The 54514-nt window shown below is 48.2% G+C and carries 53 protein-coding genes, 1 tRNA gene, 1 pseudogene and 1 riboswitch; of the genes and pseudogenes, 36 read left to right on the top strand and 19 right to left on the bottom strand.

The genetic code is table 11. The features are described 5' to 3' along the window. Both ACTHSX_RS02245 and ACTHSX_RS02240 read left to right on the top strand, forming a co-directional pair. Nucleotides 1–102: pseudogene (locus ACTHSX_RS02245) on the top strand (IS5/IS1182 family transposase); the annotation flags it as partial. Between the two features lie 104 nt (nt 103–206). Beyond that, the gene (locus ACTHSX_RS02240) at nt 207–626 is read left to right on the top strand and encodes a type IV pilin protein (RefSeq protein WP_440376429.1); all 420 of its coding nucleotides are present in this window, start codon (nt 207–209) and stop codon (nt 624–626) included. A gap of 69 nt (nt 627–695) precedes the next feature. Here the strand turns inward: ACTHSX_RS02240 and ACTHSX_RS02235 are convergent, their stop codons facing one another. The 6 genes from ACTHSX_RS02235 to metK all read right to left on the bottom strand — a co-directional run bounded on the left by ACTHSX_RS02235 (nt 696) and on the right by metK (nt 6597). Then, nucleotides 696–1520 (bottom strand): undecaprenyl-diphosphate phosphatase, encoded by an 825-nt coding sequence (locus ACTHSX_RS02235; protein WP_070713410.1) that lies wholly within the window; start codon nt 1518–1520, stop codon nt 696–698. A 44-nt stretch (nt 1521–1564) separates the two neighbouring features. Continuing rightward, on the bottom strand, nt 1565–2206 hold the full coding sequence (locus ACTHSX_RS02230) for a thiol:disulfide interchange protein DsbA/DsbL (RefSeq protein WP_440376430.1): 642 nt from the start codon (nt 2204–2206) through the stop codon (nt 1565–1567). Between the two features lie 11 nt (nt 2207–2217). Then, on the bottom strand, nt 2218–3333 hold the full coding sequence (locus ACTHSX_RS02225; RefSeq protein WP_440376431.1) for an SPOR domain-containing protein: 1116 nt from the start codon (nt 3331–3333) through the stop codon (nt 2218–2220). Nucleotides 3334–3487: 154 nt separating this feature from the next. Continuing rightward, nucleotides 3488–4984: a YifB family Mg chelatase-like AAA ATPase gene (locus ACTHSX_RS02220; protein ID WP_440376432.1), complete on the bottom strand. Its 1497-nt coding sequence runs from the start codon at nt 4982–4984 to the stop codon at nt 3488–3490. A gap of 13 nt (nt 4985–4997) precedes the next feature. Beyond that, nucleotides 4998–5318: an accessory factor UbiK family protein gene (locus ACTHSX_RS02215; protein WP_308187433.1), complete on the bottom strand. Its 321-nt coding sequence runs from the start codon at nt 5316–5318 to the stop codon at nt 4998–5000. A gap of 109 nt (nt 5319–5427) precedes the next feature. After that, nucleotides 5428–6597, bottom strand: a complete 1170-nt coding sequence (gene metK / locus ACTHSX_RS02210; RefSeq protein WP_440376433.1) for a methionine adenosyltransferase — start codon at nt 6595–6597, stop codon at nt 5428–5430. A 173-nt stretch (nt 6598–6770) separates the two neighbouring features. Continuing rightward, nucleotides 6771–6881: riboswitch (SAM-I-IV-variant riboswitch) on the bottom strand. A gap of 108 nt (nt 6882–6989) precedes the next feature. On the opposite strand from metK, the gene ACTHSX_RS02205 reads away from it, so the two are divergent. From ACTHSX_RS02205 to ACTHSX_RS02195, 3 genes are all read left to right on the top strand, one after another. Beyond that, complete coding sequence (locus ACTHSX_RS02205; protein ID WP_440376434.1) at nt 6990–7865, top strand: lysophospholipid acyltransferase family protein; 876 nt, start codon at nt 6990–6992, stop codon at nt 7863–7865. A gap of 278 nt (nt 7866–8143) precedes the next feature. Beyond that, complete coding sequence (recC, locus tag ACTHSX_RS02200; RefSeq protein ID WP_440376435.1) at nt 8144–11443, top strand: exodeoxyribonuclease V subunit gamma; 3300 nt, start codon at nt 8144–8146, stop codon at nt 11441–11443. Nucleotides 11444–11446: 3 nt separating this feature from the next. Next, entirely contained in the window at nt 11447–11953 is a 507-nt protein-coding gene (locus tag ACTHSX_RS02195) for a thioredoxin family protein (RefSeq protein ID WP_440376436.1), read from the top strand. A 115-nt stretch (nt 11954–12068) separates the two neighbouring features. Here the strand turns inward: ACTHSX_RS02195 and lapB are convergent, their stop codons facing one another. Next, complete coding sequence (gene lapB / locus ACTHSX_RS02190) at nt 12069–13238, bottom strand: lipopolysaccharide assembly protein LapB (RefSeq protein ID WP_440376437.1); 1170 nt, start codon at nt 13236–13238, stop codon at nt 12069–12071. A 25-nt stretch (nt 13239–13263) separates the two neighbouring features. Then, on the bottom strand, nt 13264–13587 hold the full coding sequence (locus ACTHSX_RS02185; RefSeq protein WP_440376438.1) for a LapA family protein: 324 nt from the start codon (nt 13585–13587) through the stop codon (nt 13264–13266). Nucleotides 13588–13806: 219 nt separating this feature from the next. On the opposite strand from ACTHSX_RS02185, the gene ilvE reads away from it, so the two are divergent. Then, nucleotides 13807–14805 carry a branched-chain-amino-acid transaminase gene (gene ilvE, locus ACTHSX_RS02180; protein WP_440376439.1) on the top strand — a complete coding sequence of 333 codons (999 nt, stop codon included), beginning with the start codon at nt 13807–13809 and terminating at the stop codon, nt 14803–14805. Between the two features lie 1091 nt (nt 14806–15896). After that, nucleotides 15897–18137 carry a right-handed parallel beta-helix repeat-containing protein gene (locus ACTHSX_RS02175; RefSeq protein ID WP_440376681.1) on the top strand — a complete coding sequence of 747 codons (2241 nt, stop codon included), beginning with the start codon at nt 15897–15899 and terminating at the stop codon, nt 18135–18137. 92 nt (nt 18138–18229) lie between these two features. Here the strand turns inward: ACTHSX_RS02175 and metE are convergent, their stop codons facing one another. From metE to iscX, 3 genes are all read right to left on the bottom strand, one after another. Next, nucleotides 18230–20506: a 5-methyltetrahydropteroyltriglutamate--homocysteine S-methyltransferase gene (metE, locus tag ACTHSX_RS02170; RefSeq protein ID WP_440376440.1), complete on the bottom strand. Its 2277-nt coding sequence runs from the start codon at nt 20504–20506 to the stop codon at nt 18230–18232. Between the two features lie 89 nt (nt 20507–20595). Beyond that, nucleotides 20596–21477 (bottom strand): methylenetetrahydrofolate reductase, encoded by an 882-nt coding sequence (gene metF, locus ACTHSX_RS02165; RefSeq protein ID WP_049330686.1) that lies wholly within the window; start codon nt 21475–21477, stop codon nt 20596–20598. A 170-nt stretch (nt 21478–21647) separates the two neighbouring features. Continuing rightward, the gene (iscX, locus tag ACTHSX_RS02160; RefSeq protein ID WP_039861945.1) at nt 21648–21845 is read right to left on the bottom strand and encodes a Fe-S cluster assembly protein IscX; all 198 of its coding nucleotides are present in this window, start codon (nt 21843–21845) and stop codon (nt 21648–21650) included. 311 nt (nt 21846–22156) lie between these two features. On the opposite strand from iscX, the gene ACTHSX_RS02155 reads away from it, so the two are divergent. Then, the gene (locus tag ACTHSX_RS02155) at nt 22157–22777 is read left to right on the top strand and encodes a hypothetical protein (RefSeq protein ID WP_440376441.1); all 621 of its coding nucleotides are present in this window, start codon (nt 22157–22159) and stop codon (nt 22775–22777) included. A gap of 75 nt (nt 22778–22852) precedes the next feature. Here ACTHSX_RS02155 and fdx read toward each other — a convergent pair whose 3' ends face one another. The 4 genes from fdx to hscA form a co-directional block, all read right to left on the bottom strand. Further along, a complete protein-coding gene (gene fdx, locus ACTHSX_RS02150; protein WP_003686005.1) occupies nt 22853–23194 on the bottom strand; it encodes an ISC system 2Fe-2S type ferredoxin in 342 nt (113 codons plus the stop codon). A gap of 92 nt (nt 23195–23286) precedes the next feature. Beyond that, complete coding sequence (locus ACTHSX_RS02145) at nt 23287–23649, bottom strand: TIGR02328 family protein (protein ID WP_440376442.1); 363 nt, start codon at nt 23647–23649, stop codon at nt 23287–23289. Further along, a complete protein-coding gene (locus ACTHSX_RS02140; protein WP_440376443.1) occupies nt 23646–24275 on the bottom strand; it encodes a GIY-YIG nuclease family protein in 630 nt (209 codons plus the stop codon). The genes ACTHSX_RS02145 and ACTHSX_RS02140 overlap by 4 nt, the downstream gene beginning before the upstream one ends. Before the next feature lie 76 nt (nt 24276–24351). Next, entirely contained in the window at nt 24352–26211 is a 1860-nt protein-coding gene (gene hscA / locus ACTHSX_RS02135; RefSeq protein ID WP_440376444.1) for a Fe-S protein assembly chaperone HscA, read from the bottom strand. A gap of 244 nt (nt 26212–26455) precedes the next feature. On the opposite strand from hscA, the gene rpsF reads away from it, so the two are divergent. The 5 genes from rpsF to mltB all read left to right on the top strand — a co-directional run bounded on the left by rpsF (nt 26456) and on the right by mltB (nt 29121). After that, nucleotides 26456–26827: a 30S ribosomal protein S6 gene (gene rpsF / locus ACTHSX_RS02130; protein ID WP_003686150.1), complete on the top strand. Its 372-nt coding sequence runs from the start codon at nt 26456–26458 to the stop codon at nt 26825–26827. Continuing rightward, complete coding sequence (priB, locus tag ACTHSX_RS02125) at nt 26824–27126, top strand: primosomal replication protein N (protein WP_191620669.1); 303 nt, start codon at nt 26824–26826, stop codon at nt 27124–27126. The genes rpsF and priB overlap by 4 nt, the downstream gene beginning before the upstream one ends. 6 nt (nt 27127–27132) lie before the next feature. Beyond that, the gene (gene rpsR, locus ACTHSX_RS02120; protein WP_003678863.1) at nt 27133–27363 is read left to right on the top strand and encodes a 30S ribosomal protein S18; all 231 of its coding nucleotides are present in this window, start codon (nt 27133–27135) and stop codon (nt 27361–27363) included. Between the two features lie 16 nt (nt 27364–27379). Then, nucleotides 27380–27832, top strand: a complete 453-nt coding sequence (gene rplI, locus ACTHSX_RS02115; protein WP_003678862.1) for a 50S ribosomal protein L9 — start codon at nt 27380–27382, stop codon at nt 27830–27832. Nucleotides 27833–28041: 209 nt separating this feature from the next. Next, nucleotides 28042–29121, top strand: coding sequence for a lytic murein transglycosylase B (gene mltB / locus ACTHSX_RS02110; protein WP_250579108.1), 1080 nt, complete (start codon nt 28042–28044; stop codon nt 29119–29121). Between the two features lie 60 nt (nt 29122–29181). Here the strand turns inward: mltB and ACTHSX_RS02105 are convergent, their stop codons facing one another. Further along, entirely contained in the window at nt 29182–29895 is a 714-nt protein-coding gene (locus tag ACTHSX_RS02105; RefSeq protein WP_440376445.1) for an aldose epimerase family protein, read from the bottom strand. A 198-nt stretch (nt 29896–30093) separates the two neighbouring features. On the opposite strand from ACTHSX_RS02105, the gene dnaX reads away from it, so the two are divergent. From dnaX to ACTHSX_RS02090, 3 genes are all read left to right on the top strand, one after another. Further along, complete coding sequence (gene dnaX / locus ACTHSX_RS02100) at nt 30094–32094, top strand: DNA polymerase III subunit gamma/tau (protein ID WP_440376446.1); 2001 nt, start codon at nt 30094–30096, stop codon at nt 32092–32094. A gap of 90 nt (nt 32095–32184) precedes the next feature. Further along, complete coding sequence (locus ACTHSX_RS02095; protein ID WP_003678854.1) at nt 32185–32520, top strand: YbaB/EbfC family nucleoid-associated protein; 336 nt, start codon at nt 32185–32187, stop codon at nt 32518–32520. Nucleotides 32521–32709: 189 nt separating this feature from the next. Beyond that, nucleotides 32710–33276 carry a hypothetical protein gene (locus ACTHSX_RS02090; RefSeq protein WP_440376447.1) on the top strand — a complete coding sequence of 189 codons (567 nt, stop codon included), beginning with the start codon at nt 32710–32712 and terminating at the stop codon, nt 33274–33276. Between the two features lie 259 nt (nt 33277–33535). Here ACTHSX_RS02090 and ACTHSX_RS02085 read toward each other — a convergent pair. Next, a tRNA-Asn gene (locus ACTHSX_RS02085) sits at nt 33536–33611 on the bottom strand. A 139-nt stretch (nt 33612–33750) separates the two neighbouring features. After that, a complete protein-coding gene (locus ACTHSX_RS02080) occupies nt 33751–34242 on the bottom strand; it encodes a NemA protein (protein ID WP_440376448.1) in 492 nt (163 codons plus the stop codon). Between the two features lie 180 nt (nt 34243–34422). On the opposite strand from ACTHSX_RS02080, the gene dapF reads away from it, so the two are divergent. The 4 genes from dapF to ACTHSX_RS02060 all read left to right on the top strand — a co-directional run bounded on the left by dapF (nt 34423) and on the right by ACTHSX_RS02060 (nt 37566). Then, the gene (gene dapF / locus ACTHSX_RS02075) at nt 34423–35274 is read left to right on the top strand and encodes a diaminopimelate epimerase (RefSeq protein ID WP_440376449.1); all 852 of its coding nucleotides are present in this window, start codon (nt 34423–34425) and stop codon (nt 35272–35274) included. Then, nucleotides 35271–35873 (top strand): hypothetical protein, encoded by a 603-nt coding sequence (locus ACTHSX_RS02070; RefSeq protein ID WP_204788228.1) that lies wholly within the window; start codon nt 35271–35273, stop codon nt 35871–35873. Before dapF ends, ACTHSX_RS02070 begins: the two co-directional genes overlap by 4 nt. A gap of 105 nt (nt 35874–35978) precedes the next feature. Beyond that, on the top strand, nt 35979–36911 hold the full coding sequence (cysK, locus tag ACTHSX_RS02065; protein ID WP_283121182.1) for a cysteine synthase A: 933 nt from the start codon (nt 35979–35981) through the stop codon (nt 36909–36911). Nucleotides 36912–37065: 154 nt separating this feature from the next. Further along, nucleotides 37066–37566, top strand: coding sequence for a membrane lipoprotein lipid attachment site-containing protein (locus ACTHSX_RS02060; RefSeq protein WP_371444493.1), 501 nt, complete (start codon nt 37066–37068; stop codon nt 37564–37566). Nucleotides 37567–37650: 84 nt separating this feature from the next. Here ACTHSX_RS02060 and ACTHSX_RS02055 read toward each other — a convergent pair whose 3' ends face one another. Further along, nucleotides 37651–38034 carry a YkvA family protein gene (locus ACTHSX_RS02055; protein ID WP_063075928.1) on the bottom strand — a complete coding sequence of 128 codons (384 nt, stop codon included), beginning with the start codon at nt 38032–38034 and terminating at the stop codon, nt 37651–37653. A gap of 463 nt (nt 38035–38497) precedes the next feature. Here ACTHSX_RS02055 and sdhC point away from each other — a divergent pair, with 463 nt between their 5' ends. From sdhC to ACTHSX_RS01975, 16 genes are all read left to right on the top strand, one after another. Continuing rightward, nucleotides 38498–38875 carry a succinate dehydrogenase, cytochrome b556 subunit gene (gene sdhC, locus ACTHSX_RS02050; protein ID WP_440376450.1) on the top strand — a complete coding sequence of 126 codons (378 nt, stop codon included), beginning with the start codon at nt 38498–38500 and terminating at the stop codon, nt 38873–38875. Continuing rightward, nucleotides 38869–39210, top strand: a complete 342-nt coding sequence (sdhD, locus tag ACTHSX_RS02045) for a succinate dehydrogenase, hydrophobic membrane anchor protein (protein WP_070591356.1) — start codon at nt 38869–38871, stop codon at nt 39208–39210. Before sdhC ends, sdhD begins: the two co-directional genes overlap by 7 nt. Nucleotides 39211–39212: 2 nt before the next feature. Further along, the gene (sdhA, locus tag ACTHSX_RS02040) at nt 39213–40976 is read left to right on the top strand and encodes a succinate dehydrogenase flavoprotein subunit (protein ID WP_003686011.1); all 1764 of its coding nucleotides are present in this window, start codon (nt 39213–39215) and stop codon (nt 40974–40976) included. A gap of 119 nt (nt 40977–41095) precedes the next feature. After that, complete coding sequence (locus ACTHSX_RS02035; protein ID WP_003678833.1) at nt 41096–41803, top strand: succinate dehydrogenase iron-sulfur subunit; 708 nt, start codon at nt 41096–41098, stop codon at nt 41801–41803. Between the two features lie 3 nt (nt 41804–41806). Continuing rightward, on the top strand, nt 41807–42055 hold the full coding sequence (locus ACTHSX_RS02030; protein WP_003678830.1) for an FAD assembly factor SdhE: 249 nt from the start codon (nt 41807–41809) through the stop codon (nt 42053–42055). A gap of 124 nt (nt 42056–42179) precedes the next feature. Continuing rightward, complete coding sequence (gene gltA, locus ACTHSX_RS02025; RefSeq protein ID WP_070591354.1) at nt 42180–43463, top strand: citrate synthase; 1284 nt, start codon at nt 42180–42182, stop codon at nt 43461–43463. A gap of 209 nt (nt 43464–43672) precedes the next feature. Beyond that, nucleotides 43673–46501 carry a 2-oxoglutarate dehydrogenase E1 component gene (locus ACTHSX_RS02020; protein ID WP_063075930.1) on the top strand — a complete coding sequence of 943 codons (2829 nt, stop codon included), beginning with the start codon at nt 43673–43675 and terminating at the stop codon, nt 46499–46501. A gap of 99 nt (nt 46502–46600) precedes the next feature. Then, nucleotides 46601–47782, top strand: a complete 1182-nt coding sequence (odhB, locus tag ACTHSX_RS02015; protein ID WP_002235707.1) for a 2-oxoglutarate dehydrogenase complex dihydrolipoyllysine-residue succinyltransferase — start codon at nt 46601–46603, stop codon at nt 47780–47782. Between the two features lie 259 nt (nt 47783–48041). Beyond that, entirely contained in the window at nt 48042–49475 is a 1434-nt protein-coding gene (lpdA, locus tag ACTHSX_RS02010) for a dihydrolipoyl dehydrogenase (protein WP_440376451.1), read from the top strand. Between the two features lie 124 nt (nt 49476–49599). Continuing rightward, nucleotides 49600–49887: a hypothetical protein gene (locus ACTHSX_RS02005; protein ID WP_002213751.1), complete on the top strand. Its 288-nt coding sequence runs from the start codon at nt 49600–49602 to the stop codon at nt 49885–49887. A 71-nt stretch (nt 49888–49958) separates the two neighbouring features. Further along, a complete protein-coding gene (gene sucC, locus ACTHSX_RS02000; protein ID WP_440376452.1) occupies nt 49959–51125 on the top strand; it encodes an ADP-forming succinate--CoA ligase subunit beta in 1167 nt (388 codons plus the stop codon). 10 nt (nt 51126–51135) lie between these two features. Next, entirely contained in the window at nt 51136–52026 is an 891-nt protein-coding gene (gene sucD / locus ACTHSX_RS01995) for a succinate--CoA ligase subunit alpha (RefSeq protein WP_002221113.1), read from the top strand. 192 nt (nt 52027–52218) lie between these two features. Next, complete coding sequence (locus ACTHSX_RS01990; protein WP_440376453.1) at nt 52219–52653, top strand: DUF883 family protein; 435 nt, start codon at nt 52219–52221, stop codon at nt 52651–52653. 110 nt (nt 52654–52763) lie between these two features. Continuing rightward, entirely contained in the window at nt 52764–53171 is a 408-nt protein-coding gene (locus ACTHSX_RS01985) for a phage holin family protein (RefSeq protein WP_070632098.1), read from the top strand. Continuing rightward, complete coding sequence (locus tag ACTHSX_RS01980; protein ID WP_440376454.1) at nt 53149–53418, top strand: hypothetical protein; 270 nt, start codon at nt 53149–53151, stop codon at nt 53416–53418. The genes ACTHSX_RS01985 and ACTHSX_RS01980 overlap by 23 nt, the downstream gene beginning before the upstream one ends. A gap of 224 nt (nt 53419–53642) precedes the next feature. Next, the gene (locus ACTHSX_RS01975) at nt 53643–54455 is read left to right on the top strand and encodes a phosphatidylserine decarboxylase (protein WP_440376455.1); all 813 of its coding nucleotides are present in this window, start codon (nt 53643–53645) and stop codon (nt 54453–54455) included. The last annotated feature ends 59 nt before the right edge of the window (nt 54456–54514 follow it).

Genomic DNA, 54514 nt, shown 5'->3' with positions numbered 1-54514 from the left:
TATTTCGGACTGAGCAAAGTGAGTGCACAAAGCCATCTAAAGGCGATGTGTTTGAACCTTTTGAAAGCCGCCAACAGACTAAGTGCGCCTGTTGCCGCCTAAAAGGCGGCCAGGATGCCTGATTAATCAGGTATCCAAGGGGGATTAAGGGAGTATTTGAATAGAATTATTGGATATTTGAAACAAAAACAGCCGAAAACCTGTGTTTGGATTTCGGCTGTTGGAGGAAAGGCTTTTTTGCAAAGGTCTCGGCCTATCGGGAATCGGTCCGCTCGGCCAACCTGCGTGCGGCGCATGCCGCCCTGCTGGAAAATGCGCGCTTTATGGAGCAGTTCTATACGAAAAAGGGCAGCTTTAAGCTGACGTCGACGAAGTGGCCGGAGTTGCCGGTCAAGGAGGCAGGCGGTTTCTGTATCAGGATGAGCGGCCAGGCTAAGGGGATCTTGGAGGGGAAGTTTACTTTGAAGGCGGTGGCGCTGGACAGGGAGGCGGAACCGAGGGTATTGCGCTTGAATGAGTCGCTGACGGCGGTGGTGTGCGGGAAGATGAAGGGGAAGGGAAGCTGTACGGACGGTGAGGAGATATTTAGGGGTAATGATGCGGAGTGTCGGCCTTTTATGGGGTAGAAATCTGATCTAAAGGGAGGATGCGGATAAAGAAAAAGGACGTGAGACACGTCCTTAGAGGGAGAGGGGTTATTCGCTCCAACTGACCCAGCCCAGCATCCAAGTAAGGAGAATCAGACCACCAAATACAATACGGTAGTAGGCAAAAGGCACATAGTTTTTACTGGAGACAAATTTCAGTAAAGCTTTTACTGCCAATAAACCGGCGATAAATGCTGCGATAAAGCCGATGGCAATTTGTCCGACATCTTGCAAGGTAAAGAGTTTGTAGTTTTTTAAGATGTCGTAACCTGTTGCCGCAATCATCATCGGTACAGCAAGGAAGAATGAGAATTCAGTAGCTGTTTTACGTTCCAGCCCCCACAACATACCGCCCATGATCGTACTGCCTGAACGTGATGTACCAGGTATAAGAGCACAAATTTGGGCACATCCTACAACAAATGCGTCGATTGGGCGCATATCATCTACATGATTGACTTTGGGTTTGGCTGTTGCTTGGCGTTTTTCAACCCATAAAATGAAGAAACCACCCAGTACCAGCATGGTAGCAACGGTAATTGGGTTGAAAAGGTGTAATTTGATTTGTTTGCTGAACAATAGCCCCACAACCGCAGCCGGTATGAAGGCAATAAATAAATTCAGTACAAAGCGATTGGCTGTTCGTTCTTTACCCAATCCTTTTATGATATGGGTAAATCGTTGGCGGTATTCAAATACGACGGCTAATACGGCACCGAGTTGAATAGCAATTTCAAATACTTTTCCGTTGCTTTGAAAGTTCATTAAGTCGCCGAATACAATCAAATGACCGGTACTGGAAATAGGGAGAAACTCGGTTAAACCTTCGATGATACCGAGAATAAGTGCTTTAAATAAAATCAGAATGTCCATAAGTTTTCAGACGGCCTTGAGGCCGTCTTTCTTTTGTTGAATAGTTAAAGTGGTTCTGAGGATTGTTCGCGGCGGACTTTGACGATGAGCTCGTCTATGGTTTTCATACCGGCTTTCCAGTCGGTACTGTTGAAATTGACTTTGTATTTACCACCGACGATGACAGTTGGTGTGTTTTCAATTCGATAAGTTTCCGTCAATTGCTGCATTTTTGCAGCAGCCGATGCGGCAGCAGGACTATTGTAGGCTTGAAGCAGTTTTTTACTGTCAAAACCTGTCTGTTTATCCACCCATGATCGGAATACATTGGTATCGGCCAGGTTGATTTTTTGTTCGTAAACTGCTTTGAAGATGACTGGATTGGCTTGATATTTTAAACCTGAAAGATTGACGGCTGCGGCAACTTTGGCCAAACCCAACATTTCAGGCATCCAAACGACGTGCTCTGTCCGTAAGGAAACATCTTTAGCGAAGGTTTTGCTGTGTTGCAACAAAACTGGATCGAGATGGTAACAATGAACGCAGAAGTAGCCGAAAAACTCAAGTACTTCAATTTTGCCGGCTTGTTGCTGCGGAATAGGACGACTAAGAACAGTATAGTCCACGCCCTCGGTAGCAGCTTGCGCACTCAGTCCGAACAGGCTCAGGCTGAGTGCGGCAATGGTTTGTTTTATACGCTGCTTCATCAGTGATTCCATTATTTGGTAGAACGAATCAAGCTGTTGATATTATGGCCTTGCAGGTTTTTTTGCAGTTTTACAGCAGCTTCCTGCGGCATGGTGTTACTTTGAACTCGATAAATGGTTTTGTCGCCGTTTTGAGATTCAACCACTTTGGAAGAAACACCTAAAATAGCTAGTTTTGCACGTTGTGAGTCTGCGCTGGAGCGGTCTGCATATGAACCAAGTTGCAGGAATACTTTTTTACCGCTGTTGGCAGCTGCTTCGGCTTTTTCCGCTGACTGTTTACTTGCAGTGTTGCTGCTTTCTTTTGTTGCAGAGGCATTTGCTGCTTTACGTGCTTTTTCGATGCTGCCGCTGTTGAGGATTTGCTCAGGTGTCGGCTTGTTTTGTTTCTTGGCTTCGGCCGCTTTTTTCTCGGCCAGTTTGCGCTCGGCACGCTCTTTTTGTTTGGCAGTCAGCTGGTCGGCTGCTTTTTTATCTTTGGCAGCTTTATCGGCAGTTTCTTTTTCCGCTTTGGCTTTTTCTGCGCGTTTTTTCTCTAACTCGGCTTTTTTCTCGGCCAGTTTTTTCTTAGTAGCTTCTTTTTCTGCTTCAGCTTTTGCAGCTTTTTCTTTGGCTTCGCGTTCGGCTTTGTCGGCAGCAGTTTTGTCTGCTCTTTCTTTGGCTTCACGTTCGGCTTTATCGATGGCGGCGTTATCAGCTTTTTCTTTAGCTTCGCGTTCGGCCTTATCGGCAGCGACTTTCTCTGCTTTTTCTTTGGCTTCACGTTCTGCTTGTTCAGCTTTCTCCTGAGCTTCTTTTTCCGCTTGAGCTTTTTCTTCAGCTTCTTTGGTAGCTTTTTCAGCCTCTTCTTTAGCTTTGGCTTCTTTCTCGGCCGCTTCTTTTTCTGCTTTAGCTTTTTCTTCATCTGCTTGGGTAGATGAATTGTCGGTAGCTGGGCGTTTCTCTGCTTTGTCCTGAGGTTTCAGGATTTCAGGTTCTTCGCTTTGTTTAGGCTGAGTCAGCTCTTTGAAAACGTTTTGGTTGCCTTGGTTCAAAAAGAACAAAATACCGGCAATAATACCTGTTGCCAGTATTAGGCCGAAAAAGAAACCGGCCAAGCCTTTACCATATTGTGTAGATTTTTTCATGACTTACCTTGTAATAATGTGTTCAGACGGCCTGAAAGGAGACTGTCTGAGTTTGGATTCGATATTTTATCAATAACCGTTATAGACGGCAAAATCCTGATGCTTTGTTTACTCTAGTTTTACTTAAACATAAAGATTCAGGCCGTCTGAAAAGTTAAAGAGCGCGACGGAAGCCGATGGCTTTCATCACATGGGTTTTGCTGACTTCTTCGTCCCCTGCCAAATCGGCCAACGTACGGGCAACGCGCATGATACGGTGGAAACTTCGTGCGGAAAGGGACAGTTTTTCAAGCATGGTTCCCAAGGCTTCTTGCGCTTCTTTTTGGATGCGGGCTTTGCCATCGAGCTCGCCGACACTCAGTTCTGCATTGACTTTGCCTTGTCTGTTGTATTGGATTTTACGTGCGGCGGTAACGCGTTTCAATACGGTGGCACTGGATTCGCCTGCTTCTTGTTGCATCAACTCGGCAGCGGAAAGGCTGGGTACTTCGATGGTTAAATCAATACGGTCGAGTAATGGCCCTGAAATTTTGTTGCGGTAGCGGGCAACGCTTTCAGGCGTACAGCGGCAAGGTTTGGACGGATGACCGAGATAGCCGCAAGGGCAGGGGTTCATGGCGGCAACAAGTTGGAATTTGGCCGGATAAACTGCTTGGCGTGCGGCGCGGGAAATATGGATTTCTCCGTTTTCCAAAGGTTCGCGCAATACTTCTAATACTTTACGGTCAAACTCGGGCAATTCGTCTAAAAACAACACACCGTGGTGTGCCAATGAAATTTCACCCGGACGTGGATCTGAACCGCCACCGACCATGGCAGCAGAGCTGGCGCTGTGATGAGGGCTGCGGAAAGGACGGTTGCTGTCGAGTTGTTGCTGGTGGTTGGGTAGGAGCGAACGCAAAGCCCATACTTCGACCAATTCGTCTTCAGTCAAAGGCGGAAGGATGCCGGGTAAACGTTGCGAAAGCATGGATTTGCCCGTACCCGGAGGACCCATCATCAGCAGGCTGTGTCCGCCTGCAGCTGCGATTTCCAAGGCAAGGCGAGCGGTATGCTGGCCTTTAACATCGGCTAAATCAGGAATTTTACTTTGTTCAGACGGCCTTTGCGTCAGCTTGCATTCGGTTTGTGTCAACGGTTCGATACCGTTTAAATGCGCGGCCACTTCGCCTAAAGAACGTGCACCATAAACCGCGATACCGCGCATAACGGCAGCCTGTTCGGCATTTTCTTGTGGCAAAACGAACGAACGGCCGGCCTGCATTCCCTGCCATGCCATGGCCAGCGCGCCACGTACGGGACGCAGCAGGCCGGACAGTGCCAATTCGCCGGCAAACTCATATTGGGTGAGCTTTTCAGGGTTAATTTGTCCTGAAGCGGCAAGAATGCCCAAGGCAATCGGCAAATCGAAACGGCCGGATTCTTTTGGGAGGTCGGCCGGTGCGAGGTTGACGGTAATTTTCTTGGCGGGAAAGTCGAAGCCGCTTTGAATAATGGCGGCACGCACACGGTCGCGGCTTTCTTTGACTTCAGTATCGGGCAAGCCGACGATATTGAAATGTGGCAAGCCGTTGGCAAGGTGGGCTTCCACTTCGACCAACGGCGCATTCATGCCGCTTAAGGCGCGGCTGTAAACCAAAGCAAGCGACATGTTTCAGACGGCCTTATTCGACAGCTTCGGTTTGTTGTTTGATTTCGGCAACAGCTTCTTCCGCAGCGGCTTCGGCAGCTTTCAAAGCAGCTTCTTCAGGCTCTTGAGCGGCTTCGAGTTTGGCCAAACGGGCTTCCAATTCGGCCAGTTTGGTACGGGTTTTAATCAAAACCTGTTGTTGGATATCGAATTCTTCGCGGGTCACCAAATCCATGCGGTTGAACGCGCTGCCGAGCATGGCTTTAACGTTTTTCTCCATGTCTTTGGCAGGGCTGTTGGCGATGGTTTCGCTGATTTTGGAGCTGACTTCTTCAAAAAGTTGTTTGCCGAACATAATCCGTATCCTTTATTCAGAATGTATATAGAAATTCAAGTGGCTATTGTATAAGGAAAAAGGCCGTCTGAAAACGTTTTGCTTTTCAGACGGCCTAAAATGCGGAAGTTTACACGCCTGCGGCTGCTTTTAATGCGGCTGCTTTGTCGGTGCGCTCCCAAGTAAATTCAGGCTCCTCGCGGCCGAAGTGGCCGTAGGCGGCGGATTTGCTGTAAATCGGGCGCAACAGGTCGAGCATTTGGACGATGCCTTTAGGGCGCAGGTCGAAATGTTCGCGAACCAGGGCAATCAGTTTTTCTTCGCTGATTTTGCCGGTGCCGAAAGTATCGATGGAAATCGAAGTCGGTTCGGCAACGCCGATGGCGTAGGAAACTTGGATTTGACATTGGGTTGCCAAGCCTGCGGCAACGATATTTTTCGCAACATAGCGGCAGGCGTAAGCGGCGGAACGATCCACTTTGGACGGGTCTTTGCCGGAGAATGCGCCGCCGCCGTGCGGAGCTGCGCCGCCGTAGGTATCGACGATGATTTTACGGCCGGTCAAACCGCAGTCGCCTTGCGGGCCACCGATAACGAAGCGGCCGGTCGGGTTGATCAGGTATTTGGTTTCGTCGGTCAGCAGTTCAGACGGCAGAACCGGTTTGATGATGTGTTCGATCACGGCGTTTTTCAGCTCGTCGTAACCGATAGACGGGTCGTGCTGGGTGGACAGGACGACGGTGTCGATGCGTTTTACTTTGCCGGTTTCGCTGTCGTAAACCACGGTCAGTTGCGCTTTAGCATCAGGACGCAGCCAAGGCAGGCGGCCGTCTTTGCGCAATTCGCTTTGGCGCTGCATCAGGCGGTGGCTGTAATAGATGGCAAACGGCATCAGGGTAGGGGTTTCGTCGCAGGCATAGCCGAACATCAAACCTTGGTCGCCCGCGCCTTGGTTCAAGTCGATGCCTTCGCCTTCGTTCACGCCTTGGGCGATGTCCGGAGATTGTTGGTCGTAGTACACGCCGACTGCGCAGCCGTTGGCATCAAAGCCCAGCTCGGAGGAGTTGTAGCCGATGCGTTTGATGGTTTCGCGTGCGACTTTGATGTAGTCCACTTGGGCGGTGGTGGTGATTTCGCCTGCCAATACGCACAAGCCTGTGTTGACCAAGGTTTCTGCGGCGACACGCGCTTTTGGGTCTTGCGCCAAGATGGCATCCAAAATCGCATCGGATACTTGGTCGGCAACTTTATCCGGATGGCCTTCGGATACCGATTCGGAAGTAAACAGATATTCGCTCATTGCTATTCTTTCATTAAAAACAGGCTGCTGTGTTTTCAGACGGCCTTTTATTTCGGACAGCGGAAATCATAACAAAAACTCCGCTTTTTCTCTATACAAGTGAGAAACATTCGCACTTGCCTGCTGTTTCGGAATCCTGTTGCGCGTTTCTTACAGGCAAAAAAATTCCCGCATTAAGCGGGTTTGGATTGCTCTGGCGAGCCACATCGGTTTTTCAACCGTCCACCTTACCTTTCCGTTTGAAAAGCAGGTTGGCATGGAATTCCCAACTCTTAATGCAGCGCGGATAGTAGCAGAAAAGCAGGTGTGCCGCAATATATTTGCCCGAAGTCTGTTTTGTTCAGACGGCCTGTTTCGTTTACAATCTGTCCACTTCATTTTGGTAAAACCTTATGCAAACGCTTGTTACCTTTATTTTTAAATTTCTGGCCGCACTGCCTTTGGCTTGGTTGCACAAATTAGGCAATCTGCTGGGCAGTTTGGGTTTCCGCTTGCTGTCGAAAGATCGCCGGCGAGTTTTTGAAAACATGAAACTTGCCGGATTGAACCCGACGGACGAGGCGGTGAAAAAAGTTTTCCGTGAAACGGCAAAAGGCGGCTTGGAATTGCCGGTGGCGTTTTTCAGACAGCCTGAGGAAATTGAAAACCTGTTTGTCAGCGTTAACGGTTGGGAACATGTTCAGACGGCCTTGAGCGCGGGCGAAGGTTTGCTGTTTATCACGCCGCACATCGGCAGCTATGATTTGGCCGGCCGCTACATCAGCCAGCAACTGCCGTTTCCGCTGACGGCGATGTACAAGCCGCCGAAAATCAAGGCATTTGATGCGGTGATGCAGGCAGGGCGCGTGCGCGGCAAAGGTAAGACTGCGCCGACCAGTATTCAGGGCGTCAAACAAATCATTAAGGCACTGCGCGGCGGCGAAGCGACCATTGTGTTGCCGGACCATGTACCATCTCCCGAAGAAGGGGGCGACGGTGTGTGGGTGGACTTTTTCGGCAAACCTGCCTACACCATGACGTTGGCGGGCAAGCTGGCGCAAGTCAAAGGCGTGAAGGCTTTGTTTTTCTGCAGCGAGCGTTTGCCCGACGGTAAAGGCTTTGTCTTGCACATTGAGCCTTTGCGCGGCGAATTGAACGGCGATAAGGAGAACGACGCGCGCGTGATCAATGAAAATACCGAGTATTGGATACGCCGTTTCCCGGAACAATATTTGTTTATGTACAATCGCTACAAGCATCCCGAAGGCGCGCCGTTGCCGCCTGCTTGAGTGGGATAGATTAAAAACCTGCTTTGAGGGAAGCAGGTTTTTATTTTGGTTGGGAACTCAGAAGATTTTCTTTCGGCTTAAACAAAGCCGAGGTTCAAAAAGAAATACATTAAAGCCTAGCGTTTGCACTGTCCACGATATTTAAACGGCAAAGGCCGTCTGAAAAGCGGTTTCAGACGACCTTTGCCATAATCTTTTGCCTTTTATTTTTATACGCTGCTGAACCGTTTGCCCTGATGGCATTATAATGCGCGTAATTGTTTTTTCGATGGCATGTCATGTTTTATCTCTTTCAATCCGACCGTTTGGAATCGCTTGCCGAAATGTGCGCGCGTATTCATCAGGCTTCGCCCTTGGACTCTGTATTGGCGCAGGAAGAAGTGGTGGTGCAGAGCCAGGGGATGCGGCGTTATCTGAATGTGTTTTTCGCGCGCGAACTCGGCGTGGCGGCGAATTTGAAGTTCAGCCTGCCTGCCGGTTTGGCTTGGCAGCTGATGCGCAAATTGGTTCCCGATGTGCCGCCGCTCAGTCCGTTTTCGCCTGAAGTCATGCGTTGGCGCTTGCTGGATTTGTTCCGCAGCGAAATGTTTCAGACGGCCCCGGAATACGAAAATGTGCGCTTGAAGCTGGAAAGTTATTTGCACAGCTCGGCATCGGCGGATTATCAGCTTGCCGGACAGATGGCGGATATTTTCGACCAATATTTGGTGTACCGGCCGGATTGGATTGATGCGTGGCAGGCTGGGAAACTACTGGGTTTGGGCGATGATGAGGATTGGCAGGCGCGGCTGTGGCGTTATTTGGACGATGGCAGCCAATCTGCGCCGCACCGCGTGGCCTTGTGGGAAAAGCTGTTGGCGCAGTTGGATAAATCGGTCTTGCCGCAAAGGTTGTTCGTATTCGGCATTTCGACAATGGCGCCGATGTATCTGCAACTCTTGCACCAAATTTCCAAGCATTGCGATGTGTTTGTGTTTGCGCTCAACCCGAGCAGCCAATATTGGGGAGAGGTCATCGATGAGGTGCAGATTTTGAAAAGGGGCGATGAGGCGGATTTGTCGCAGGCAGGACATCCGCTGTTGGCTTCTTTGGGCAAGCAGGGACGTGATTTCTTTGATTTTCTGTCGGAAGTGGAAACCGAGCAGGATATTCAGGTTTATGAAAAGGGAAAAGACGATACTTTGTTGCATTGCCTGCAAAACGATATCCAAAACTTAATCATGCCGTCTGAACGCTTATATCAACAGGAAGAAAGCGAAGCAGGTGGGCAACAGGCTTTGGTTCAGGTCCACGGTGCGGACGGCAATCCAGTGTGTGTCGAGCCGGATAAGCTGCTGAATGACGGCTCCGTCAAAATCGTCGCAGCACACAGCCCTTTACGCGAATTGCAGATTTTGAAAGAAGAGTTGTCGCTGGTGTTGCAAAAAAATCCCGACTGGCAGCCGCACGATATTGCCGTTTTGACGCCAAACATCGAGCCGTACAGCCCGTTTATCGAAGCCGTTTTTGGGCAGGAGCATGCAGGCAGCCAGGCTTTGCCGTATTCGATTTCGGATGTGAAACTCAGCCGCCGCCAGCCGTTGCTGTATGCTTTGGCGCAAGCTTTGGACTTGCTGGAGAGCCGGTTTGAAGTGGACAAGGTTTTGCCTTTGCTGGAAAGCCGGTTGGTGTTGCAACGCTTCGGTTTGAGCGAGGAAGATGTGCCGCTGCTGCATGAGACTGTTGCCGGATTGAATGTGCATTGGGGTTTGGACCAAACCATGCGCGAGGGCAAAGACAACCTCTTTACTTGGCAGCAGGCGGTAGAGCGTTTGGCCTTGGGCTGGATGCTGCCCGAAGGCGGCAACGGCATGTGGCAGGGCGTGAGCGCGTGGCATAGCAACGTCAACCAGTTGGACGTGTTCAGCGGTTTTGCCGAATTTATCCGTACTTTGGCCGATATGGCGGCGCAATGGCAAGAGCCTGCCGATGTGGAAGGCTGGGTGCAGCGTTGCCGCGATTTGCTGGAGAAACTGTTTGCTCCGGATACGGACGACCAATACGCCAAGCAACAGTTTGAGCAGTCTTTGGCGAAATGGCAGGAAGAAGCGCAGTTGGCCGAATTTGACGGATTGTTGCCGTGTAAAACCGTTATCCGCCATATCCGCCGCTTTTTGGACAGCGAAAGCCAAGCCGGATTTTTGAGCGGCGGCATTACTTTTTGCAGTATGGTGCCGATGCGCAGCCTGCCGTTTAAAATGGTTTGCCTGTTGGGTTTGAATGACGGCGATTTTCCGCGCAATACCAAAGCGGCGGTGTTCGATTTGATTGCCAAACATCCGAAAAAAGGCGACCGCGCCCGCCGCGACGACGACCGTTATCTCTTCCTCGAAGCCTTAATCAGTGCGCGCGAAATGCTGTATTTGTCTTATATTGGCCGCGATATACGCAATGATGCCGAGTTTGCGCCGTCTTCGTTAATCAGCGAGCTGCTGGATACCATTGCCGCCATGACAGGGAAAAGCGGGCGCGAGTTGTCGGAGAAATGGGTGAAACATCATCCTTTGCAGGCGTTCTCACGCCGTTATTTCCAAAAGGACGCGCTTTCAGACGGCCTCTTCAGTACGCGCCAAGATTATGCCGATGCGTTGAGCCAGCCGCAAGCGGAAGCGCAGCCGTTTTTCCTTGAGGCTTTAAGTCAGGAAGAGCCGGGCAAAACCATTCAGCAGGGCGAGCTCATCAGTTTTTGGCGCAACCCTGTCAAAGTTTGGCTGAAGAGAAATTTAAGCTGGGATCAGCCGTATCTGGACGGCGCATGGGAATCTGCCGAACCGTTTGAGCCGCAACATGAAGGCCGGATTGCCGATGCCTATTTGGATGCGCGGCGCAAAGGGGAAGATTTTGAAGATACGGCCATTCGGCTGAATGCAGAAAGCCTGATGCCGGTAGGCGAGTTGGGCGGCTTGTGGCAGAAGCAGTATCAGATATCTGCGAAAAACGTAGATGCCGAGCTGATACGCAGTAACAAAAGGCCGTCTGAACCTTATGAAGAATCCTTTGACGACTTGGTTTTACAAGGCACCGTCAGCAATCTTTACGAATGCGGCCGTATTGTGTTCCTAAATCAAAAAGACAATGCACCCAACCGCATTGCCCGTTTATTGGAGCATTTGATTTTTTGCGCCGTCGCCCCTAAATCCGTTGAAAATCGACAAACCTATATTGTCAGCTTGGGGCAGGCCGAAACCTATGCTGCCATCGAGCAACAAACAGCAAAAGAACTTTTGAAAGAATGGTTGGTATATTTCCGAATCGGACAAAATACCCCCTTGCCGTTTTTCGCTAAAACCAGTCTTGCCGCTGCGGAGGAGTACAACAAGAAAGAGGATTGGGATGCTGCCTTGAGAAAAGCCCATGAGGTTTTTAACGGCAATAAAATGAGCAAAGGGCAGAAAGAATATACCGAAGTGAAGCTGGTGTTCGGTCATTCGGACGAGTCGCCTCTTGATGAGCCGCTATTTGAAAACCTCGTCGTCAATCTGCTTGCGCCACTTTTGACCGGCGTGGCAGGGAAAATCGATACAACAGAACAGGAGTAAAGCATGGCTACTTATGCAGAATATTTGGATTTTGATACCGAAGAAGACAAATTGAAACAGCAGCAACTCTATCAGGCGACCGAGCTGTCGGCGCAAACGGTAGCGGCGATTGAAAAGATCAGCCGTCCACAAAACTGGCTGCTTGCCGCTGCGCCATATTGCCCAGATTGCCGCGTGTTTGTACCGTTTATTCAAAAAATAGCGGAGTTGAACCCCAATATCCGCGTCAACTATATTGCCCGCAACGATTTTGACGACAGCAGCCGTTTTAATAATCCGCGCCAACAGGAAATTGTCCGCGCCAATCAAAAAATTCCTGCGCTGTTTTTGATGGGTCATGAAGAGGCCGGGCCTGTGTTTAACGAGTTTCCACAAGTGGTGTTAAACCAAATTGCGGCAGATGAAACCCGTCGCGCAGAATTGCGCGATGCGTACCGTACCGGCGAATTTAATGCCGATATTGAGGCGCAGATTGTAGCGGCGTTGGCATGGGCAGAGCAGCGTTGTTGAGCAAATATTGCTGGTGTGTAAGGCTGTGTTTTGAACCGCTTTGATATTTTGCTTCGTAATAAAAAGGCCGTCTGAAAAGATTTCAGACGGCCTTTTTTTAATGCTTAACGCTTTATCAAATCTCGATTTTATTCGGCGTAAAGGTTTGCCATTTATTGCAGGCTGGGCAGTGCCAGAAGAAGACTTGGGATTTGAAGTGGCAGTTGCGGCAGCGGTACATAACGCTTTTTTGCAGCTGGCGGCCGATAATGGAACGAATCATATCGGTATCGGCTTTCCACTCCGGATTCATACTGCTGAGTTTCAAGCCAAGCAGGCGGTACACGCCATTGAGGTCGGGTTTTTGGCGGACGAGTTCGACAGCGATTTGCGCCGCTTCGGTTTCGCCTTTGAGCAGCAGAGCCTTTTCGTAGATGACGTTGATCAGGTCAAGATCGGGAAAGGTTTGCATATAGCCGATGAGGCGATTGAGGCCTTCTTCCTGTTTGCCTTGCGCGGCATAGGCTTCATAGAGTTTCTCGCCGACCATGCTCAAATAGGCGTGGTTTTGCTGCTCGATGGCGGAATACGCTTCTACTGCGGCAGGGAAATTGCCCTGACGGTATTCGATATCGCCAAGGATGATGTTGGCGCGCGTACATTTTTTGTTGGCTTCGAGTGCTTTGCCGATATTGTAGCGGGCGGCGTCGAAGTTGGATTTGAACAGCGCGGCTTGGGCGATTTCGCAATAGAACTGGGCGATTTCAAACTGGTAGGTCTGTTCGTCATGGCTCAAGAGCTGCGCCATTTCGATGGCTTTTTCCCAGTCGCGGTCTTGCTGGTAGATGCTCAAAAGGTGTTGGCGGGCTTCGCGTGCCATATCGCCTTCCTGCAAACCGAGGAAGATTTGTTCGGCACGGTCCACCAAGCCTGCGCTTTGGTAGTTTTGCGCCAATTCAAAAAGCACGCGCGCGCGTTTTTCGTTGACGGTGTCGGGCGAATCGAGCAGGGCGCGGTGCATATTGATGGCTTTGTCGTTTTCGCCGCGTTGGCGGTAGAGCTTGCCTAAGGTCAGGTTCAAATCGTATGACTGCGGCTGCTGGTCGATGACTTCCGCCAATTCGCGCGCGGCGCGGCCGCTGTTGCGGTCAACGAGGGCGTCAAGGCTTTTGTAAAAGCCGGCCGGTATGCTTTTGGCCTGTTTCAGGACGGTCTTCATATCGATGCGCGCGGCAAACCAGCCCATAGCGAAGAAAACGGGGAGGAGGACGATGGGCAGTAAGATGACCCACAATTCGTTGTCCATGGTATTCCTTTATTGATTGGTGGCGTTACGCTTTGGGAGTGGCTTCGGAAGTCGTTGCCGGTGTTTCGGTTTTGACTGGGGTCAGGTCTTTTTCGGAAAGGTGGGCGTATTTTTTCACTTCGGCACGCAGGCGGTTGTTTTCGCTGCGCAGGGTCAGCAGACGGCCGAAGAGGGCAAACATACCGAACACGATACCGATAATAAATGCACCGAAAAGCACGACAATCAGCGGCAGATTGACGTTTTGGCCGGGCAGGTAGAAGAAGGATACGGTGTGGGTATTGGTGATGGCCAGCAGGAGGAAAACAAGAAGAATCAGGATTTTGATGATGGTATAGATGAGTTTCATGGGTTACTCCGGGTTGGCTGCGGTTGGGGCAGGCCGTCTGAAAAATGGTATCAGTTTAAACGATTTGCCGGATTTCGGATAGGACGGCATGTTTCAGACGGCATGGAAAGGGTATCTTTAATGCTGACGGGTACTTGTCAAACCCATATTGAAAGGCGTATTGTTCAGTCTCTAATTAATTAATTTATTTTGCACATCAGAATAAGAAAGGCAATCATCATGAGCAGACCAGTCCCAGCCGTATTCGGCAGCGTTTTCCACGCTGAAATGCCCGTTATCGCTTATCGTGAAGGTAAATGGCAACCGGTAGAATGGCAATCTTCCAAAGACCTGACACTCGCCCCCGGCGCACATGCTTTGCATTACGGCAGCGAATGTTTTGAGGGTTTGAAGGCATTCCGTCAGGCAAACGGCAAAATCGTGATGTTCCGCCCGACCGCCAATATCGCGCGCATGCAGCAAAGTGCGGATATTCTACATCTGCCGCGCCCTGAGACTGAGGCTTATTTGGATGCTTTGATTGAATTGGTCAAACGCTCTGCCGAGGAAATCCCTGATGCGCCTGCCGCTTTGTACCTGCGTCCGACTTTGATCGGTACCGACCCTGTGATCGGCAAAGCTGGTTCTCCTTCCGAAACAGCCTTGCTGTACATTCTGGCTTCTCCTGTCGGCGACTATTTCAAAGCCGGTTCGCCTGTTAAAATCTTAGTTGAAACCGAACATATCCGCTGCGCCCCCCATATGGGTCGTGTGAAATGCGGCGGCAACTACGCTTCCGCCATGCCTTGGGTGTTGAAAGCCAAAGCCGAATATGGTGCAAACCAAGTGCTGTTCTGTCCGAATGGCGACGTTCAGGAAACCGGCGCGTCTAACTTTATCCTGATTAACGGCGATGAAATCATTACCAAACCGTTGACCGACGAATTCTTGCACGGCGTTACCCGCGATTCTGTATTGACTGTTGCCAAAGATTTGGGCTACACCGTTACCGAGCGCAACTTTACTGTCGATGAGCTGAAAACTGCGATTGAGAATGGTGCGGAAGCGATTCTGACCGGTACGGCTGCGGTTATTTCTCCGGTAACTTCTTTCGTGATTGACGGCAAAGAAATCGAAGTGAAGAGCCAAGAGCGCGGTTATGCAATCCGTAAGGCAATTACGGACATTCAATACGGTTTGACAGAAGACAAACACGGCTGGTTGGTCGAAGTTTGTTAAGTAGAACGCAGTGAATATAAAAGGCCGTCTGAAATATTTTTTCAGACGGCCTTTTTTTATTGGATTTTAGATGGGGGAAACAATAATAAAATACTAAATTTTGCAAATAAGCGGTAGTATTTTAAGATAATCGGTATATAATGCGCAATTATGTTGTAAAAATTCACATTGAAAATATCGAATTTTATTGATTTTTCAATGAAGTTAAAAACATTTATAGATATTTATTTTGTATATTTTGTAAATTTATTTAAATGGGGAATGCTAAAAACATATTGTGTTAGAATTCCCCTCCTTTTTGGCTTCGCGGGATTAACTCTGTCACGCCAAAAAGGAAAACAATACAAGATAAAACCATTTTTATTTTGCTATAAAAATCAAAAATAACTTAACTTTGGATGAACTAATCAATTAAAAAGGGACTCTGATACATTTCCGTCAAAAATAACCGGATACATGGTACGCGGACAGATTGCCTATAAAAGTCATCCAAGGGTTCTGTCCATACACCATTACCGTTTCCAATCAGAAAATCGGCAGAAGGGGAAACGCTGCCGAGTTTCTCAAAGTGGCCGGCTTCAGTTTGGCCTTTATACAGGCAATTGCTGTTACGACAGAATCCGTCTTACCTCTTTATTCAATCGAACTTTTTTGTTGCACGCTTGTGCGGTGGGAAAGGACGATATTTGATACAAGGAAATACGCTGATTATGTCACATAAACTTGCTCCTCTTGGCCGTACCCATATTCTTCACGGCTCCTCAACTCCTGAAACCACTTCCGAATCATCTTCTCCGCTAAAAGAATGGATACACACTCAAAATTGGGGGGATAGTCCGTCGGTTTTTCCAGAACCCAAGCAATTAAGCGGTAAAAACACTGTAACGAGAGAGACAGTTCATGTAGCTGAGGCAGTAAGATTGGGCGGCACTTCATCATCTTCAGACGGCCTTGTGACAAAAATGCATGTCGCACGGGCCAGCGTTGCTTCTGCAAGCAGCGTTTCCAGTAAAAACACCATTGCGCCTAAAGCAACAAATAAACCTGCCGCTACCGATCAAGCAACGGCAGCCAAACCAGTCAATAAATCGATGGAAAAAGTCCTGGCTGAAAGGCAAAGAATTTACGAAGAGGCTAAAGCAAAAAAAATAGCCGAAGTCGCTGCAGCCAAAGCGCAGGCGGTTGAACGCGCAAAAGAAGCGCATAAAGCAGCAGTCGAAAAAGCGATTGCAGAGCGTAAAGCCAAACAAGAAGCTGCCCGCAAAGAGAAAGAGGCGGAAGACAGAATTGCTGAAGGAAAAGAAACAGTCGAAATTACCCATAAAAAGAATTTGAACGATTCAGACGGCCATAACAAAATCACGAGTGTTTCTTCCGGCAAAAAAACAGCCATGAGTCACGATAGCCACCTCAGCTCAGGCAAAGAAAACAAAATTAACGATCATGCCGAAAGTAGGGCCGGTGTATCTGGAAAATACCGCGTGTATCAATCTAAAGATTACGGTAATTATGTTCGTGTGAATGATTTTGGTGCCGATGCGCAGGGTAAAAAAGACAGCCTTCAGGCATTTAAAGCGGCTTTAGAAGCGGCTCATAAAGAAAAAGCCATGGTCTTCTTGGATGGTACCTACTATATTTCCAACCAGATTGTGATGGATAAAACCGTTTCCGGCGCGCGCGGTTTTTTTGGCTCGGGGATGGGCAAAACCAAAATAACGTTTGATAAGGCGCAGACGGGCGTATTCAATCCGGACACCAACCATGACGATATCCGCGAATTTGCCGGTATTTTGGTTGATGGACAAAACAATAAAACCATTGCCGACTTGTCGGTTCAATATACCAACCCTGATTTTTACCGCAAAGGCTTAAGCTATTTTGGCAAGGTAAACGGCATTTTGGTGAACGATGCGGACAATACTTTAATCAGCAAAGTAGAGGTTTCCGGTGCTAATCGTGCTGGTGTGATGTTTACGTCGACCGCTTCTTTGGAAACGGAAAACGGTCAAAAGCTGACCTTTAAAGCGCGCGTACAAAGCGGCGAAATTGATGAAAAATATGAAGCGCTGCCTTTGGGTGAAAACAACCGTATTGTTGATTCATATCTGCACCACAACCGCGTTGCCGGTGCGCTGATCGGTTTCCAACAAAACTTTATCGGCGAGGGCAACCGTTTGGATTGGAATGGCCACGAAGCGGACGGCGGTACCGGCTACGGTATGGCTGTGGCTGCGGGTAGCTACAATTACGGCATCACATACCGTAAAAACACAACCGACCACAACTACCGCAAAGGCTTGGATGTGCATGATGGTACAGGCATTGTCATTGAAGACAATGTGTTAACGGGTGACCGGCTGTATGGCATCGTTGCCTACAACCGCCAGTTTTCTATGGATAAAGTCAAAATTACCGGCAATACCATTATCCAAGACCCGAGCTTCCGTTTGAATGTTGATGATGACTTAGGCAAGTACTACCACATGTATTCAGGGATTCAGGTGCAAACCAATACCCAATACAAAGATTTGCACTCGGCTGATAAAGGTTATTTCGATATTAGCGATAATGTCATTAAAAATCTGACGGTTTATCAAAACAATATTCAGACCTACGCGATTGAGTTCCGTAACCATGAAAGCAAAATGGATTACACGCTCAATATGGCAAACAACAAGATCAGCGGTGAATCCACCAAATATCTGATTGCCGTCATCAACGATACCTACGACCGCGTTTTATCTAAAAACGGCATTGGCAGCGGTACCATTACCATCAGCGGCAACGATGCCGATATTGGCAAGATTATGAAAGGCGCGGTACCGGTTTATGTGGAAGAACACCATGGCAATGTCGCGATGCATGGTGCGGTGACGATTCACGACAACAAAATTTCCGTACGTGAAAAATCGGACGGCTATGTCGAATTTGCTTATTTGAAAAGCAATGCCAAAGAGTACAACATCACCAATAACACATTGAAACTTGGTGGTACCCTGAATGATGCTTTGGTAGACGTACACAGCACCAACCCTAAGGGCAAGGCATCTTTAAATGTAGCCAACAATAAAATCATGACGGACATCAAAGGCGAACTGTATGGTTCATGGCTGCGCTTTGAAAACGACATCAAAACGTATTCAGAAGGCAATAGCCATAACGGCGAAGCACTGAAAAAGGTGAATACGACCGGCAGTAAAGTTGCATTGAGCGATATTTTGTCAGAAGCCAACCATATTGTTGAAACGACTAAAGAGACTGTATATCACCATACTAAAAATGTGTATACATCAGGAGTGGAAGAACATCATACAACGACAGGGATTTTGTAAGCTGTTGAAGCCTTAATCTTTATGGTTTAAATATCGATAAATAAAAAAAGGCCGTCTGAAAATTTTCAGACGGCCTTTTCATCTAACTCACATTATTTAGCCAGTTCGGCACGCAGTTTGTGGGTTACGTTCATCATCACTTGGAGTTGTTCCAGAGTTTCTTTCCAGCCGCGTGTTTTCAGGCCGCAGTCTGGGTTAACCCACAGGCGTTCAACCGGTACAACCTCGATGGCTTTGCGCAACAGGTGCTCAACTTCAGCTTCAGTCGGTACGCGTGGGCTGTGGATGTCGTAAACACCTGGGCCGATGTCGTTCGGATATTTGAACTCGCCGAACGCAGTCAAGAGCTCCATGTCGGAACGTGAAGTTTCGATGGTGATGACGTCAGCATCCATAGCGGCGATGGCTGGCAGGATGTCGTTGAACTCGGAGTAGCACATATGAGTGTGGATTTGGGTGCTGTCTTCGCAACCGGTAGAGGACAGGCGGAAAGATTCGCCGGCCCAGTTCAGGTAGGCATCCCAATCGGCACGTTTCAAAGGCAGACCTTCGCGGATGGCAGGTTCGTCAATTTGGATGACTTTGATGCCGGCTTTTTCCAGATCCAATACTTCATCGTTCAGAGCCAGTGCGATTTGTTTGCACACGGTAGAGCGAGGAATATCGTTGCGGACGAAAGACCATTGCAGAATGGTTACAGGGCCGGTCAACATACCTTTCATCGGGCGTTTGGTCAGGCTTTGTGCGTAAGTAGACCAAGCAACAGTCATGGCTTCAGGACGGCTTACGTCACCGAAGATGATAGGTGGTTTAACGCAGCGTGAGCCGTAGCTTTGTACCCAGCCGTATTGGGTGAATGCAAAACCGCTCAACAGTTCGCCGAAGTATTCAACCATGTCGTTACGCTCGGCTTCGCCGTGTACCAGTACGTCCAAGTCCAGTTTTTCTTGCTCTTCAACCACCAAGGCGATTTCTTTTTTCATCGCGGCTTCGTAATCGGCGGCAGACAGTTCGCCTTTTTTGAAGGCTGCACGTGCTTGGCGGATTTCGGTAGTTTGTGGGAAAGAACCGATGTTGGTAGTCGGCAGCAGAGGCAGGTTCAACCATGCTTGTTGCGCTTTGATACGGTCGGCAAATGGAGATTTGCGTTGGTCTGCGTTGGCAGGCAAATCGGCCAAGCGTTTGGCAACGTCTGCACGGTGGATTTCGCTGCTGTTGGCACGGGAGTCGGCAGCAGCTTGGCTGGCGGCCAGTTCTTCGGCAACAGAATCACGACCTTCGTTCAATGCGGCTTTTAGAACGCGCAATTCTTGGGTTTTTTGCAGGGTGAATGCCAACCAAGAGTACAGGTCAGGTTTGTTGGCTTTCAGTTTTTCTTCAACTGACAAGTCAAATGGAGTGTGCAGCAGAGAGCAAGAGCTGGAGATCCACAAACGGTCGCCCAGTTTGGCTTGCAGAGGCTCGACAGTTTCCAAAACTTTGTTCAGGTTGGCACGCCAAATATTGCGACCGTCGATAACGCCGGCAGACAGAACTTTGTCGTAGTCGGCAAATGCGTCCAGTTGCTCAGGCGCGCGTACCAAGTCGATGTGCAGGCCGTCAACAGGCAGTGCTTTCAACAACGCGGCGTGTTCGGCAACAGAACCGAAGTAAGTGCTCAGCAGGATTTTGGCGTTTACTTTGCTCAAAGTAGCGTAAACGTCTTTGTATGCTTCTACCCATTCTTTAGGCAGGTCAACAGTCAAAGCAGGCTCGTCGATTTGAATCCACTCGGCACCTGCTTCAACCAAAGCAGTCAGGATTTCAACGTAAACAGGCAACAGTTTAGGCAACAGGCTCAGACGGTCGAATTCAACAGTGCCTTTTTCTTTACCAACCCACAGGAAAGTCAACGGACCAACAACGGTCGGTTTGGCTTTCAGACCCAAAGCTTGGGCTTCTTTCAGTTGTTGAACGTAGTGTTTGGCGTTGGCTTTGAATTCGGTATCGGCGTGGAATTCAGGCACCAAGTAGTGGTAGTTGGTGTCGAACCATTTGGTCATTTCGATAGCGAATTGGTCTTTGTTACCACGGGCCAGTTGGAAGAATTGTTCCAAAGACAGGTTTTGGCTGTCGAAGCCGAAACGGGCAGGGATGGCACCGGTAGCAACTTGCAGGTCGAGGATGTGGTCGTAGAAAGTGAAATCGCCTACGGCAACGTAATCAGCGTTGGCCGCAGCTTGGTGTTTCCAGTTTTTCTCGCGCAAGTCTTTAGCAACAGCCAGCAATTCTTGCTCGCTGATTTCTTTGCGCCAGTATTTTTCTTGTGCGAATTTCAATTCGCGGAAGGCACCGACGCGTGGGAAGCCTGAAAAATGCAATGTTGTCATGTTAACTCTCCTAGTTGGAATTTTTAATCAGGCCGGTATGGCCTGAATGTTCGATATTGTAAATCAGAATGGGGAGGCCGTCTGTTTTATTAACGGGGGCGCACACCCAAAATATGGCAGATGGCGTAAGTCAGTTCGCTGCGGTTGAGGGTGTAGAAGTGGAAGTCTTTGACACCTTCGCGCGAGAGGACTTTGACCATGTCGATGGCGATGCTGGCGGCAACAAGGTTGCGCGTGCCTTGGTCGTTATCCAAACCTTCGTACATTTTAGACAGCCAGCTTGGGATTTTGACGTTGGTCACTTGGGCCATTTTGGTCAATTGTTTGAAATTGGTTACAGGCAGGATGCCGGGAACGATTTCAACATCGATGCCCATCATCACGCAACGGTCGCGGAAGCGCAGATAGCTTTCCACGTCAAAGAAGAATTGGGTGATAACGTGGTTTGCACCCGCATCGATTTTGCGTTTCAGATTGATCAAGTCGGCTTGTGCGGATTTGGCTTCCGGGTGCACCTCTGGATAGGCCGCTACGGAAATGTCAAAGTCGGCAACGGAGCGCAACAGTTTGACCAAATCTTCGGCATAGAAAGGTTTTTTCTCGTAGCCGGGCGGCTCGTCGCCACGCAGGGCGACAATGCGGCGGATACCGCTGTCCCAATAATCTTTGGCGATTTGGCGCAACTCGTCAGGGCTGGCGTCGATACCGGTCAGGTGGGGGGCGGCGTCAAGGCCGGTTTCTTGTTTGATGCGTTTAACGATGCTGTGAGTGCGGTCGCGTTCGCCGGAGTTTGCACCGTAGGTTACGGAAACGAATTTCGGATGCAAAGTTTGCAGGCGATGGATGGAATCCCACAGCATGGTTTCCATTTGTTCGTTTTTAGGAGGGAAAAATTCGAACGAAACATTGATGTCGCCTTTCAAATCAGAAAGGCTGTTGTTTAAAGCGGCGATTTCTCGAGCGTGATTCATGGTTATGCACCTTCTGCATATCTTTTATTTGTTGTCAGGTTGCATAATAAATTTGAGGTTAACATGAGTCAATTTCGAAATTTTCCGAAATTGTATGAATAGATTTAATAAAGACCTCAGGCCGTCTGAAAAAACAGCCTGAGGTCTTGTTTGATGTAATGGAAGAAAGCTTATTCTGCTTCGTCTATCCATGCTTGTTGCACGGCTTCGAGAATGCGCTCGCCGCAACGCGTCGGGTCATCGTCAAATTCAGGTAAAGCCATAATCAGATCACGCAGTTGGGTAAAGCGTACGGTTTTCGGATCGATGCTGTCGCCGTGTAAGTCGTAGAGTTCTTCAGCGATGCGTTGGGTATCTGTCCATTTCATGATGTGTTCCTTTATTGGGTTTGGGCTATTAGTAATTATTTTAATCAAGAAGAAGTCGGACTGCCAGATTGTTTTACGGAAGATTGGCAGATAAATGATGGCGCTATTTTTTAACAAAATAGCATAGTTGCGTTAAAATACAGCAAGACACTTAAAATTCACGGCATATTCTCTTTGAATCTACCGTTTTATACTTTCTATTCCGTTTTGAATGATTTGGTTTTCATGCAAAATTTACACTTTGTTATGCAACCAAATTTTTTGGAATGGCTCTTAAGACAATCCATCGCTTAAAAATAAAAGGAAAAAAGATGAATAACGCACTCAACGCCAAGCTGTCCAAACTGATTTACGCGCTTGCTTCCGATGATCTGGAGTATCTGTCTAAAGCAGGCGCATTTGACCGTTTGCTGTTGTTGGTTCGCGAATTTTATCGGATGCTGGACGAAACAGAAGGTTTGAAGCAGCTGGTGTTCCGTCTGTATTACGGCAAGCATTATGGTTTGATTAAACTGGATGCCGCTTCACCCAATGACGATGCAGGCGCGTTGAGGTTGAAACGTTGGATGGTTTATTCGCGTATCGCAGAGCGTATCGAAAATTGCGGCAAGCATTTGTCGGTCGTGCTTGAAGATGCAGTGTTGGAAAATGGCGCGGACAAATCTCATTATATAGATGAAGCCAATGCCATTATCGAGCGTTTCGGTTTGGTAAGAGATGAGGCTGCACTTTCGGCCATTGAGGCGGAGGAAGCGTTGAAGGCAGAGGCTGAGCTGCCGACCGTAAACAAATCTCAGAATGCTGCTCCCCGTTATAACGGCAATGTGCATCAAATCAGAATGCAAGAAAAAATTGAAAATTACTCCGCTACGCAGAAAGTGGCCTCCATGCAGATTTCGCGTATGCGTTTTATTTTCCCTCATATCAAATAATTTGCTGCATAACCAAAAGGCCGTCTGAAAACCATGAATTTATGGTTTCAGACGGCCTTTTCATTAAACCTTGTTTTAATGGTCTTCACGCGCGTGGTTGATCGTATATTTAGGAATTTCTACGACCAAATCTTCATCGGCAACGACTGCCTGACAGCTCAAGCGTGAATCGGCTTCCAAGCCCCATGCTTGGTCGAGCAGGTCTTCTTCCAATTCGGTTGGTTCTTCCAAGCTGTCAAAACCTTTGCGGATAATCACGTGGCAGGTTGTGCAGGCACAGGATTTTTCACAGGCGTGATCGACTTCGATGTCGTGGTCGAGCAGTACGTCAAGGACGGTTTGGCCTTCCGGTGCATCTTCGATAACCGCGCCTTCAGGGCATAATGTCGCGTGTGGGAGTACGGTAATTTTTGGCATTTTTATTGTCTCGGTTGTTTAAGAGTGGTTGTGGTTAAAGTGGTTTCAGACGGCCTTGGATATTCAATATTCAGGCCGTCTGAAAAATGGGTTTATAACATGATGCCTTTACTTTTTAAATTTTCCAGGCATTCGTCTAAGTAGGCATCATCGTGTTCGACATAAATCGGCGAAGTAGCTGTTTCAGCAGCGTGTGCGTGGTATGGGGCAACGGCTTTACCGCGATACAACGGGTCTTTCCATAAAACGTCAGGCTTGTAGCCGCGCTTTTCCATCTCTTCCATAATCAGTGCGTGATACAGATAGAGCTTGTAAGGCGAATGGGTGAAGACATAATTCACCGTCGCATGCGGCCTGCCCCAACCCGCTCCGCGAAGCGCGGCGCATTCGCGATGCTGCCCTAAAAGTTGGGCGCGGGGGAGTAGCGGGATAAGGGTTTGATGCCAGAGTCTCATTGTGATTCAAATAAATTTGAATATTCTGCGTAAGCTTTCTCTAAATTTTCTTTTGAATAGGTAGTATAAATATGAAGACCTTCTTCAATTTCAGTGGTTAGCTTTGATCCACTTGTCCCAAAGTATTCGTCTTTATATAAACGGACTTTGGAATTTTTGGGTTTATATGCATTTTCTGAAGAGATGAGATTTCTTAATATGGAAGGATTTTGTTGGTGCTTTTCCTTAATAAAGGAGATAAATGCACTTCTGTTTACTTCAAAGATTTTTTCTTGATGATGTTCTTTGACAGTTTTTTCAAAACCTAACTCTGCTATTTCATTTTTAGGAAATACAATTTCGCCTCTTAATGAGAGAAAAAGCCTTTTCACAAGATTTTCATCAATTGCAAAAAGCTCAGTTTCTCCTATTTGGCTTTTGCCGAAAATTTCATGAAGTAAGGTTTCTTTTTCTTTATAGTTGTCGGTTTTAATGGCTAGAATGCGCTCTAATCCAGCAACGTTTGCGTAGCCGTTGTTTTCCAAATGGCGCATTCTAATTTCAAAATTATTTTCGTCAGTAATACCAATTTTATATACACCTTTGATGACGGTTTTCATCAGGTAGACAATGCCTGCTTTTTCCATTGTTGTCCTTTATTTTTGTAAGAGGATATCTTTTCAGACGACCTTTTTATCAAAGGTCGTCTGAAACCATCCACCATCAAATATTATCAACGCTTTGCCCTGTCAGTGCGCGTTGGATATTGCGGTTCATGCGTTTGGCGGCGAAGTTGTCGGTACTATGGCTGAGTTTGGCAACGGCGGCACGGATGTCTTCGGCTTTGCCGTCTTTCAGACGGCCTTGCAAGTCGGCAATGTCTTGTTGAATCTGTTGCAATTCTTCGGCTTCCAATAAATCGCTATCCAATTCAAGAGCAGCGTTGACGGCGTCGGTCAGGCTTTCGGCTTCGACTACGGCTTCGGCGCGTGCGCGTGCGGCCATGTCTTCTGCGGCGTTGCTCATGCTGTCTTTGAGCATTTGGGTGATGGTGCTGTCGTCCAAACCGTAGGAAGGTTTGACTTCGATTTGCGCCTGTACGCCGGTGCTTTGTTCTTGTGCAGAAACGGACAGCAAACCGTCGGCGTCCACTTGGAAGGTCACGCGGATACGCGCAGCGCCTGCTGCCATCGGCGGAATGCCGCGCAGGGTAAATTTGGCAAGGCTGCGGCAGTCGGAAACGAGTTCGCGCTCGCCTTGTACGACGTGTATCGTCATGGCGGTTTGACCGTCTTTGAAAGTGGTGAAGTCCTGCGCGCGTGCGGTAGGAATGGTGGAGTTGCGCGGGATGATTTTCTCGGCAAGACCACCGTAGGTTTCCAGGCCGAGTGATAAAGGCGTAACGTCCAGCAACAGCCATTCGCCGTCGGTTTTGTTGCCGGCAAGGACGTTTGCCTGTATGGCGGCACCGAGTGCAACCACTTCGTCGGGGTTGAGGTTGTTCAGCGGGGTTTGTCCGAAGAAGGTGGCGACCGCTTGTTGAACGTGCAGCATACGGGTTGAGCCGCCGACCATAATCACGCCTTGGATGTCGGCTTTCGTCACGCCTGCGTCTTTCAGGGCTTGTTTGACCGGCTCTATGGTTTTTTGCACCAGATTTTGCGTCAGGTGGTGAAACTCTTGGCGGGTAATGACGGTATGAACTTTATGGCCGTCTGAAAGTGTGGTTTCGATGACGGCTTCGGTTTGAGTGGTCAGTTTTTCTTTGGCGCTACGGACAAGGGAAAGCAGAAGCTGGCTGTCTTGTTCGTTGAGTTTGGAAAGGTCGTTTTGTTCGAGCAGGTAGCAGAATAAACGATGGTCGAAATCGTCGCCACCCAATGCGCTGTTGCCGCCGGTGGCTTTAACTTCAAACAGGCCTTTGGTCAGTTGCAATACGGATACGTCGAATGTGCCGCCGCCCAAGTCATAAACGACAAACGTGCCTTCTGAGGCGTTGTCCAGTCCGTAGGCGATTGCGGCGGCAGTTGGTTCGTTGAGGAGGCGCAATACATTCAAGCCTGCCAAGCGCGCGGCATCTTTGGTGGCTTGACGTTGGGCATCGTCAAAATAAGCAGGTACGGTAATGACGGCGCCGACCAAATCTCCGCCTAATGTTTCTTCGGCACGCGATTTGAGGGCTTTGAGGATTTCTGCCGATACTTCGATAGGTGTTTTCGCACCTTGACGGGTGTTTAACTCGACCACGCGCTCATTGGGTGTAAATCGATAGGGCAGGTATTGCGCCTCTTGTGTGAGGTCGGTAAGGGTGCGGCCGATCAGGCGTTTGGCGGAGCTGATTGTATTTAGCGGATCGGTTTTTTGGGCAGAAAGGGCGTTTTTGCCGACTTCAACTTCGCCATCTAAATAACGGACAACCGAAGGCAGGGTGGCGCGGCCGTCTGAATCGGGCAGGCAGACTGCGCTGCCGCTGCGGACGGTGGCAACCAAGCTGTTGGTTGTACCTAAATCAATGCCTACGGCGAGGCGGTGTTGATGGGGGGCGGCGGACATGCCGGGTTCTGAAATCTGCAAAAGAGCCATGATTGTGTGCCTTCTGATGCTGTATTTATTAGGATGGGCAGATTTTAGCAGATTTTTGGCAGATAGTTGAGTGGTTTGCTAGGAAATAACCATAAGGCCGAATGTTGTTTTTTGATTGAAAAGAAAGTAGATTTTGAATTCAGACTTGTATTTTTTAAGAAATGCGGATAAAATTCAGCCTCTTTGCCTTGCCTTTTACTTCGCATGGTGAAAGGCTGTTTTTAATCATCCATAAGGAGATAACATGCGTCATTACGAGATCGTGTTTATCGTTCATCCTGATCAAAGCGAGCAAGTGCCTGCTATGGTTGAACGTTACAAAACCATGATTACTGAAGCCAGCGGTAAAATCCACCGTTTGGAAGACTGGGGCCGTCGTCAATTGGCTTACCCAATCAATAAAATCCACAAAGCACACTATGTTTTGATGAATATCGAAACTACTCCTGAAGTGGTTGAAGAGTTGGAAACTGCTTTCCGCTTCAATGATGCCGTACTGCGTCACCTGACCATCAAAACAAAACACGCTGTAACTGAAGCTTCCCCAATGCTGGGCGGCGAAAAAGCAAAAAACTTGCTGAACGGTGCAGCTGAAGAAGTTGCAGCAGCCGAATAAGATTGAACAATCTGATTAAGCTTACCGCCCGTATCTTGCAGGTTCAGCCTTTGAGATATACGCCGGCAGGAATTCCTGTTTTAGATGTTGTGTTGCAGCATGAGTCTTGGCAGGAAGAAAACGGACAGAAATGTCTGGTTAAATTTGAAATCCCCGCACGGATTTTAGGTAAGCAGGCTGAAGAATGGCAGTATCGGCAAGATGCTATCATCGAGTCGGAAGGTTTTTTGGCGCAACGCAGCCAACGCTTCCCCAAGCCGGTACTACGCATACAGAACATTAAAGAATATAAAGGTTAAACGACAATGGCTCGTCAATCATTCAAACGTAGAAAATTCTGCCGCTTTACGGCTGAAAAAATCCAAGAAGTTGATTACAAACAAGTTGATTTGTTGAAAGACTTCATCTCTGAAAACGGCAAAATCATCCCTGCCCGCATTACTGGTACTAAAGCACACTACCAACGTCAGTTGGCTACTGCTGTGAAACGTGCCCGTTTCCTGGCTCTGTTGCCTTACACCGATCAACACAAATAATTTTGGAGTTTAAATCATGCAAATTATTCTGTTAGAAAAAATCGGCGGTCTGGGTAACTTGGGTGACATCGTTACCGTTAAAAACGGTTACGCACGCAACTTCCTGATCCCTGCCGGTAAAGCAAAACGTGCAACCGAAGCCAACATGAAAGAATTCGAAGCACGCCGCGCTGAATTGGAAGCCAAACAAGCTGAAATCTTGGCTGATGCTAAAGCACGTCAAGAAAAACTGGAAGGCCAAACCATTACTGTTGCTCAAAAAGCCGGTGTTGATGGTCGTCTGTTCGGTTCTGTTACCAATGCTGACATCGCTGAAGCGATTGTTGCTGCCGGTATCCAAGCTGCTAAAGCAAACGTACGTCTGCCTAACGGTCCTTTGAAAGCTGTTGGTGAATACGAAGTTGAAGTGGCTCTGCACACTGACGCTGTTGCTAAAATTACCGTTGCTGTTGTTGCAGCCGCTGAGTAATTGATTCATTCAAGGCCGTCTGAAAATCAAGGGTTTCCTTGGATTTCAGACGGCCTTGTTTATGTGCTTGAGCCGAAGCAAATCAGTGCCGAGTTGTTTATATTTTTGGCTGATTAAAAAGTATGGCGGTTGGCATAGAGAGATAATGTGTTGGACGAATATTCTTTCGTATTCGGATTTATCATAGTATTTTAATAAAGAGATTATTTATGAATAAAATCAAAATCTTTGGGATGGGTCTGGCTGCTTTGGCTCTGGCTTCATGTAGTACCCCGCAAAAGCCTGCGGTTGATACGGCAAAACCGGTTGAACCTGTTTCCTCTGCAAAACGCCCTGTATTTGATGCTGCGGCTGAATCTGTTGCCAGCAGCGGTTTCAATGAGAACGTCAACGTTCAGCAGTTTATCCAATATGAAGTGAAAAACCGCCGTTTCAGTGCGGAAGAATTGCGCAATTTCTTTAATGGCGTGGTGTATAAAGGCAACATTATTACCATTATGTACCGCCCAAGCACTTCGCGTCCTTGGTATGAATTCCGCACGGGTAACTCTGGTGCGGCCAAATTTAATGGCGGTAGACAATTCTATGAGGCAAACCGTGCCGTAATCGATGATGTGGCACGCAAATACGGCGTACCTGCCGAATTGATTGTGGCAATTCTCGGTATCGAAACCAATTACGGCAAAAATACGGGCAGCTTCCGTGTTGCCGATGCCTTGAGTACATTGGCCTTTGATTATCCTCGCCGTGCCGAGTTTTTCCAAAACGAGTTGAGCGAACTTCTGCAGATGGCAAAAGAAGAAAAAGAAAATGTCTTTGACTTCAAAGGCAGCTATGCCGGTGCAATGGGTATGCCGCAATTTATGCCTTCAAGCTACCGTAAATGGGCGGTAGACTATGATGGGGATGGTCATCGCGATATTTGGAATAATGTCGGCGATGTGGCGGCTTCTGTCGCCAATTATATGAAGCAGCATGGCTGGCAGACAGGCGGTAAGATGGTTGTGCCGGTAAGTCTGACGATTACTCCGCACTTGCAGGCGATTATCGATGAGAAGACTGCCTTGACGCGCACTGTCGCAGATTTCAAAGCTTTGGGTGTGGTGCCTCAAGCTGCTGTTGCGGATAATGAAAAGGCTGTGTTGTATGCTTTGGAAACGAGTCCAGGCGTATTTGAATACTATTTGGGCCTGAATAACTTCTACACTGTATGGCAATACAATCACAGCCGTATGTATGTAACAGCGGTACGCGATATTGCGAATGCAATCAATAACAATGGCCTGTGAGGCATAAGAAAACCACCCTTTGGGGTGGTTTTTAAGTATTTGGTTTTTTTACAGAACATTTTAAGCTGTCAGTCTGATTTTCATGGCGTAACGTTTTTTGCTGTGCCCTGAAACAAACTGTCCGCCTCGTGCAGGGGATAAAAACGCATTGCCTTCTGCGGTTGGCTCTGCACAAGTATATTGGCCGTTTCGATCGCTCCAGAGGGCATACACAGGCAGATTGTGGGTGCGGATATCCAGTTTCAAGCCGTCAAATGCAACGTGTGCATCCTGGTCGGAGGAAACAAATTTGGTATGGGAGATATAGTCGGCATCGTATGGGGCGCCGTTGAAATCAAATTGTGTACCGACGGCGGTAAAGTAGGGGTGGAATCCCGGGGATGTGCGGACGGGCGATTCGCCGTAATTGCAGACGGTTAGGATGGCGATGGCTTCATTTTCGTTAGGCAGGCTGTAATCAAGCAACCATTCGACGTGTTCATAGCCTTTTTCTGTGCTGATTAATTTCAAGCCGATATCCGATTCATTTTGATGGCGGATTTTCCAGTCTGAAGTTCTGCCGAAACCATGTTGGGCCAGATGATTTTTACTGTCCGGTCCGAATTGGGGTAAGCAGACGTGCATGCCGCCGCGTAATTTTGTGTCATCGCCCACGTGGACGCTGGTTTTCGGAAATAAGACTTCCCGTCCTTTTAGAATCAGGGAGTCAATATATCCGCCCATTGTATTGACTTGCATAGTGGCTGATTGGTTGCGTAGTATGATTTCAGGCATAATGATTTGAGCTTCAAATTGTTTATCATTTGTGTAGCATTCTAACATTGCGATGACATGCTGTCGCTGTAGGCTCGATAGAAAATCCTTAATAAAAATCAAAAAAATGCTAGAATATATGCCATTTTCTGAGGCCGTCTGAAGAGCGGATAATTCTTTTCAGACGGCCTTCCGATTTATTTCCCGTAGAGAAACAACATGGCTTATCAAGTTCTTGCACGAAAATGGCGTCCGAAAACCTTTGCCGATTTGGTCGGTCAGGAACACGTCGTCAAAGCCCTGCGCAACGCGCTGGACGAAGGCCGTCTGCACCATGCCTATCTGCTGACAGGGACGCGCGGTGTGGGTAAGACCACGATTGCCAGGATTTTGGCCAAGAGTTTGAACTGCGAAAATGCCGTGCATGGCGAGCCATGCGGTCAGTGTGAAAGCTGTACGCAAATCGACAGCGGCCGTTATGTGGATTTATTGGAAATCGACGCGGCATCGAATACAGGTATCGACAATATCCGCGAAGTGTTGGAAAACGCCCAATATGCGCCGACTGCGGGTAAATACAAAGTCTATATCATCGACGAAGTGCATATGCTTTCCAAAAGCGCGTTCAATGCCATGCTGAAGACTTTGGAAGAGCCGCCTGAACACGTTAAATTCATTTTGGCGACCACCGATCCGCACAAAGTTCCCATTACCGTATTGAGCCGCTGTTTGCAGTTTGTGTTGCGCAACATGACAACCCAACAGGTTGCCGAGCATTTGGCACATGTCCTGGATCGTGAAAATGTACCTTATCAGCCGCAGGCTTTGCAGCTTTTAGGACGTGCCGCCGCCGGCTCGATGCGCGATGCGTTGAGTCTTTTGGATCAGGCGATTGCCATGGGTTCGGGTAAAGTGGCCGAACAAGATGTCCGCCAAATGATCGGAGCGGTCGATAAACAATACTTGTTTGAGTTGCTTGAAGGAATCATCAATCAAAACGGTGAGGCTTTGCTGGAAAAAGCTCAGGAAATGTCTGCCAGAGCGATTGGTTTTGACAGCGCATTGGCAGAATTGGCCATGCTGTTGCAACGTTTGGCTTTGATTCAAACCATTCCTTCCGCCTTAGCGAATGATGACCCTGAACGTGAAACTTTGCTGCGATTAAGTCAGGCTTTGAGTGGCGAGCAGATTCAGCTTTATTATCAATGTGCTATTCATGGAAAACAGGATTTGCCGCTGGCTCCGGACGAGTATGCCGGTTTTGTCATGACACTTTTGCGCATGCTTGCATTTGCGCCATTAGCCGCTTCGGGTTGCGATACGCAAAGTCAAATTGAACACACGGATTTGCATTCCGATCATCAGAAAGCTGAGGCCGAAAAAAAGCCTTTTCAGCTGCCGAAATCTGAGCCGATAGCAGCACCGGCGGTTGAGAAAGAAGCTGTTCCGAGCAAACAGGATACCCTTGAAAGGCCGTCTGAAGAAACTATTCAGTCTGCTCAACAACAGGCGGATGTACCGCCTTGGGAGGAAATGCCGAGCCAAGTATCGGCTGAGCCGCCTCAAACTCAAACGGCGCAAATGCAAGAAACTGCGGAGCCATTGCCTGTTGCAAAAGTTCAGACGGCCCCTGAGCCGGAAGAATATCCGCACATAGATGAGGAAATTCCACCTCCGTATTTTGATGAAGCATATACATATGAAGATTCACACCGTGCTGATGTGATGGAAGTACCGCAGCCGGTTGCGTCTGCTGAGCCTGAAGAAGAGGAGGGAGATGAAGAAGAGCTTCAGTTTGCTCCTTTGCCTGAGTTTAAAACAGAGAATTGGCACAGCATCATCGAACGCTTCGCCCGTAAGTTAGGCGCGGCGCAGATGTTGGCGCAAAATGCGGCATGGACGAGTTATGCTGCGGAAGCAGGATTAATCATGCTGTCGTTGACGGATGAGGCCAAAGCCACTGCCAATAAAGAGCGACTGGATAAAATCTGCCAGACGTTGAGCGAGGCCTACCATCTTGGCAATTTAAGGCTGCAAACCGAGCCTTGGCAGGATGATAAAGGCTGGGAAACGCCGGTTATGCGTCGCAAACGTATTCAAGAAGAAGGGCGGCAGCAGGCACAAGATTTGCTGGAAGCAGATACAACGGCGCAGAAAATCTTACAAACCTTTGAAGCACAATGGCTGCCGGATTCTTTAGAATTGGCAGGGCATTCTTAAAATACCGATATACAAGGCCGTCTGAAAGGCAAGAGCGTTTTTCAGACGGCATGACTGAAACCCATTTATTCAAACCCATAGGAGTAAAACATGTTCGGAAAAGCCGGATTAGGCGGCCTGATGAAACAGGCGCAACAAATGCAGGAAAACATGAAAAAAGCACAAGCCAAGCTGGCTGAAACTGAAGTTGAAGGCGAAGCAGGCAATGGTTTGGTAAAAGTGGTGATGACGTGTTCACACGTTGTCCGCAAACTTGAAATCAGCCCTGATTTGATTCAAGAAGCCGCTGACGACAAAGAAATGCTGGAAGATTTGGTATTGGCCGCCATCAATGCCGCTTCTGAAAAAGCCGAAGAAACGACCAATAAAACCATGGGTGCGTTTACCCAAGGCCTACCTGCCGGTATGGGCGACTTCTTCCGCTAAACCCGCGCTGCAAAGCAAACAAAGGTCGTCTGAAACGCTGAAAAAGCAGTTTTCAGACGGCCTTTGGATTATCTGTTCTGCAGATTGAAATCAACATATTGGCAGTTATTCTGCCGCAGGCATATTGAGTGTTTATTGCATTCAAATCCGCTCAATCAATATTAAAAACCAACCGATACACCAAACAAAATGAAACCGTCTCTTCCTATCCGCTCACTTCTTTTAAGCTGTATTTTCGCCGCAGCAAGCGCAAACAGCTTTGCCGCCGAAACCGTCATTATTTCTCCGGATAAACAGTTCAGCGTTAAAAAAGTCTGCAACCACAAAACCAAAGAATGCTCTTTCTTTGCAGGCAAAAAAGCCATCGAGAAAAATCTTCCCGAAGACAGGACTAGCCATGAGTGGCTTGGCAATACCTTCGTATTAAGGACTAGCTTAGGATCGTATGATTCCTACACCACCTTCGCCGACCGTACCCACAAGCCCCATACGCTTTCCTCAGTCATCGCCACCGACAGCAAAACGCAATGCGCCGTGACCGCAGATAATAAAGGCGTGTCGTTCTACTCGCTATTTCGCGACAAACCCGTCAAATTCATTGCTGCAAATGACAAAAAATTCAGTTTTCCCCAAGATGTTGTCTCGTTGGAATCCGTCATCGAAGCAGAATTCAAAGGCAAGAAAGTCCACATGACGTATATGAACAAAGCCGAACGCCATGTCTCGGTCGTTTTAGACAATCCGTGTGTGAAATGATGTGCCAAGTTTGATGGACAAGGCCGTCTGAAAAGATGCCGTTTATTCCAAAACGAAACAGCCCGAAACCTGACTGAAAAAGGTTTCGGGTTGTTTGCACCTGTTCGCCAGACGAAGTGAGTAGGGCGCAAGGCGTGCCAGTTTGGTGGATAGAGACCTTGGCAAAGGTCTTATGAGGATTCAGGGCTTTCTTTGGGAAAGAACAATCGTTCCTGATTGATGTAAAAAAGCCTGAACAGAAGTTCAGGCTTTTAAAATTTGGCTCCCCGACCTGGGCTCGAACCAGGGACCTGCGGATTAACAGTCCGTCGCTCTACCGACTGAGCTATCGGGGAATGGGGCGTATTATAATGGCTGGAAAAAATGTGTCAATCAATATTTTTAAGAAAATGGTGCAAAATATTTCAAATGTTTGAATGTTAAAAATATTTTGTAATCAAGTTTCACATGCTTTCCAGCCGTTTCAGACGGCCTTTAGTATTTGGCGTTAACCAATTTGCCGTTTTGGAACACTTGCTGCTGCATCACGGTGCCGTTGTAGGCGTAAGTGGTTAACGAGCCGTTGCTTGGCGTGGCGCGGAACTGCATCAGCTGGTTGCGGCTGAGGACGTAGGGGTCCGTGCGTTTTTGGTTGTTGTCGCTGTAAAAGTCTTGGACGACATATTCGTTGTTGCGTTTGCTGATCAATTGGCGATGGAAGCCGCCTTTGACTGCGCTGTTGCTGGGTGTACCGTGCGCATCAAAATAGGTCACGATTTGTTCTTCTGAGATACGGATGCCGTCTGAATCTGTGTCTTTGGTGGTTTTGGTTTTGTCCAAGCCGACAGGGATGTTGATGGATGTACCCAAGCCAACATGGCGGCCGATGCTGGTGCCGACGCCCAAGCCGACGGAAACGCCGGGTGTGCCGACTGTACATGCGCTGAGTGAAGCGGCCAAAAGGGCAGGTAAGAGAACTTTTTTCATAATGTGTATCCTTGTAATAAGAAATGTTTGTAATGTTGGAAGTATAGTATTTTTGTAGGGTGGCTGGTGTTAGTATTGGTAAAAGGGCTCAATGCCGTCTGAAAAACAAGATAGGAACGAATATATCATTCTGGTGTAGAATGTGCCGAAATAATGATTTAATAAGAATGTGAATGAATAATGAAAACTTTGAAATTTACGAAGATGCACGGTTTGGGCAATGATTTTATGGTGGTCAATGCCATCAATCAGGACTTTGATCCGTTGGCTGCACCGCTTGCCCAATGGGCAGACCGCTATCGCGGCGTGGGTTTTGATCAGTTTTTGGTAGTGGAGAAGCCTTCTTCTGATGCGGTCGATTTTCGGTACCGCATTTTCAATGCCGATGGCCGGGAAGTAGAGCAGTGCGGCAATGGTGCGCGTTGTTTTGCGCGTTTTGTCACGGATAAGGGTTTGACGGATAAAACGGAAATCTTGGTCGAAACGGCCAAAGGGATTATTGTACCGAAGCTGTTGGATAACGGTTTGGTTACCGTCAATATGGGTAAACCGCGTTTCATGCCGTCTGAAATTCCGTTTGTGCCTGCACATGGTGAAAATAAAGATGCGCTGACACATATTGTCTTGGTCGGTTTGGAATCTGTACCGGTAAGCTGCGTGAATATGGGTAATCCGCATGCGGTGATTTTGGTTGATGATGTTGAGACTGCGCCGGTGGAGTATTGGGGCAGCGCTATTGAATCGCACGAGCAGTTCCCTGAACGGGTCAATGTCGGTTTTTTACAGGTTGAAGATGAATTGTCAGTCCGCCTGCGCGTGTTTGAACGCGGGGTGGGGGAAACTCAGGCTTGCGGCACTGGAGCGTGTGCGGCCGTGGTGGCCGGCGTGCGCAATGGCTTGCTGAAAGCGGGTGCGCCTGTGCGTGTTACTCTGCCTGGCGGCGAATTGTTTATCAGTTGGGAAGAAGGTGGCGATGTGCAAATGACCGGCCCTGCTGAAACCGTTTTTGAAGGCGAGTTGCAGTATTCATGATGGTTTCTTTGGATTTTTGGTTTGCCATCGCGTATGCTGCGGTATCGTTGGCATTTATTTTTCGCGCGCAGCGGTTTCAATGGCTTTGGGCTGCGGTGTTGTTGTGGCTGGGGATTTCGGCACTGGGCGCGCGCTTGCTACCCGGAATGTGGGGCTTTACGCATACAGGCCCTTTGTTCATCCCTCATTTTTATCTGACAATCGCCAGTATTTTCTTCTTTATCGATGACTGCAGTAAAACGGAAGACAAAAAGTTTTGGTCGGCAGGTGAATATGCCGGTTTAACCTTATTTGCCGTTTCCAATGTTGTCATGACTTTGGCTTTTGTTTTCTTGGCAGGCGTGGTTTATTTCATCTTGCCATTGGCAGGCGCGGTTTTCGCATGGGCGGCCTTGCTGAAAATTTATGCCTTGAAACCGATTTATTGGTTTGTTTTGCAGGGAGTGTTGATGCTGGTGTTTTATCTGCACCGCGTGGTCGTGTGCAGGCAGTCGGCGGCTTTGTTTAGTGCCACTCAGCTGCAAATGGGTTGGTTGGTTGCGGTTGTCATGCAGGCTGTGGTTGCCATGGCTTTGATTTTTGAACGGGGCGGATATTAATTTATCCAAACTAAAAGTTATAATGAAAGAAATATTCGATATTGGTTTTTCAGACGGCCTGAGTTTAATATGCAGGCTATATCACATCTAAATCTGGAGCAGGAAATGAAAATTGCAAATAATATTACCGAGCTGATCGGCAACACCCCTTTGGTGAAATTGAATCGTTTGACCGAGGGTTTGAAAGCGCAAATCGCCGTTAAACTTGAATTTTTCAATCCGGGCAGCAGCGTGAAAGACCGTATTGCCGAAGCCATGATTGAAGCGGCGGAGCAGGCCGGTAAAATCAATAAAGATACCGTTATCGTTGAGGCGACCAGCGGCAATACCGGTATCGGTTTGGCAATGGTGTGTGCGGCCCGCGGTTATAAATTGGCGATTACTATGCCTGAAAGCATGAGTAAAGAACGTAAAATGCTGCTGCGTGCATTCGGTGCAGAGCTGATTTTGACACCGGCTGCCGAAGGTATGGCAGGCGCTATCGCTAAAGCCCAGTCTTTGGTTGACGAACATCCAGATACTTACTTTATGCCGCGCCAATTTGATAACGAGGCTAATCCTGAAGTTCACCGCAAAACTACTGCCGAAGAAATTTGGCGTGATACAGACGGCCAAGTTGATATTTTCGTGGCCGGCGTGGGTACAGGTGGTACGATTACCGGCGTGGGCGAAGTATTGAAAAAACACAAACCCGAAGTTCAAATCGTGGCCGTCGAGCCTGAAGCTTCTCCAGTATTGAGTGGTGGTGAAAAAGGCCCGCATCCGATTCAAGGTTTGGGCGCAGGCTTTATCCCCAGTGTTTTGAATACGGCTATTTACGACAGCATTGTCAAAGTACCTAACGAAGCAGCATTTGAAACTGCGCGCGCTATGGCTGAAAAAGAAGGCATTTTGGTAGGTATTTCTTCCGGTGCTGCGGTATGGAGCGCATTGCAACTGGCTAAAAAACCTGAAAACGAAGGCAAGCTGATTGTTGTCTTGTTGCCATCGTATGGCGAACGCTATCTTTCTACGCCTCTGTTTGCAGATTTGGCATAATATAGGATTGTTGTTAAAAGGCCGTTTTCAGACGGCCTTTTTTGCGTATGAGCTTGAGATATCGTATGAAATCTGTTGTAATTCAGTTAATGAGCTTTGAATACCGTTATTCAAAAGCTGGTTTCTTCAACGAATCATGCTTATAATGCGCATTATGAAAAAATACATTCTTCCTATCCTTGCTGTGGCGGCACTTGCCGGTTGTGAATCGATTTATGTTCCAACATTGAAAGAAGTGCCAGTTCGACCAACCAACGTCAAGAAACCTAAGGCTGATTCACAAGTTTCAGCTACCGGTTATCATTTGGCTCCTTCGCATTGGGCAGATGTTTCCAAGATTCATGATGAAGCACGTCGCTTGAGTACCCAAGTGAGCCAAGGTAGTCTGACCAAAGTCCAGGCTGCCCAATATTTGAACCGCTTCCGTATCCAACAAGTAGGACGCAACTCCGTCGATGACAGTATGTACGAAGTTTATCTGCGTTCTGCCGTTGACAGTCAACGTGGTGAAATTACTACCGAGCAATCCAAACAGTACATCCAAGGTGCTTTGCGCGGTTGGCAGCAACGTTGGAAAAACATGGATACCAAGCCAAGCAATCCTGCGTTTACCAACTTCCTGATGGAAGTTATGGGTATGCAACCTTTGAAATAAAAAAGTCATAAACCGAGAAGGCCGTCTGAATATTCAGACGGCCTTCTTCTTATATTTATATATGTGTAGTCGAACTTTATCCAATTAAGAACCAAACAGCTTGTCAGCCGCTTGACGGGCTTTCTCTTGAATATCTTCGGTCAGATAGTTTTTCATTTGAGAATAAACCAACGCAATGACGGCAATGTCATCGCTGAAGCCAAATGGAATCAGAAGGTCGGGAATGCTGTCGATAGGGCTGAGGAAATAAACCAGTGCGCCGACAATAATCATTTTGGCCCGTTTGGGCGTGTGTTCGGATTCCCAAAGGTAATAAAGTGCATAAAGTTGACGGACGACAGGTTTGCCCAGACGGCCCGCAAAGCGTCCGAGTTTTTTCATAAAACCGGATGTGTCCAAGTTTCGGCGACGGAAGGAGGGGATGTAGTCTTCCGGATTGGGTGTGTTTTGATGAGGGGAGTGTGTCATGATACAGCCTCCTTATAAGGTATGGAAACATTATTGGTATTGCACTGTATTTTAGTCCATCTAGGAATGAATGAAATGTCTTTGAATGTATAACTATGTAAGAGTAGTGGTGATAATGCAATGGTAATAAGTTAAGAATGGTTTATGACTTTGTAAAGATTAGGTATCAAGAGTGAGAATTTATCTCATAATAGATACAATTCTCAAATCATAATGATGTTATCGTAAGTGCTTTGATGGGGGAGATGGCTTAATTGCAGGAAAGTAACAAAAAAGGCGAATCACACAAAAAAAAATCTAAGAATGATTATTTGATTTTATTGGCCTTTTGGTAAAAATCATTAGAGCATTCATAAATTGCACTGTTCAAAATGAGATAAAACAGGTAAATTATGGTTTATGTAGCTTATTGTAGTGCTGAGCTATAGGTTTTGAGCTGATAATAAATCTAGAGGAACTGACCATGTCCGCCAAATCACGCCCGGTATTTTTGGAAATTCCGAATATCCGATTGCCCATACCGGGGATTGTATCTATTCTTCACCGTATCAGCGGCGTCGGCTTATTTGTGATGCTGCCTGTTCTCTTGTATTTCTTCTCCGGAACGCTGGATCGCGAAGCGTCGTTTGAAGCATATCGTTCTGCTATCTCCAATCCGTTTGTGAAGCTGATTCTTATCGGTCTGTTGTGGGCATATATGCACCACTTTTTGGCCGGTATCCGCTTTCTGTTTTTGGATGTGCATAAAGGCTTGGAATTAAATACTGCCCGTGCTACTGCTAAAGTTGTATTTGCTTCCGCTTTGATTCTGACCGTCGTTTTGGGAGCTTTGTTATGGTAGAGCGTAAATTGACAGGTGCGCATTACGGTTTGCGCGATTGGGCAATGCAACGTGCAACTGCGGTCATCATGCTGGTGTATACCGTGGTTCTTTTGGTTGTTTTGTTTACGTTGCCTAAAGAATATTCGGCATGGCAGGCATTTTTTGATCAGACCTGGGTGAAAATATTTACCCAAGTGAGCTTCTTGGCTGTATTCCTGCATGCATGGGTAGGTATCCGCGATTTGTGGATGGACTACATTAAGCCTTTCGGCGTACGTTTGTTTTTACAAGTTGCCACCATCGTCTGGTTAGTAGGCTGCTTGGTGTATTCAGTTAAAGTAATTTGGGGGTAAATATGGGTTTTCCTGTTCGCAAGTTTGATGCCGTGATTGTTGGCGGTGGTGGTGCAGGTTTACGTGCAGCCCTCCAATTGTCTAAATCCGGTCTGAATTGTGCTGTTTTGTCTAAAGTGTTCCCAACCCGTTCTCATACTGTAGCGGCTCAAGGCGGTATTTCTGCTTCATTGGGTAATGTGCAGGAAGACCGTTGGGATTGGCACATGTACGATACTGTGAAAGGTTCCGACTGGTTGGGCGACCAAGATGCGATTGAGTTTATGTGTCGCGCAGCGCCTGAAGCCGTAATTGAGTTGGAACACATGGGTATGCCTTTCGACCGTGTGGAAAGTGGCAAAATCTACCAACGTCCTTTCGGCGGCCATACTGCCGAACACGGTAAACGCGCAGTAGAACGTGCATGTGCGGTTGCCGACCGTACCGGTCATGCGATGTTGCATACTTTGTACCAACAAAACGTCCGTGCCAATACACAATTCTTTGTAGAATGGACGGCGCAAGATTTGATTCGTGATGAAAACGGCGACGTAGTCGGTGTAACTGCCATGGAAATGGAAACCGGCGAAGTTTATATTTTCCACGCTAAAGCTGTGATGTTTGCTACCGGTGGCGGCGGTCGTATTTATGCTTCTTCTACCAATGCTTATATGAATACTGGTGACGGTTTGGGTATTTGTGCCCGTGCAGGTATTCCGTTGGAAGACATGGAGTTCTGGCAATTCCACCCGACCGGTGTGGCCGGTGCAGGTGTATTGATTACCGAGGGTGTGCGCGGTGAGGGCGGTATTCTGCTGAATGCCGATGGCGAACGCTTTATGGAACGTTACGCTCCAACCGTAAAAGACTTGGCTTCCCGTGACGTGGTTTCCCGTGCGATGGCGATGGAAATCTACGAAGGTCGCGGTTGCGGTAAAAACAAAGACCACGTATTGCTGAAAATCGACCATATCGGTGCAGAAAAAATTATGGAAAAACTGCCGGGTATTCGCGAGATTTCCATTCAGTTTGCCGGTATCGACCCGATTAAAGACCCGATTCCTGTTGTGCCGACTACCCACTACATGATGGGCGGTATTCCGACCAACTATCATGGCGAAGTTGTTGTTCCGCAAGGTGAAGATTACGAAGTACCTGTAAAAGGTCTGTATGCGGCAGGTGAGTGCGCTTGTGCTTCTGTACACGGTGCGAACCGCTTGGGTACTAACTCCCTGTTGGACTTGGTGGTATTTGGTAAAGCTGCCGGCGACAGCATGATTAAATTCATCAAAGAGCAAAGCGACTGGAAACCTCTGCCTGCTAATGCCGGTGAATTGACCCGCCAACGTATCGAGCGTTTGGACAACCAAACCGATGGTGAAAACGTTGATGCATTGCGTCGCGAACTGCAACGCTCCGTACAACTGCACGCTGGTGTGTTCCGTACCGATGAGATTCTGAGCAAAGGCGTTCGAGAAATCATGGCGATTGCCGAGCGCGTGAAACGTACTGAAATCAAAGACAAGAGCAAAGTGTGGAATACCGCGCGTATCGAAGCTTTGGAATTGGATAATCTGATTGAAGTAGCGAAAGCGACTTTGGTGTCCGCCGAAGCGCGTAAAGAATCACGCGGCGCGCACGCGTCAGACGACCATCCTGAGCGCGATGACGAAAACTGGATGAAACATACCCTGTATCATTCAGATACTAATACTTTGTCTTACAAACCGGTACATACCAAGCCTTTGAGCGTGGAATACATCAAACCGGCTAAACGCGTTTATTGATGAGTTTTCAGACGGCCTTTATCTTAAAGGCCGTCTGAAACCTAACCATACCCACATTGAACTGCTTGAATTCATAATACAAAATCATTGGGCAGTTTATGAGAAAAGGAACACTTCTCATGGAAAAAATGAGTTTTGAAATTTACCGTTACAACCCGGACGTTGATGCCAAGCCTTATATGCAACGTTACGAGTTGGAGTTGGAACCAACCGACGTTAAACTTTTGGACGCTTTGGTGCGCCTGAAAGCACAAGACGATACATTGTCTTTCCGCCGTTCTTGCCGCGAAGGTATTTGCGGTTCCGACGGTATGAACATCAACGGTAAAAACGGCTTGGCATGTCTGACCGATCTGCGCAGCCTGAAACAGCCGGTTAAAATCCGTCCTCTGCCAGGCCTACCTGTTATCCGTGACCTGATTGTGGATATGACCCAATTTTTCAAACAATATCACTCCATCAAACCTTACGTTGTCAACGATAACCCTATCGATGCGGACAAAGAGCGTCTGCAAACTCAGGAAGAGCGTAAAGAGTTGGACGGTTTGTACGAATGTATTTTGTGCGCCTGCTGTTCGACTGCCTGCCCGTCATTCTGGTGGAACCCTGATAAATTCGTTGGCCCGTCCGGTTTGCTGAATGCTTACCGTTTCATTGCAGATAGCCGTGATACCATCACTAACGAGCGTTTGGATAATCTGAACGACCCATACCGTTTGTTCCGTTGCCACACCATTATGAACTGCGTAGACGTATGTCCTAAACACTTGAATCCGACCCGAGCCATCGGTAAGATTAAAGAGATTATGTTGAAACGAGCCGTTTAAGAAATGATGGTTTTTGACGATATTGCCAAACGGAAAATCCGTTTTCAAACCCGCCGAGGATTGTTGGAATTAGACTTAATCTTCGGCAGGTTTATGGAAAAAGAATTCGAGCACCTGAGTGATCAGGAGTTGTCCGAATTTTCCGAAATCCTCGAATTTCAAGACCAAGAGTTGCTTGCCTTGATTAACGGACATTCGGCGACGGACAAGAAACACCTGATTCCCATGCTTGAAAAAATCAGACAGGCATGACGTATTATAGAGCTTGTTTGCGATGCCAATCCGAACAAGCTCTTTCCATACTGAGGCCGTCTGAAAAAAAGGACCGTGCCGCTTGGGCGGCAACGAAAGCCCCAACTTACAAAGGAGTTTAAGAATGTCTAAATCAGTCAAGCTCACCACCCCAAATCAAGAGACCTTGGAACTGCCAGTATTGGAAGCAAGTATCGGCCATGATGTGGTTGATATCCGTGCGTTGACAAAAAATACAGGTCTGTTTTCCTTCGACCCCGGGTTTGTGTCAACTGCAAGTTGCGAATCCAAAATCACTTATATTGATGGCGATGAAGGTCTGTTGTATTACCGTGGTTATCCTATTGAGCAGCTGGCCGAAAAATCCGATTACTTGGAAGTTTGCTATCTGTTGATTTATGGCGAACTGCCAACCCCTGAACAGAAAAAAGAATTTGATGCCACAGTCAGCCGCCATACTATGCTGCATGAGCAGTTGACTTGGTTCTTCCGCGGTTTCCGTCGCGATGCGCACCCGATGGCGATGATGGTTGGCGTGGTTGGCGCTTTGTCTGCTTTCTACCAAGACAGCTTGGATATTGCCAATCCGGAACACCGCAAAATTGCGATTTACCGCTTAATCTCCAAAATCCCGACAATTGCGGCAATGTGTTACCGTTATTCCAACGGTCTGCCGTTCAATTATCCAAAAAATAACCTTTCCTATGCTGAAAACTTCTTACACATGATGTTTGCGACACCATGTGAGGAATACAAACCTAATCCAGTATTGGCTCGCGCGCTCGACCGCATCTTTATTTTGCATGCCGACCACGAGCAAAACGCTTCTACTTCGACTGTACGTTTGGCCGGCTCTTCTGGTGCGAACCCATTTGCCTGTATCGCTGCCGGTATCGCCTGCCTGTGGGGTGCCTCACACGGCGGTGCAAACGAAGCTGTGTTGAAGATGCTGGACGAAATCGGTGATGTATCTAATGTTGCCGCATACATGGAAGGTGTGAAACAACGTAAATACCGTCTGATGGGCTTCGGTCACCGCGTATACCGCAATATGGACCCACGAGCCAACATCATGCGCGAAACCTGTTATGAAGTCTTGAAAGAATTAGGCTTGGAAGACAGTCCTAAATTCAAGCTGGCTATGGAATTGGAACAAATTGCACTGAAAGATCCGTTCTTTGTTGAACGCAAGCTGTATCCAAACGTCGATTTCTACTCTGGTATCGTCTTGTCCGCATTGGGCATTCCAACTGAAATGTTTACCGTTATCTTTGCATTGTCGCGCAGTGTAGGTTGGATTTCTCATTGGCATGAAATGATTAGCGATCCGGCACTGAAAATCGGTCGCCCACGTCAACTGTATACCGGTGCAGAACGTCGCGATTACGTTCCGGTAGATAAACGCTAATAGACAATACATTAATATATTGTTGAAAAGTCGTTTGAAAAAATCGAATTGCCGTTTTCAATGAGGTTGGTCGTAATTAATTAAGTTGATAGCAGGTAATTTGATTTGAAATAGGGTAGAATAAAGTGTCATTTCAGACGGCCTGAATTCCGTTCGGAGAACACGGGATTCTACCCTTTGTTTATATTTTAAAGAAAAGAGCTCACGCCATGATGGACGAAAAACTCAATTTCTCTTATCTGTTTGGTTCTAATGCGCCATACATCGAGGAGTTGTATGAAAAGTTTCTGGATAATCCGGAATCTGTCGATGAAAAATGGAAACAGTACTTTACCGATTTGAGTAAACAGCCGGGCGCAGTCGCTGTCGATGTTGCCCATACACCGATTCGTGAATCATTTGCCACTTTGGCTAAAAAGAAAATTGCCGCAGCCGTCGCAGGCGGTGTGGATGAGGCAATGATGAAAAAGCAGGTCAGCGTTTTGCGACTGATTTCTGCCTATCGTATCCAAGGCGTGGGTGCAGCCCAACTTGATCCGCTCAAACGTATTCCTCCTCAAAATATTGAAGCTCTCGATCCTAAATTCCACGGTCTGTCAGATGCCGACATGGCGCTTCAGTTCAATATGGGCGAGGGCGATTTTTCCGGTCAGAGCAAACTGCCTCTGTCCCAAATCATCAGCAACCTCAAGCAAACCTACTGTGGCCATATCGCGGTAGAGTATATCTACATTCCAAATACCGAAGAGCGCCGCTGGGTTCGCAATTATTTTGAAAGCGTACTGTCTACTCCAAGCTACAACGTTGAACAAAAACGCCGTATCTTGAAAGAAATGACTGCTGCCGAAACTCTGGAACGCTACCTGCATACCAAATATGTCGGCCAAAAACGCTTTGGTGTAGAAGGCGGCGAAAGCGCGATTGCCGGTTTGAACTACCTGATTCAAAACGCCGGTAAAGACGGCGTGGAAGAAGTCATCATCGGTATGGCACACCGTGGCCGTCTGAATGTTTTAGTGAATATTTTGGGCAAAAAACCCAGCGATTTGTTCGCTGAGTTTGAAGGCCGTGCCGAAATCAAATTGCCTAGCGGCGACGTGAAATACCACATGGGCTTCAGCTCCGACATCGCTACGCCACACGGCCCGATGCACGTTTCTTTGGCATTTAACCCGTCACACTTGGAAATTGTTAACCCGGTAGTGGAAGGTTCTGCGCGCGCCAAACAAAAACGTTTGGGCGAAAACGGTCGCGATAAAGTCTTGCCGGTATTGATTCACGGTGACTCCGCATTTATCGGTTTGGGTGTTAACCAAGCAACATTCAACCTGTCTAAAACACGCGGTTATACCACCGGCGGTACTGTTCACATCGTGATCAACAACCAAATCGGCTTTACGACTTCCGATACCCGCGATACCCGTTCTACCGTACACTGTACCGATATCGCGAAAATGGTTTCTGCTCCGGTTATCCATGTGAACGGCGATGATCCTGAACGCGTTTGCTTTGCCATCCAAGCTGCCTTGGATTATCGCAAAAAATTCCATAAAGACATCGTGGTTGACGTTGTCTGTTACCGTAAATGGGGCCACAACGAGGGCGATGATCCGACCTTGACCCAACCGATGATGTACAAAAAAGTATCGCAACACCCAGGTGCGCGTGCTTTGTACACCGAACAACTGATTGCCGAAGGCGTGGTAACTCAAGCTGAGGCTGACGGTTACATCCAAGCTTACCGTGATGCTTTGGACAAAGGCGAACATGTTGAACAAACAACTTTGAGCAACTTCCAACGTACGCAAATCGATTGGAGCAAATACCAAGGCAAAGATTGGCGCGAACACATCGAAACCGGTTTGCCTGCCGCCGATATTGAGCGTCTTACCGAGAAGTTTACCGCCGTACCGGAAGGCTTTGCCCTGCATCCGACTGCAAAACGTGTGATTGAAGCGCGTAAAGCAATGGCATCAGGCAAACAAGCCATCGACTGGGGTATGGCCGAAACCTTGGCATACGCAAGCCTGCTGACTAAAGGTCATGGTGTGCGTATCTCTGGTGAGGACTCCGGCCGCGGTACATTCTCACACCGTCATGCAGTATTGCACGATCAAAACCGTGAAAAATGGGACGACGGTACTTATGTTCCTCTGCGTCATATGGGCGAAGGCATGGGCGAGTTCCTGGTTATCGACTCCATTTTGAACGAAGAAGCCGTGATGGCGTTCGAGTACGGCTTTGCCTGCTCCGCTCCTGACAAGCTGACCATTTGGGAAGCTCAATTCGGTGACTTCGCCAACGGCGCACAAGTGACTATTGACCAATTCCTGTCTTCAGGCGAAACCAAATGGGGTCGTTTGTGCGGTCTGACCACCATCCTGCCGCACGGCTACGACGGTCAAGGTCCTGAACACTCTTCTGCACGTGTAGAACGTTGGTTGCAACTGTGTTCTGAGAACAATATGCAAGTCATCATGCCGTCTGAAGCGTCGCAAATGTTCCACATCTTGCAACGTCAAGTCTTGGGTTCATACCGTAAACCTCTGGTGATTTTCATGTCCAAACGCCTGTTGCGCTTCAAAGGTGCAATGAGCCCGCTGGAAAACTTCACCGAAGGTTCGACTTTTCGTCCGGTTATCGGCGATACCGCAGAACGTGCAAGCAACGACAGCGTGAAACGCGTGGTATTGTGTGCCGGTCAGGTTTACTATGACTTGGAAGCTGGCCGTGCTGAGCGTAAACTGGAAGATGATGTTGCTATCGTCCGCGTTGAGCAGCTGTATCCGTTCCCATACGACGAGGTTAAAGCTGAACTGGCGAAATATCCGAACGCAAAATCTGTGGTTTGGGCACAAGAAGAGCCGAAAAACCAAGGTGCGTTCTACCAAATCCGCCACCGCATCGAAGACGTTATCAGCGAAGAGCAAAAACTGTCTTATGCCGGTCGTCCAAGCAGCGCTTCGCCTGCAGTGGGCTACTCAAGCAAACACATTGCTCAATTGAAACAATTGGTTGAAGACGCTTTAGCGTTGTAAGCCAAGCAGCATTCCGTCTGAGGCTGCTCAGGCGGAATGCCCATATGCAGAATTAAAAACACACAACAGGCCGTCTGAAAGGGCCATTGGAGACACAAAATGATTATTGATGTAAAAGTACCTATGCTGTCTGAAAGCGTATCTGAAGGCACGCTCTTGGAATGGAAGAAAAAAGTTGGCGAAGCAGTTGCCCGTGACGAAATCCTGATCGATATCGAAACTGACAAAGTGGTTTTGGAAGTACCTTCTCCACAAGCCGGCGTATTGGTTGAAATCGTAGCGCAAGACGGTGAAACCGTTGTTGCCGACCAAGTTTTGGCTCGTATCGATACAGCTGCTACTGCCGCTGCTGAAGCCCCAGCCGCCGCGCCTGCCGAAGCTGCCCCAGCCGCCGCTCCTGCTGCCGCACAAAACAACGCCGCTATGCCTGCCGCTGCCAAACTGGCTGCCGAGACCGGTGTTGACGTAAACGCATTGCAAGGCTCCGGCCGTGACGGTCGCGTCTTGAAAGAAGACGTACAAAATGCCGCTGCCAAACCTGCCGCAGCTGCTGCTCCTGCTGTTACACTTCCTGCCGGCGCACGTCCTGAAGAACGCGTACCAATGAGCCGCCTGCGTGCCCGTGTTGCAGAACGCCTCTTGGCTTCTCAACAAGAAAACGCTATTCTGACTACATTCAACGAAGTCAACATGAAACCAATCATGGACTTGCGTGCGAAGTACAAAGAAAAATTCGAGAAAGAACACGGCGTAAAACTGGGCTTTATGTCCTTCTTCGTTAAAGCCGCGGTTGCCGCCCTGAAAAAATACCCGGTTGTGAATGCTTCTGTTGACGGCAAAGACATCGTGTACCATGGCTACTTCGACATCGGTATCGCGATTGGCAGCCCACGCGGTTTGGTTGTGCCTATCTTGCGCGATGCCGACCAAATGAGCATTGCCGACATCGAACAAGCAATTGTTGATTATGCGAAAAAAGCCAAAGACGGCAAAATCGCTATCGAAGATCTGACCGGCGGTACATTCAGTATTACCAACGGCGGTACTTTCGGTTCTATGATGTCTACCCCGATCATCAACCCGCCTCAATCTGCGATTTTGGGTATGCACGCCACTAAAGAGCGCGCTGTGGTTGAAAACGGCCAAGTTGTTGTCCGTCCAATGATGTATCTGGCTCTGTCTTACGACCACCGTATCATTGACGGCCGCGAAGCTGTATTGACCTTGGTAGCCATTAAAGACGCGTTGGAAGACCCAGCCCGCCTGTTGTTGGATCTGTAATCGTTTCAGACGGCCTTTTATTTATTAATGAAAAGGCCGTCTGAATTTTTATTTAGATGTAGCGTAATGTAGTATCGTGCTACAATAGGCTCAACGAACGATTGAGGCCGTCTGAAACATTTGATTCGAATGAATCGACAGATATGGACTTTCAGACGGCCTTTTCTTAAAACCATCAAAACGCAGTCATTCAAAATAAAAAAGAAACACAAAGTATCGTTTTTATTTTGAGATACTGCCAAAAGCAAAGGATGACACGATGTCTCAATATGATGTAGTAGTGATTGGTGCAGGCCCGGGCGGATACGTTGCCGCCATCCGTGCTGCACAACTGGGTTTCAAAACCGCTTGCGTCGATGCAGGCGTCAACAAAGCTGGCGATGCCCCTGCCTTGGGCGGTACTTGCTTGAATGTAGGCTGTATCCCTTCCAAAGCCCTGTTGCAATCGAGCGAACATTTCCACGCTGCGCAACACGATTTTGCAGAACACGGTATCACTGTCGGCGACATAAAATTCGATGCGGCCAAAATGATTGAGCGCAAAGATGCCATCGTGACCAAGCTGACCGGCGGCGTAAAATTCCTGTTCCAAAAAAACAAAGTAACCAGCTTGTTTGGTACTGCTTCCTTTGCCGGTAAAAATGGCGATGCTTACCAAATCGAAGTTGATAACAAAGGCGAGAAAACCGTTATCGAAGCCAAACACGTCATCGTAGCGACCGGTTCCGTACCGCGTCCGCTGCCACAAGTTGCTATCGACAACGTGAACGTATTGGACAACGAAGGCGCATTGAACCTGACCGAAGTGCCTGCCAAACTCGGCGTGATCGGTTCCGGCGTGATTGGTCTGGAAATGGGTTCCGTATGGAACCGCGTGGGCGCAGAAGTTACCATTCTTGAAGCTGCGCCGACCTTCCTGGCTGCCACCGACCAACAAATCGCCAAAGAAGCCTTCAAATACTTCACCAAAGAACAAGGCTTGAACATTGAATTGGGCGTGAAAATCGGCGATATCAAATCTGAAGGCAAAGGCGTTTCCGTTGCTTACGAAACTGCCGCCGGTGAAGCCAAAACCGAAGTATTTGACAAACTGATCGTTGCCATCGGCCGTATTCCAAACACCAAAGGCCTGAACGCCGAAGCCGTAGGCTTGGAAAAAGACGAACGCGGCTTTATCAAAGTAGATGGCGAATGCCGTACCAACCTGCCTAACGTATGGGCAATCGGCGACGTGGTTCGCGGCCCGATGTTGGCACACAAAGCCAGCGACGAAGGCGTTGCCGTTGCCGAGCGCATTGCCGGTCAAAAACCGCATATCGACTTCAACAACGTACCGTTTGTTATTTACACTGACCCTGAAATCGCTTGGGTGGGTAAAACCGAAGAGCAGCTCAAAGCCGAAGGCGTGGAGTACAAAAAAGGTACTTCAGGTTTCGGTGCAAACGGTCGCGCATTGGCAATGGGCAAAGCCAAAGGTACGGTTAAAGTGTTGGCAGATGCCAAAACCGACCGCATCTTGGGCGTACACATGATCGGCCCGGTTGTCAGCGAATTGGTTACCGAAGGCGTGACTGCGCTCGAATTCTTCGCCAGCAGCGAAGACATCGCCCGCATTATCCATGCCCACCCAACCTTGTCCGAAGTGGTTCACGAAGCTGCATTGGCGGCCGACAAACGCGCTTTGCACGGTTGATAGATATTAAGGCCGTCTGAAATTTTTCAGACGGCCTTAAGGCCTTCGACAAATTGAATGTTCCGAGAGCTCCGTTTTCTGATTTATAATTCCGTCAGACAAACAAACAGCATTTACATTCATTATGAACAAAGAAATAGTCGGTATTTTCTTTATACCGATGGGCATTATCAGCATGTGTATGGCCGCATTGTGGCAGATGTATGTGATGATGACCGAAACTTATACGCTCAACCGTTTCAAAGATAAAGAATTGGTTTGGCGCGTGGCATTGTTGTTTATCAGTTTCAGCCTTGCCGTTTATCTGCTCTGCCCGAATTCGCGTAAAAAAGGCATCGTCTTTTTTATTCTCGGTGGAGGCGGTGCAGCCATGTATCTGCTGGCGCGGATGTGGTTGCCCTTCAGTAAATAGTAGGGCCGTCTGAAAATATGGGATTGGCCGCAGGGCGATTCCTAAAACCCACTCACCTTAAGGAGAAATCCATGAATTTACACGAGTATCAGGCTAAAGAACTGCTGGCTAGCTACGGTTTGCCCGTACAAGGCGGTATTTTGGCACACAACGGCGAAGAAGCCGCTGCAGCTTACGACAAATTGGGCGGCAAATTCGCTGTTGTCAAAGCACAAGTACACGCCGGCGGCCGCGGTAAAGCGGGCGGCGTAAAAGTCGTTAAAAGCCGCGAAGAAGCTAAAGAAGTGGCTGAAAGCCTGATTGGCACCAACTTGGTAACTTACCAAACCGATGCCAACGGCCAACCTGTCAACAGCGTTTTGGTTTGCGAAGACATGTATCCTGTTCAAACCGAGCTGTACTTGGGCGCAGTGGTTGACCGTTCTACCCGCCGCATTACATTCATGGCCTCTACCGAAGGCGGCGTGGAAATCGAAAAAGTTGCTGCCGAAACTCCTGAAAAAATCTTCAAAGTAACCGTTGATCCGCTGGTCGGCCTGCAACCTTGCCAAGCTCGCGAAGTTGCGTTCAAACTGGGCTTGAAAGACAAGCAAATCAACGAGTTCGTCAAACTGATGACCGGCGCGTACAAAGCGTTTGTCGAAAACGACTTCGCCCTGTTTGAAGTAAACCCACTGGCAGTTCGCGAAAACGGCGCACTGGCTTGCGTGGACGGTAAAATCGGTATCGACAGCAACGCGCTCTACCGCCTGCCAAAAATTGCTGAATTGCGCGACAAATCCCAAGAAAACGAACGTGAGCTGAAAGCTTCCGAATTCGACCTGAACTATGTTGCCCTGGAAGGCAACATCGGCTGTATGGTGAACGGTGCAGGTTTGGCGATGGCCACTATGGACATCATCAAACTCAAAGGCGGCCAACCTGCCAACTTCTTGGACGTTGGTGGTGGCGCAACCAAAGACCGCGTGGTTGAAGCGTTCAAACTGATTTTGGAAGACAAATCCGTTAAAGGCGTATTGATCAACATCTTCGGCGGTATCGTACGTTGTGACATGATTGCGGAAGCTATTGTGGCAGCCGTTAAAGAAATCAACGTCAACGTTCCTGTCGTTGTTCGTTTGGAAGGTAACAACGCCGAACTCGGCGCGAAAATCCTGAACGAATCAGGTCTGAAACTGACTTCTGCAGACGGCCTGAATGACGCAGCCGAAAAAATTGTTGCAGCCGTAAACGCCTAAGGAGAAAAGAATGAGCGTATTGATTAATAAAGACACCAAAGTATTGGTTCAAGGTTTCACCGGTAAAAACGGTACTTTCCACTCCGAACAAGCTCTGGCTTACGGCACTAAAGTTGTTGGCGGCGTTACCCCAGGCAAAGGCGGTCAAACCCACCTGAACCTGCCCGTGTTCAACACCATGAAAGAAGCCGTTAAAGAAACCGGCGCGGACGCATCTGTAATTTACGTTCCAGCTCCGTTTGTTTTGGACTCAATCGTTGAAGCCGTTGATTCAGGCGTAGGCTTGGTCGTTGTGATTACCGAAGGCGTGCCTACTTTGGACATGCTCAAAGCCAAACGTTACTTGGAAACCAACGGCAACGGTACCCGCTTGGTCGGCCCTAACTGCCCAGGCGTGATTACTCCAGGCGAGTGCAAAATCGGCATTATGCCGGGCCACATCCACACTCCAGGTCGCATCGGTATTATTTCCCGTTCCGGTACATTGACTTACGAAGCCGTGGCACAAACCACTAAACTGGGCTTGGGTCAATCAACCTGTATCGGTATCGGCGGCGACCCGATTCCTGGTATGAACCAAATCGACGCACTGAAACTCTTCCAAGAAGACCCAGATACCGACGCCATCATCATGATCGGTGAAATCGGCGGTACTGCGGAAGAAGAAGCAGCCGAATACATCCAATCCAACGTAACCAAACCTGTCGTAGGTTACATCGCTGGTGTTACCGCTCCTAAAGGCAAACGTATGGGCCACGCCGGTGCGATTATTTCTGGTGGTAAAGGTACTGCCGAAGAAAAATTCGCCGCTTTCGAAAAAGCCGGTATCGCTTACACCCGCAGCCCTGCCGAGTTGGGTACTACCATGCTGGAAGTGTTGAAAGCAAAAGGTTTGGCATAAAATTTAAGTCTTTAAGCTGAATTGAAAAGGCCGTCTGAAGTTTTCAGACGGCCTTTTTTAAATTCCATTGGATTGTTTTCAGAATAAGCACTTAATTTAATTTAAATTAACGTTTATTTTGGAATAAACGGTTATAATTTATTAACAGATAAATAGTCTGTAACCATATCAACCTATATCAAGGAGAAAAGCATGAAAAAACACGATTTTGAAGCACGTCGCGAGGCTTTGCTGAAAGACATCCGAGAAGTGATGGATGATGTGGAAGAATTGTACCGCAATGGTGTTGAAGCCGGTTCGGAAGAGGGTAGCAAAGCCCGAGCCAAATTGGAGGAAAAATTGGCTGTGGCCAAAGAGCGTTTGAGCCGTTTTGAAGAAGAAGCCGGCGAGCGTTTGCGCCATCATGCCGAGCGTGCGCGTGAAAAATACGAGCAGTTTGAAGAGGCGGCTCAGGAGCATTTGAAAGAAGGTAAAGAGCGTTTTGCCGAATTTGAAGCCGATGCAGGTGCGCGCTTGAAACGCGGTGCCAAACACGCTGATGAAGTGGTACATGAAAAACCATACTATGCGATGGGTTTTGCCGCATTGGCCGGTTTGGTTGTCGGTGTGTTGTTGAACCGCCGTTAATGCGAATATGTTAAGGCCGTCTGAACAGGCGTGCACATGAAATCATGGATTTCATTGCGCCGTGCAGACGGCCTTAGCCTTATGTTTCCTAAGAAAAAAGGATAATCGAGATGGGAATTCGCCAGCGTTTTGAACATGGCAAGGCTTTGTTGAATCAGGGCGCGGATTTGCTGTTGCTGCGTTTGCAGGTATTGAGCTTGGATTTGACGCGTCAGGCGGAGAATGTGTTCCGTTTGGCGATTTGGTTGGTATTGTCCGGCGCGCTGTTGATGGTGGGCTTGGTCGGTTTGCTGTTCGGATTGAACCGCGTGCTGTCGGATGTGGCCGCTTTGTGGGTGTTTTTCGGCATTTTCTTCGTGAGCCTGCTGATTATTGCCGTATTGTTCCGCAAAGTATCGGCAGATTATCGGGAGCAGGGAAGTCGCGTGGCTGAGACCTTGCAGGATATTCGATCGGATATTGCGTATTTGCGCGGTGAGATAGACAAGGATGCGGATGATGAAGCAACAGGAGTATGAAGAAGCGCGCGAGCTGCTGCTTTTGGAAGCCAAGCTGGTGCGGCTGCGGATTGAAGCAGAAAATTTGAAACTGCGTAAAGCGGAAGAAAGTAATGCCCGGCAGACTAATCGCTTGGTAATGTTGGCCGATGTGGCGTATCAGTTGAGCCAAACGCGTTTGCTGTCTCAACGCGCTTTGTTTTCTACATCGCGCCGTCGGCATTGGATTTGGCTGGTATTGGCAATCATACTGGGTTTGTCGAGATAACCGAGGGCGGAGGTTTGGTCAAAATGATATTTGCAGCGAGTTGTTGGAGCGTGTGAGCGCTTGTTGAGGATGCTGCGTCATTGTGTTGTCGAAACTGAAACTTTATTTATGTTGAGTATTTTTTACAAAAGACACCGGCCGTCTGAACATTTCAGACGGCCTCAATGTTTGGAGTTTCAGATATAATGGTGGCAATTTTGAAATTATTAAATGAAGGATAAGTGATGAACCGTTTGTATCCCCACCCGATTATCGCCCGTGAAGGCTGGCCGATTATCGGCGGCGGTTTGGCTTTGAGCCTGCTGGTGTCGATGTGTTGCGGCTGGTGGTCTTTGCCGTTTTGGGTGTTTACCGTATTTGCTTTGCAGTTTTTCCGCGACCCTGCGCGTGAGATTCCGCAAAATCCTGAAGCGGTGTTGAGCCCGGTTGACGGCCGTATCGTGGTGGTTGAGCGCGCACGCGATCCGTATCGTGATGTCGATGCTTTGAAAATCAGTATTTTTATGAACGTGTTCAACGTGCATTCGCAAAAATCGCCTGCCGATTGTACGGTAACAAAAGTGGTCTATAACAAAGGCAAATTCGTGAATGCGGATTTGGACAAAGCCAGCACGGAAAATGAACGCAACGCGGTTTTGGCGACTACGGCTTCTGGTCGTGAAATTACTTTTGTTCAAGTGGCCGGTTTGGTGGCGCGCCGTATTTTGTGCTACACCCAAGCAGGTGCGAAACTGTCTCGCGGCGAACGCTATGGCTTTATCCGCTTTGGTTCGCGCGTGGATATGTATCTGCCTGTCGATGCGCAGGCGCAAGTGGCGATTGGTGATAAAGTTACCGGCGTCAGCACTGTATTGGCGCGTTTGTCGCTGACTGTGCCGCAAACTGAATCTGAGCCTAAAGCCGCAGCTCCACAAGCGACTCCGGCTTCACAAGCGGCTCCGATTGAGACAGTGGCAAACCAATCTTCCGAACAGCAGCAAATCGAAGCAGCGGCGGCTAAGATTCAAGCGGCTGTGCGTGATGTGTTGAAAGATTAATTGCCGGTTTTAAAATTGGTTTAAAGTAAGAAAAAGGTTTTCAGACGGCCGTCTGAAAA

The organism is Neisseria sp. P0014.S002, from assembly GCF_051958295.1.
Classification (GTDB): Bacteria; Pseudomonadota; Gammaproteobacteria; order Burkholderiales; family Neisseriaceae; genus Neisseria; species Neisseria flavescens_B.
This window is presented reverse-complemented; position numbering and strand designations above follow the sequence as displayed.

Excerpts from the sequence above, each read along its gene's own strand:
- ACTHSX_RS02235 (WP_070713410.1), bottom strand. The coding sequence starts at position 1,520 with ATGGACATTCTGATTTTATTTAAAGCACTTATTCTCGGTATCATCGAA.
- ACTHSX_RS02230 (WP_440376430.1), bottom strand. The coding sequence starts at position 2,206 with ATGAAGCAGCGTATAAAACAAACCATTGCCGCACTCAGCCTGAGCCTG.
- ACTHSX_RS02225 (WP_440376431.1), bottom strand. The coding sequence starts at position 3,333 with ATGAAAAAATCTACACAATATGGTAAAGGCTTGGCCGGTTTCTTTTTC.
- ACTHSX_RS02220 (WP_440376432.1), bottom strand. The coding sequence starts at position 4,984 with ATGTCGCTTGCTTTGGTTTACAGCCGCGCCTTAAGCGGCATGAATGCG.
- ACTHSX_RS02215 (WP_308187433.1), bottom strand. The coding sequence starts at position 5,318 with ATGTTCGGCAAACAACTTTTTGAAGAAGTCAGCTCCAAAATCAGCGAA.
- metK (WP_440376433.1), bottom strand. The coding sequence starts at position 6,597 with ATGAGCGAATATCTGTTTACTTCCGAATCGGTATCCGAAGGCCATCCG.
- ACTHSX_RS02205 (WP_440376434.1), top strand. The coding sequence starts at position 6,990 with ATGCAAACGCTTGTTACCTTTATTTTTAAATTTCTGGCCGCACTGCCT.
- recC (WP_440376435.1), top strand. The coding sequence starts at position 8,144 with ATGTTTTATCTCTTTCAATCCGACCGTTTGGAATCGCTTGCCGAAATG.
- ACTHSX_RS02195 (WP_440376436.1), top strand. The coding sequence starts at position 11,447 with ATGGCTACTTATGCAGAATATTTGGATTTTGATACCGAAGAAGACAAA.
- lapB (WP_440376437.1), bottom strand. The coding sequence starts at position 13,238 with ATGGACAACGAATTGTGGGTCATCTTACTGCCCATCGTCCTCCTCCCC.
- ACTHSX_RS02185 (WP_440376438.1), bottom strand. The coding sequence starts at position 13,587 with ATGAAACTCATCTATACCATCATCAAAATCCTGATTCTTCTTGTTTTC.
- ilvE (WP_440376439.1), top strand. The coding sequence starts at position 13,807 with ATGAGCAGACCAGTCCCAGCCGTATTCGGCAGCGTTTTCCACGCTGAA.
- ACTHSX_RS02175 (WP_440376681.1), top strand. The coding sequence starts at position 15,897 with ATGGAAAAAGTCCTGGCTGAAAGGCAAAGAATTTACGAAGAGGCTAAA.
- metE (WP_440376440.1), bottom strand. The coding sequence starts at position 20,506 with ATGACAACATTGCATTTTTCAGGCTTCCCACGCGTCGGTGCCTTCCGC.
- metF (WP_049330686.1), bottom strand. The coding sequence starts at position 21,477 with ATGAATCACGCTCGAGAAATCGCCGCTTTAAACAACAGCCTTTCTGAT.
- iscX (WP_039861945.1), bottom strand. The coding sequence starts at position 21,845 with ATGAAATGGACAGATACCCAACGCATCGCTGAAGAACTCTACGACTTA.
- ACTHSX_RS02155 (WP_440376441.1), top strand. The coding sequence starts at position 22,157 with ATGAATAACGCACTCAACGCCAAGCTGTCCAAACTGATTTACGCGCTT.
- fdx (WP_003686005.1), bottom strand. The coding sequence starts at position 23,194 with ATGCCAAAAATTACCGTACTCCCACACGCGACATTATGCCCTGAAGGC.
- ACTHSX_RS02145 (WP_440376442.1), bottom strand. The coding sequence starts at position 23,649 with ATGAGACTCTGGCATCAAACCCTTATCCCGCTACTCCCCCGCGCCCAA.
- ACTHSX_RS02140 (WP_440376443.1), bottom strand. The coding sequence starts at position 24,275 with ATGGAAAAAGCAGGCATTGTCTACCTGATGAAAACCGTCATCAAAGGT.
- hscA (WP_440376444.1), bottom strand. The coding sequence starts at position 26,211 with ATGGCTCTTTTGCAGATTTCAGAACCCGGCATGTCCGCCGCCCCCCAT.
- rpsF (WP_003686150.1), top strand. The coding sequence starts at position 26,456 with ATGCGTCATTACGAGATCGTGTTTATCGTTCATCCTGATCAAAGCGAG.
- rpsR (WP_003678863.1), top strand. The coding sequence starts at position 27,133 with ATGGCTCGTCAATCATTCAAACGTAGAAAATTCTGCCGCTTTACGGCT.
- rplI (WP_003678862.1), top strand. The coding sequence starts at position 27,380 with ATGCAAATTATTCTGTTAGAAAAAATCGGCGGTCTGGGTAACTTGGGT.
- mltB (WP_250579108.1), top strand. The coding sequence starts at position 28,042 with ATGAATAAAATCAAAATCTTTGGGATGGGTCTGGCTGCTTTGGCTCTG.
- ACTHSX_RS02105 (WP_440376445.1), bottom strand. The coding sequence starts at position 29,895 with ATGCCTGAAATCATACTACGCAACCAATCAGCCACTATGCAAGTCAAT.
- dnaX (WP_440376446.1), top strand. The coding sequence starts at position 30,094 with ATGGCTTATCAAGTTCTTGCACGAAAATGGCGTCCGAAAACCTTTGCC.
- ACTHSX_RS02095 (WP_003678854.1), top strand. The coding sequence starts at position 32,185 with ATGTTCGGAAAAGCCGGATTAGGCGGCCTGATGAAACAGGCGCAACAA.
- ACTHSX_RS02090 (WP_440376447.1), top strand. The coding sequence starts at position 32,710 with ATGAAACCGTCTCTTCCTATCCGCTCACTTCTTTTAAGCTGTATTTTC.
- ACTHSX_RS02080 (WP_440376448.1), bottom strand. The coding sequence starts at position 34,242 with ATGAAAAAAGTTCTCTTACCTGCCCTTTTGGCCGCTTCACTCAGCGCA.
- dapF (WP_440376449.1), top strand. The coding sequence starts at position 34,423 with ATGAAAACTTTGAAATTTACGAAGATGCACGGTTTGGGCAATGATTTT.
- ACTHSX_RS02070 (WP_204788228.1), top strand. The coding sequence starts at position 35,271 with ATGATGGTTTCTTTGGATTTTTGGTTTGCCATCGCGTATGCTGCGGTA.
- cysK (WP_283121182.1), top strand. The coding sequence starts at position 35,979 with ATGAAAATTGCAAATAATATTACCGAGCTGATCGGCAACACCCCTTTG.
- ACTHSX_RS02060 (WP_371444493.1), top strand. The coding sequence starts at position 37,066 with ATGAAAAAATACATTCTTCCTATCCTTGCTGTGGCGGCACTTGCCGGT.
- ACTHSX_RS02055 (WP_063075928.1), bottom strand. The coding sequence starts at position 38,034 with ATGACACACTCCCCTCATCAAAACACACCCAATCCGGAAGACTACATC.
- sdhC (WP_440376450.1), top strand. The coding sequence starts at position 38,498 with ATGTCCGCCAAATCACGCCCGGTATTTTTGGAAATTCCGAATATCCGA.
- sdhD (WP_070591356.1), top strand. The coding sequence starts at position 38,869 with ATGGTAGAGCGTAAATTGACAGGTGCGCATTACGGTTTGCGCGATTGG.
- sdhA (WP_003686011.1), top strand. The coding sequence starts at position 39,213 with ATGGGTTTTCCTGTTCGCAAGTTTGATGCCGTGATTGTTGGCGGTGGT.
- ACTHSX_RS02035 (WP_003678833.1), top strand. The coding sequence starts at position 41,096 with ATGGAAAAAATGAGTTTTGAAATTTACCGTTACAACCCGGACGTTGAT.
- ACTHSX_RS02030 (WP_003678830.1), top strand. The coding sequence starts at position 41,807 with ATGATGGTTTTTGACGATATTGCCAAACGGAAAATCCGTTTTCAAACC.
- gltA (WP_070591354.1), top strand. The coding sequence starts at position 42,180 with ATGTCTAAATCAGTCAAGCTCACCACCCCAAATCAAGAGACCTTGGAA.
- ACTHSX_RS02020 (WP_063075930.1), top strand. The coding sequence starts at position 43,673 with ATGATGGACGAAAAACTCAATTTCTCTTATCTGTTTGGTTCTAATGCG.
- odhB (WP_002235707.1), top strand. The coding sequence starts at position 46,601 with ATGATTATTGATGTAAAAGTACCTATGCTGTCTGAAAGCGTATCTGAA.
- lpdA (WP_440376451.1), top strand. The coding sequence starts at position 48,042 with ATGTCTCAATATGATGTAGTAGTGATTGGTGCAGGCCCGGGCGGATAC.
- ACTHSX_RS02005 (WP_002213751.1), top strand. The coding sequence starts at position 49,600 with ATGAACAAAGAAATAGTCGGTATTTTCTTTATACCGATGGGCATTATC.
- sucC (WP_440376452.1), top strand. The coding sequence starts at position 49,959 with ATGAATTTACACGAGTATCAGGCTAAAGAACTGCTGGCTAGCTACGGT.
- sucD (WP_002221113.1), top strand. The coding sequence starts at position 51,136 with ATGAGCGTATTGATTAATAAAGACACCAAAGTATTGGTTCAAGGTTTC.
- ACTHSX_RS01990 (WP_440376453.1), top strand. The coding sequence starts at position 52,219 with ATGAAAAAACACGATTTTGAAGCACGTCGCGAGGCTTTGCTGAAAGAC.
- ACTHSX_RS01985 (WP_070632098.1), top strand. The coding sequence starts at position 52,764 with ATGGGAATTCGCCAGCGTTTTGAACATGGCAAGGCTTTGTTGAATCAG.
- ACTHSX_RS01980 (WP_440376454.1), top strand. The coding sequence starts at position 53,149 with ATGATGAAGCAACAGGAGTATGAAGAAGCGCGCGAGCTGCTGCTTTTG.
- ACTHSX_RS01975 (WP_440376455.1), top strand. The coding sequence starts at position 53,643 with ATGAACCGTTTGTATCCCCACCCGATTATCGCCCGTGAAGGCTGGCCG.